This window comes from Luteibacter sp. UNCMF331Sha3.1, from assembly GCF_900109915.1.
Lineage (GTDB): Bacteria > Pseudomonadota > Gammaproteobacteria > Xanthomonadales > Rhodanobacteraceae > Luteibacter.
On the sequence record NZ_FOBU01000003.1, the window covers coordinates 1 to 57,537 of the forward strand.

The 57,537-nt window shown below is 67.3% G+C and carries 48 protein-coding genes and 1 tRNA gene (1 of these 49 only partly in view); 33 read left to right on the forward strand and 16 right to left on the reverse strand.

Going from position 1 to position 57,537, the window contains the following annotated elements:
* The 3 genes from BMX32_RS18720 to BMX32_RS15650 form a co-directional block, all read left to right on the forward strand.
* On the forward strand, positions 1-505 hold a 505-nt coding region (locus BMX32_RS18720), incomplete at its 5' end, for a hypothetical protein (protein WP_089980429.1).
* Between the two features lie 211 nt (positions 506-716).
* Positions 717-1,847, forward strand: coding sequence for a mechanosensitive ion channel family protein (locus BMX32_RS15645; protein ID WP_244511578.1), 1,131 nt, complete (start codon positions 717-719; stop codon positions 1,845-1,847).
* A gap of 37 nt (positions 1,848-1,884) precedes the next feature.
* The gene (locus BMX32_RS15650; RefSeq protein ID WP_089980431.1) at positions 1,885-2,469 is read left to right on the forward strand and encodes a DUF1003 domain-containing protein; all 585 of its coding nucleotides are present in this window, start codon (positions 1,885-1,887) and stop codon (positions 2,467-2,469) included.
* Positions 2,470-3,060: 591 nt separating this feature from the next.
* Here BMX32_RS15650 and typA read toward each other — a convergent pair.
* The 3 genes from typA to BMX32_RS15665 form a co-directional block, all read right to left on the reverse strand.
* Positions 3,061-4,908 (reverse strand): translational GTPase TypA, encoded by a 1,848-nt coding sequence (gene typA / locus BMX32_RS15655; RefSeq protein WP_089980433.1) that lies wholly within the window; start codon positions 4,906-4,908, stop codon positions 3,061-3,063.
* A 195-nt stretch (positions 4,909-5,103) separates the two neighbouring features.
* Positions 5,104-5,790 (reverse strand): esterase/lipase family protein, encoded by a 687-nt coding sequence (locus BMX32_RS15660; RefSeq protein WP_089980435.1) that lies wholly within the window; start codon positions 5,788-5,790, stop codon positions 5,104-5,106.
* 30 nt (positions 5,791-5,820) lie between these two features.
* A complete protein-coding gene (locus BMX32_RS15665) occupies positions 5,821-7,218 on the reverse strand; it encodes a GntP family permease (RefSeq protein WP_089980437.1) in 1,398 nt (465 codons plus the stop codon).
* Between the two features lie 174 nt (positions 7,219-7,392).
* Here BMX32_RS15665 and BMX32_RS15670 point away from each other — a divergent pair, with 174 nt between their 5' ends.
* From BMX32_RS15670 to BMX32_RS15680, 3 genes are read left to right on the forward strand one after another with little or no spacing between them, the layout of a single operon-like run.
* Complete coding sequence (locus tag BMX32_RS15670; protein ID WP_089980438.1) at positions 7,393-9,681, forward strand: TonB-dependent receptor; 2,289 nt, start codon at positions 7,393-7,395, stop codon at positions 9,679-9,681.
* Positions 9,682-9,692: 11 nt separating this feature from the next.
* Positions 9,693-10,703, forward strand: a complete 1,011-nt coding sequence (locus tag BMX32_RS15675; protein WP_089980441.1) for an extracellular catalytic domain type 2 short-chain-length polyhydroxyalkanoate depolymerase — start codon at positions 9,693-9,695, stop codon at positions 10,701-10,703.
* Positions 10,704-10,746: 43 nt separating this feature from the next.
* Positions 10,747-14,022 carry a hybrid sensor histidine kinase/response regulator gene (locus BMX32_RS15680; RefSeq protein WP_089980444.1) on the forward strand — a complete coding sequence of 1,092 codons (3,276 nt, stop codon included), beginning with the start codon at positions 10,747-10,749 and terminating at the stop codon, positions 14,020-14,022.
* A gap of 28 nt (positions 14,023-14,050) precedes the next feature.
* Here the strand turns inward: BMX32_RS15680 and BMX32_RS15685 are convergent, their stop codons facing one another.
* Positions 14,051-14,704: a response regulator transcription factor gene (locus BMX32_RS15685; RefSeq protein ID WP_089980446.1), complete on the reverse strand. Its 654-nt coding sequence runs from the start codon at positions 14,702-14,704 to the stop codon at positions 14,051-14,053.
* A gap of 183 nt (positions 14,705-14,887) precedes the next feature.
* On the opposite strand from BMX32_RS15685, the gene BMX32_RS15690 reads away from it, so the two are divergent.
* The 5 genes from BMX32_RS15690 to BMX32_RS15710 all read left to right on the forward strand — a co-directional run bounded on the left by BMX32_RS15690 (position 14,888) and on the right by BMX32_RS15710 (position 20,841).
* Entirely contained in the window at positions 14,888-16,639 is a 1,752-nt protein-coding gene (locus BMX32_RS15690; protein ID WP_089980910.1) for a 3-hydroxybutyrate oligomer hydrolase family protein, read from the forward strand.
* A gap of 124 nt (positions 16,640-16,763) precedes the next feature.
* Positions 16,764-17,270 (forward strand): peptidylprolyl isomerase, encoded by a 507-nt coding sequence (locus BMX32_RS15695; protein ID WP_089980449.1) that lies wholly within the window; start codon positions 16,764-16,766, stop codon positions 17,268-17,270.
* A gap of 244 nt (positions 17,271-17,514) precedes the next feature.
* A complete protein-coding gene (locus BMX32_RS15700; RefSeq protein WP_089980913.1) occupies positions 17,515-18,714 on the forward strand; it encodes an aminotransferase class I/II-fold pyridoxal phosphate-dependent enzyme in 1,200 nt (399 codons plus the stop codon).
* A 38-nt stretch (positions 18,715-18,752) separates the two neighbouring features.
* Complete coding sequence (locus BMX32_RS15705) at positions 18,753-19,736, forward strand: malate dehydrogenase (protein WP_089980452.1); 984 nt, start codon at positions 18,753-18,755, stop codon at positions 19,734-19,736.
* 157 nt (positions 19,737-19,893) lie between these two features.
* A complete protein-coding gene (locus tag BMX32_RS15710) occupies positions 19,894-20,841 on the forward strand; it encodes a cation diffusion facilitator family transporter (protein ID WP_244511579.1) in 948 nt (315 codons plus the stop codon).
* Positions 20,842-20,889: 48 nt separating this feature from the next.
* On the opposite strand, the gene gnd is transcribed toward BMX32_RS15710, so the two are convergent.
* Positions 20,890-22,167, reverse strand: a complete 1,278-nt coding sequence (gene gnd, locus BMX32_RS15715; RefSeq protein ID WP_139206760.1) for a phosphogluconate dehydrogenase (NAD(+)-dependent, decarboxylating) — start codon at positions 22,165-22,167, stop codon at positions 20,890-20,892.
* Here gnd and BMX32_RS15720 point away from each other — a divergent pair.
* The 5 genes from BMX32_RS15720 (at position 22,166) to BMX32_RS15740 (ending at position 29,297) form a co-directional block, all read left to right on the forward strand.
* Positions 22,166-24,094, forward strand: coding sequence for a M1 family metallopeptidase (locus tag BMX32_RS15720; protein ID WP_089980460.1), 1,929 nt, complete (start codon positions 22,166-22,168; stop codon positions 24,092-24,094). The two genes, gnd and BMX32_RS15720, sit on opposite strands and share 2 nt — an antisense overlap.
* Before the next feature lie 12 nt (positions 24,095-24,106).
* Positions 24,107-24,754: a Pr6Pr family membrane protein gene (locus BMX32_RS15725; protein WP_089980463.1), complete on the forward strand. Its 648-nt coding sequence runs from the start codon at positions 24,107-24,109 to the stop codon at positions 24,752-24,754.
* On the forward strand, positions 24,751-26,583 hold the full coding sequence (locus BMX32_RS15730; protein ID WP_089980465.1) for an ABC transporter ATP-binding protein: 1,833 nt from the start codon (positions 24,751-24,753) through the stop codon (positions 26,581-26,583). The genes BMX32_RS15725 and BMX32_RS15730 overlap by 4 nt, the downstream gene beginning before the upstream one ends.
* A gap of 115 nt (positions 26,584-26,698) precedes the next feature.
* The gene (locus BMX32_RS15735; RefSeq protein ID WP_089980468.1) at positions 26,699-27,598 is read left to right on the forward strand and encodes a DMT family transporter; all 900 of its coding nucleotides are present in this window, start codon (positions 26,699-26,701) and stop codon (positions 27,596-27,598) included.
* Positions 27,599-27,665: 67 nt separating this feature from the next.
* Complete coding sequence (locus BMX32_RS15740; RefSeq protein ID WP_089980470.1) at positions 27,666-29,297, forward strand: serine hydrolase; 1,632 nt, start codon at positions 27,666-27,668, stop codon at positions 29,295-29,297.
* An 89-nt stretch (positions 29,298-29,386) separates the two neighbouring features.
* Here the strand turns inward: BMX32_RS15740 and BMX32_RS15745 are convergent, their stop codons facing one another.
* Positions 29,387-31,801, reverse strand: coding sequence for a DUF3772 domain-containing protein (locus tag BMX32_RS15745; RefSeq protein ID WP_139206761.1), 2,415 nt, complete (start codon positions 31,799-31,801; stop codon positions 29,387-29,389).
* Between the two features lie 160 nt (positions 31,802-31,961).
* Here BMX32_RS15745 and tpiA point away from each other — a divergent pair, with 160 nt between their 5' ends.
* The 3 genes from tpiA to BMX32_RS15760 all read left to right on the forward strand — a co-directional run bounded on the left by tpiA (position 31,962) and on the right by BMX32_RS15760 (position 33,324).
* Positions 31,962-32,738, forward strand: coding sequence for a triose-phosphate isomerase (tpiA, locus tag BMX32_RS15750; RefSeq protein ID WP_089980476.1), 777 nt, complete (start codon positions 31,962-31,964; stop codon positions 32,736-32,738).
* A 25-nt stretch (positions 32,739-32,763) separates the two neighbouring features.
* Positions 32,764-33,216, forward strand: coding sequence for a preprotein translocase subunit SecG (gene secG, locus BMX32_RS15755; RefSeq protein WP_089980478.1), 453 nt, complete (start codon positions 32,764-32,766; stop codon positions 33,214-33,216).
* A gap of 23 nt (positions 33,217-33,239) precedes the next feature.
* Positions 33,240-33,324: transfer RNA gene (locus tag BMX32_RS15760), tRNA-Leu, on the forward strand.
* 77 nt (positions 33,325-33,401) lie between these two features.
* On the opposite strand, the gene BMX32_RS15765 is transcribed toward BMX32_RS15760, so the two are convergent.
* On the reverse strand, positions 33,402-33,773 hold the full coding sequence (locus BMX32_RS15765; protein WP_089980480.1) for a UBP-type zinc finger domain-containing protein: 372 nt from the start codon (positions 33,771-33,773) through the stop codon (positions 33,402-33,404).
* Between the two features lie 23 nt (positions 33,774-33,796).
* Positions 33,797-34,072, reverse strand: coding sequence for a hypothetical protein (locus BMX32_RS15770; protein ID WP_089980485.1), 276 nt, complete (start codon positions 34,070-34,072; stop codon positions 33,797-33,799).
* A gap of 142 nt (positions 34,073-34,214) precedes the next feature.
* On the opposite strand from BMX32_RS15770, the gene BMX32_RS15775 reads away from it, so the two are divergent.
* From BMX32_RS15775 to BMX32_RS15785, 3 genes are all read left to right on the forward strand, one after another.
* A complete protein-coding gene (locus tag BMX32_RS15775; protein ID WP_089980489.1) occupies positions 34,215-34,574 on the forward strand; it encodes a DUF1304 domain-containing protein in 360 nt (119 codons plus the stop codon).
* 75 nt (positions 34,575-34,649) lie between these two features.
* Positions 34,650-36,365 carry a patatin-like phospholipase family protein gene (locus BMX32_RS15780; RefSeq protein ID WP_089980493.1) on the forward strand — a complete coding sequence of 572 codons (1,716 nt, stop codon included), beginning with the start codon at positions 34,650-34,652 and terminating at the stop codon, positions 36,363-36,365.
* A gap of 164 nt (positions 36,366-36,529) precedes the next feature.
* Complete coding sequence (locus BMX32_RS15785) at positions 36,530-36,901, forward strand: response regulator (RefSeq protein WP_089980495.1); 372 nt, start codon at positions 36,530-36,532, stop codon at positions 36,899-36,901.
* A 12-nt stretch (positions 36,902-36,913) separates the two neighbouring features.
* Here BMX32_RS15785 and BMX32_RS15790 read toward each other — a convergent pair whose 3' ends face one another.
* Positions 36,914-37,579 (reverse strand): BON domain-containing protein, encoded by a 666-nt coding sequence (locus BMX32_RS15790; protein WP_211664247.1) that lies wholly within the window; start codon positions 37,577-37,579, stop codon positions 36,914-36,916.
* A 104-nt stretch (positions 37,580-37,683) separates the two neighbouring features.
* Positions 37,684-38,382: an HAD family hydrolase gene (locus tag BMX32_RS15795; RefSeq protein WP_089980500.1), complete on the reverse strand. Its 699-nt coding sequence runs from the start codon at positions 38,380-38,382 to the stop codon at positions 37,684-37,686.
* A gap of 188 nt (positions 38,383-38,570) precedes the next feature.
* Here BMX32_RS15795 and BMX32_RS15800 point away from each other — a divergent pair, with 188 nt between their 5' ends.
* Positions 38,571-39,605, forward strand: a complete 1,035-nt coding sequence (locus BMX32_RS15800; RefSeq protein WP_089980502.1) for an Lnb N-terminal periplasmic domain-containing protein — start codon at positions 38,571-38,573, stop codon at positions 39,603-39,605.
* Here the strand turns inward: BMX32_RS15800 and BMX32_RS15805 are convergent.
* Complete coding sequence (locus tag BMX32_RS15805; RefSeq protein WP_089980506.1) at positions 39,572-40,585, reverse strand: TraB/GumN family protein; 1,014 nt, start codon at positions 40,583-40,585, stop codon at positions 39,572-39,574. The two genes, BMX32_RS15800 and BMX32_RS15805, sit on opposite strands and share 34 nt — an antisense overlap.
* A gap of 208 nt (positions 40,586-40,793) precedes the next feature.
* On the opposite strand from BMX32_RS15805, the gene BMX32_RS15810 reads away from it, so the two are divergent.
* The 5 genes from BMX32_RS15810 (at position 40,794) to BMX32_RS18725 (ending at position 45,088) form a co-directional block, all read left to right on the forward strand.
* Complete coding sequence (locus BMX32_RS15810; RefSeq protein ID WP_089980508.1) at positions 40,794-41,039, forward strand: hypothetical protein; 246 nt, start codon at positions 40,794-40,796, stop codon at positions 41,037-41,039.
* Between the two features lie 64 nt (positions 41,040-41,103).
* Complete coding sequence (locus BMX32_RS15815) at positions 41,104-41,340, forward strand: hypothetical protein (RefSeq protein ID WP_089980510.1); 237 nt, start codon at positions 41,104-41,106, stop codon at positions 41,338-41,340.
* A gap of 10 nt (positions 41,341-41,350) precedes the next feature.
* A complete protein-coding gene (locus BMX32_RS15820) occupies positions 41,351-41,593 on the forward strand; it encodes a DUF3820 family protein (protein ID WP_089980513.1) in 243 nt (80 codons plus the stop codon).
* A 174-nt stretch (positions 41,594-41,767) separates the two neighbouring features.
* Positions 41,768-44,614: a TonB-dependent receptor gene (locus BMX32_RS15825; protein WP_089980515.1), complete on the forward strand. Its 2,847-nt coding sequence runs from the start codon at positions 41,768-41,770 to the stop codon at positions 44,612-44,614.
* A 303-nt stretch (positions 44,615-44,917) separates the two neighbouring features.
* Complete coding sequence (locus BMX32_RS18725; protein ID WP_170843703.1) at positions 44,918-45,088, forward strand: hypothetical protein; 171 nt, start codon at positions 44,918-44,920, stop codon at positions 45,086-45,088.
* Here the strand turns inward: BMX32_RS18725 and BMX32_RS18730 are convergent.
* Positions 45,085-45,234, reverse strand: a complete 150-nt coding sequence (locus BMX32_RS18730) for a hypothetical protein (RefSeq protein ID WP_170843704.1) — start codon at positions 45,232-45,234, stop codon at positions 45,085-45,087. The two genes, BMX32_RS18725 and BMX32_RS18730, sit on opposite strands and share 4 nt — an antisense overlap.
* Before the next feature lie 330 nt (positions 45,235-45,564).
* Here BMX32_RS18730 and BMX32_RS15830 point away from each other — a divergent pair, with 330 nt between their 5' ends.
* Positions 45,565-50,067, forward strand: a complete 4,503-nt coding sequence (locus tag BMX32_RS15830; RefSeq protein WP_170843705.1) for an RHS repeat-associated core domain-containing protein — start codon at positions 45,565-45,567, stop codon at positions 50,065-50,067.
* 59 nt (positions 50,068-50,126) lie between these two features.
* A complete protein-coding gene (locus tag BMX32_RS18500; protein ID WP_139206762.1) occupies positions 50,127-50,609 on the forward strand; it encodes a hypothetical protein in 483 nt (160 codons plus the stop codon).
* 329 nt (positions 50,610-50,938) lie between these two features.
* On the opposite strand, the gene BMX32_RS15840 is transcribed toward BMX32_RS18500, so the two are convergent.
* Both BMX32_RS15840 and BMX32_RS15845 read right to left on the reverse strand, forming a co-directional pair.
* Positions 50,939-52,960: a hybrid sensor histidine kinase/response regulator gene (locus BMX32_RS15840; protein ID WP_089980524.1), complete on the reverse strand. Its 2,022-nt coding sequence runs from the start codon at positions 52,958-52,960 to the stop codon at positions 50,939-50,941.
* A 2-nt stretch (positions 52,961-52,962) separates the two neighbouring features.
* Positions 52,963-54,324 carry an amidohydrolase family protein gene (locus tag BMX32_RS15845; RefSeq protein WP_089980526.1) on the reverse strand — a complete coding sequence of 454 codons (1,362 nt, stop codon included), beginning with the start codon at positions 54,322-54,324 and terminating at the stop codon, positions 52,963-52,965.
* A 148-nt stretch (positions 54,325-54,472) separates the two neighbouring features.
* Here BMX32_RS15845 and BMX32_RS19040 point away from each other — a divergent pair, with 148 nt between their 5' ends.
* Both BMX32_RS19040 and BMX32_RS15850 read left to right on the forward strand, forming a co-directional pair.
* Positions 54,473-54,598 (forward strand): hypothetical protein, encoded by a 126-nt coding sequence (locus tag BMX32_RS19040; protein WP_280140860.1) that lies wholly within the window; start codon positions 54,473-54,475, stop codon positions 54,596-54,598.
* A gap of 88 nt (positions 54,599-54,686) precedes the next feature.
* Entirely contained in the window at positions 54,687-55,838 is a 1,152-nt protein-coding gene (locus BMX32_RS15850) for an acyltransferase family protein (protein WP_089980529.1), read from the forward strand.
* A 43-nt stretch (positions 55,839-55,881) separates the two neighbouring features.
* Here the strand turns inward: BMX32_RS15850 and BMX32_RS15855 are convergent, their stop codons facing one another.
* Entirely contained in the window at positions 55,882-56,067 is a 186-nt protein-coding gene (locus tag BMX32_RS15855) for a CsbD family protein (protein WP_089980532.1), read from the reverse strand.
* Positions 56,068-56,159: 92 nt separating this feature from the next.
* Positions 56,160-56,777 (reverse strand): flavodoxin family protein, encoded by a 618-nt coding sequence (locus tag BMX32_RS15860; protein ID WP_089980535.1) that lies wholly within the window; start codon positions 56,775-56,777, stop codon positions 56,160-56,162.
* A gap of 101 nt (positions 56,778-56,878) precedes the next feature.
* Between BMX32_RS15860 and BMX32_RS15865 the strand changes: the two genes are divergently transcribed.
* Positions 56,879-57,537, forward strand: the 5' portion of a protein-coding gene (locus tag BMX32_RS15865) for an Nramp family divalent metal transporter (protein ID WP_089980538.1). 661 nt of this gene lie beyond the right edge of the window; 659 of the gene's 1,320 nt are visible here — the first part of the coding sequence; the start codon lies at positions 56,879-56,881; the stop codon falls past the right edge of the window.

Here is a 57,537-nt window from a genome sequence, read left to right on the forward strand (position 1 = left end):
GAAGAACGAGGCGTTCATCGCGACGCTGCGCGACCGTTCGCCAACGATGGCCGCCGAACCGGCCCGGCCGGCACCCGATACCTCGCTCGCGCCGACGTGGGCCCCGGCGGCACCGATGACGACAGCGCCCGAACCTGCCATGGCCGTCTCGCCGCGTCTGGACCCGCGTCACGCCGACCATCCCCAGAACGGTCTGTACGAAGCGCTGAAAACGCAGTTGCCGGAGGCCTCCGACCAGCGCCTGCTCCAGTCGACGGCGGCATGCCATCGCAGCGGCATCACCGCCGACAACCTGTCGCTGGTGCACATCAACGAAGCAACGATGACGCTGCATTTCTTCGGCACCGGCCCGCTCACGTCGCCCGCCAGCGTGGACCTCAACCGCCCGTCGCCCTCGCCGGAAGAGAGCGTCGAGCGGATGGCGCAGTTCGACCAGCAGCAGACGCAGATGCTGGCCGAGTTCCGGGCGCAGTCGGCGCAGATGGCGCAGGGTCGCTCGCGCTAGGAACCTTCCCGCTCCGAGGGTCCTGGGAATGCTCTGCACGATCTCGTGCCTCGGCAGGACAGGCAAACCCGATGCACGGCGGAGGAAGCACAGGCGAGGTTCGCAGCGCGGGGCGTGAGGTTCTTCGCGGCAGTCGTCCATCCGCCACTTTACCTCGTGCTTGCTGCGTCACAACAAAACGTGGACATGCGTGGCTCTAGGCTAGGCACCCATGACTATCGCCGACTGGATGCCCGACATCGCGCATCCGTGGACGCGTTTCGCGCTGATCGTCGTCATCGCGCTCGTGGCCGCGGGTCTCTCCCGACGCCTGATGCAGTTCCTGCTGCGCCGATTCGCACTGCGCCATCCGATGGGCGCGAGCATCGTGGCACGCGCCAACGCACCGCTCGAAGCGATCCTTCCGCTCGCGCTCCTGCTCGTCGCATTCCGCGGGGCGCCGGATCAGCCCGCGAGGCTGATCGGATTCGCCGAACACCTCATCGGCCTGGGACTCGTGGCGGCTTGCACGTGGTTCATCGTGCGCTGCGTGGGCGCGCTCGAAGCGACGGTGTCGCGTTTCAATCCCATCGATCTCGAAGATAACCTCCATGCGCGCCGCCTGCAGACGCAGGTGCGCGTGCTGAGCCGCACGGCGATGGTGGTGACGGTCGTGCTCGGCATCGGCGTGGCACTGATGACGTTCCCGGGCGTGCGCCAGTTCGGCGCGAGCCTGCTCGCCTCGGCGGGGCTCGCCGGCCTCGCCGTCGGTCTCGCCGCGAAGCCGGTACTGGGCAACCTCATCGCGGGGATCCAGATCGCGCTGACGCAGCCGATCCGCATCGACGACGTCGTCATCGTCGAGGGCGAGTGGGGTAGGGTGGAGGAGATCACGAGCACGTACATCGTGGTGAAGGTCTGGGACGAGCGGCGCCTCATCGTGCCCCTGCAATACTTCATCGAGCAGCCCTTCCAGAACTGGACGCGTACCAGCTCTCAGATCCTCGGCACCGTCATGCTCTGGTTCGACTTCGGCATGCCCCTGGAACCCGTGCGCGCCGAACTGGAGCGGCTATGCAAGAGCGCCCCCGAATGGGACGGCCGCGTGTGCGTGTTGCAGGTCGTCGACAGCAACGACAAGGCGATGCAACTCCGCGCCCTGATGAGCTCGACGGACTCGGGCAAGTCGTTCGACCTGCGCTGCAAGGTGCGCGAGGGTCTCATCGCGTTCGTGCGGCGGGAGTTTCCGGCCTATCTGCCACGCTTCCGGGCCGGCGTGGAGGGTGAATCGCCGCCGGCCGAGCCGGCAGACCCGATGCAACCCAGGGGAAGCACCGGCAAGGCTCGCGGCAGCATGGCGTGATAGCTTTCGCGGCAGTAGCCACCGCTGGAAAACCACCATGTCCACCACGCCCGATCCCGCCGCCGAGCATGCCGCACGCCACTGGTTCTCGAAGGGCCTGCACGAGCTCGGTCATGCCGAGCAGCGCCTCCTTGATCGTCTGTCGCAGCGCAAGCTCGTGTCCGAGGATGTCAATGCCGTCTTCCGCTCCGACCTGACGTTCGGTGAGCGACTGGCGGACAACGTGTCGCGTTTCGGTGGCTCGTGGACGTTCATCATCGTGTTCGCCACCATCCTGGTGCTGTGGACAGGCGTGAACTCCTTCGTGCTGCACAAGCCGTTCGATCCCTACCCCTACATCTTCCTCAACCTGATGCTGTCGATGCTCGCGGCCGTGCAGGCGCCGGTGATCATGATGAGCCAGAACCGCCAGGCGGCCATGGACCGACTGGACGCGACGAACGACTACAAGGTCAACCTGAAGGCCGAGATCGAGATCATGGGCCTGCACGACAAGCTCGACCAGCTGCGCACCGACCAGCTGGGCAGCTTGCTCGCCCGCCAGCAGGAGCAGATCGATCTGCTGATGAAGCTGGTAGCCGAGAACAACCTTCGTGCCGATCGCGGCGGACCGGCCGAGTGAGACGTGGTTCACGTTTTCCACCTAGGCTGGCCTCGGCCCCGGTGCAGATTCGCCGGGCGACCGCCGATCCTCGCGGTCGTACCACGGACATCGGCTTCGCCGAGCCGGGGCAGTCGCTCGTCGTGAAGGTGGAGAGACGGCTCGGCTTGCGCCATCGCGTTTTGCCTCGCGTTAGCGCGAAGAGCCGTCGGCCGCTGCCCTCGGCGCTCCGGGCTTCGCCGTCGCTTGGGGAAGAATGCCGCTGCGCGGCCATGTTTGATGGCTCACGCACCCGCGCGGCGAGCGGGGTTTTTTAGACTCGGCTCCTGCCTCGACGAAAACGGCCGGCCGTCCGGGCCGGCCCCCTGCGGGCCTGATCCGCTCGCCGCGCTCGGTTCCGCAAGTCGCGCCGAGGGCGGCGGCCGATGGCTCCACCGACCCGCGAGGCAAGCGGGTGTGTAGGAGCCGCTATAGCGGCGAGCTCGTGTGGGAGCGGCCTCGGCCGCGATGGGTGCTCGCGGCAAGCACCCATCGCGGCCAAGGCCGCTCCCGCATAGAACAAAAAAAGGCCCGGATCGCTCCGGGCCTTTCTTCGTCGCCATGCAGCGTGGCTTACATGCCGCGCGACGCCTTCTTGCGATCGCCTTCCGTCAGATGCTTCTTGCGCATGCGGATTTCCTTCGGCGTGACTTCGACCAGCTCGTCGTCGTCGATGAAGTCCAGCGCCTGCTCCAGCGTGAACTTCGTTGCCGGGGTCAGCTGGATCGCATCGTCCTTACCGGAAGCGCGCATGTTGGTGAGCGGCTTCGGCTTGATGGCGTTGACGGTGAGGTCGTTGTCCTTGGCGTGGATGCCGATGAGCTGGCCTTCGTACACCGAGTCGCCTTCGGCGGCGAACAGCTTGCCGCGCTCCTGAAGGGGTCCGAGCGAGTAGGCCGGGGTGGTGCCGCCCGCGTTGGCGATCATCACGCCGTTCTGGCGCTTGGCGATCGGCGCCGGCGTGTACGGACCGTAATGCTTGAACACGTGGAACAGCAGGCCCGAGCCCTGGGTCAGGGTCTTGAACTGGTTCTGGAAGCCGATGAGGCCGCGCGCCGGGATCTCGTACTCGAGGCGGACGCGACCGTTACCGTCCGACACCATGTTCTTGAGGTCGCCCTTGCGGATGCCCAGGCGCTCCATGACGCCGCCCTGGTGGATCTCTTCCACGTCGATCACGAGTTCTTCGATCGGCTCCATCTTCTGGCCGTCGATCTCCTTGATGATGACCTCCGGACGCGAGACGGCCAGTTCGTAGCCTTCGCGACGCATGTTCTCGATCAGCACCGAGAGATGCAGTTCGCCGCGGCCCGAGACCAGGAACTTGTCGGCGTCGGAGCCGTCTTCCACGCGCAGGGCCACGTTGTGGACCTTTTCGCGATCGAGGCGCTCGCGCAGCTGGCGGCTGGTGAGGAACTTGCCGCCCGAGAGATCCTTGTTGCCGACGAACGGCGAATTGTTGACCTGGAAGGTCATGCTGATCATCGGCTCGTCGACGCTCAGCGGCGGTAGCGCTTCCGGCGTTTCGAGCGCGGTCACGGTGTCGGAAATGGTCAGCTCCGGAATACCGGCGATGGCGACGATGTCGCCCGCTTCGGCGGACTCCTGCTCGATGCGCTCGAGGCCGAGGAAGCCGAGCACCTGCACGACCTTGCCCTGGCGCTTCTTGCCTTCACGATCGATCACGGCGACCGGCATGCCCTTCTTCAGGGTGCCGCGCTGGATGCGGCCGATGCCGATGACGCCGACGAAGTTGTTGTAGTCGAGCTGGCTGATGCGCATCTGGAACGCGCCTTCCGGGTCGACGTCCGGCTTCGGGGCGTGCTGCATGATCGCTTCGTAGAGCGGGGTCATGTCGCCTTCGCGGACGTTCTCGTCGAGCGAGGCGTAGCCGTTCAGCGCCGAAGCGTAGACGATCGGGAAGTCCATCTGCTCGTCGGTGGCACCGAGCTTGGCGAAGAGGTCCCACACCTGCTCGACGACCCACTCCGGACGCGCGCCCGGGCGGTCGACCTTGTTGACGACGACGATCGGCTTGAAGCCCATCGCGAACGCCTTCTGGGTGACGAAGCGCGTCTGCGGCATCGGGCCGTCCATCGCGTCGACCAGGATCAGCACGGTATCGACCATCGACAGCACGCGCTCGACCTCGCCGCCGAAGTCGGCATGTCCCGGGGTGTCGACGATGTTGATGCGGTTCTTGACGCCCTTCTTCTTGTCTTCCCAGGTGATGGCCGTGTTCTTGGCCAGGATCGTGATGCCACGCTCCTTTTCCTGGTCATTCGAATCCATCACGCGGTCGGCAAGGACGGTGCGCTCGTTGAGCGTGCCGGACTGCTTCAGGAGCTGATCGACGAGGGTGGTCTTGCCGTGGTCGACGTGAGCCACGATGGCGATATTGCGCAGGTTTTCGATCGACATGCGTCATGCGCCGGCCTTCAGCCGGTGCACCTCTTTGGTGTGGGAAGCCGCCGATTATAAAGGAAAAGAAAGACTTTCGCATGACCGTCCGTCCCGGGGGCCGGCGGGCCGTTTTCCGCGGCCGGCGGGGCGAATTTCCCGGCCCGGGCCTGGACCGGCGGGCGCTGGAAGGGGGGGCAGGGGCCCCCCGACCGCTCAGAGCAGCCCGACCTGCTGGCTCGCCGTGTACCAGAGCAGGCCGTAATGGCCGTACGGGAAGGTGTAGCTGGCCGTCTCGCCCTGGATCTGGGAGGTGTGCACGCCGTACACGATGCAGACGCCGGTGGCGCAGTTGATTTCGTCCGAGTACGACTTGAACGAGTACATCCGCGCGCCGAAGCGGTGGCCCGCGAGACCGTTCAGCAGGGGGCTGCCGATCGACAGGCCCCAGCTTCCGCAGGTGCTGTTCGCCACGTTGTAGGGGTAGATGCCGCAGGTGTACAGGCCACGGAAGGCGCCGGCGATGCCGATGAAGGTGTTCACCGAGCCGGAGGCGCCGATGCGGTCGATCACGCGGGCGGCGAGGGTCGCGCCCATGGAGTGGCCGATGACGTCGATCTTCCCCGTGCACGACGACGCGAGGGCATCGACGATGGCGTTCTCGACCGGCACCTCTTCGCTGCCGTTGTGGTCGTTGCACGCGGCGCACAGGCCGTTGCCCCAGCCGGGCGCGAGGATCTGCGATTCGGCGTAGCCGCGCTGGCGCAGGAGGTCGTGGGTGGCCTGGAAGTCGGAGGGGCTCCCCGTGTTGCCGTGCACGAGCACGACCGAATCGACGCACGCGGCGCGGACGGGGCCGCAGAGGAACAACGACAGGGCGATGAGCGACAGCAGTGAACGCATGGCTTGCCTCCGTGGTGTGTGACGCGCCGGTCAGACCACCCCGAGCGCGTAGTAGGCGACGATCGCCACGAAGACCGCGAGGGTCTTGATGACGGTGATCGCGAAGATGTCGCGGTACGACTGGCGGTGCGTCAGCCCGGTGACCGCGAGCAGGGTGATCACCGCGCCGTTGTGGGGCAGGGTGTCCATGCCGCCCGAGGCCATCGCGGCGATGCGATGCAGCACCTCCATCGGAATGCCCGCGGCTTCCGCGTTGCGCACGAAGCTGTCGCCCATCGCCGCGAGCGCGATGCTGAGGCCGCCCGACGCCGACCCGGTGATACCGGCCAGCGCCGTGACCGAGACGGCCTCGTTGACCAGCGGGTTGGGGATCGCATGCAGGCCGTCGGCCACGACGCGGAAGCCGGGCAGCGCGGCGATGACCGCGCCGAACCCGTATTCCGAGGCGGTGTTCATCGAAGCCAGCAACGCGCCACCCACGGCCGCCTTGCTGCCCTCCGCGAAGCGCGCGAACACCACGCGCCAGGCGAAGGCGAACACGGTGAGGATGCCGAGCAGCAGGGCGCCTTCCACGGCCCAGATCGCAGCGACCTTCGCGACGTCCTGCACCACGGGCGGGGCGTTGCCGACCACGCTCGGTGCGAACGACTGCGTGGTGCCATACACGCGCGGAATGGCGAGCGTCAGCAGCTTGTTCGACACGCCGACCACGATCAGCGGCAGCAGCGCGACGAGCGGATGCGCGAGCCGGTCGCCGGGATAGGCGGCCGGCTCGTTGGCGAGGTCGTCGCCATAGCCCTCGCCCCGCAGCGCGGCGGCGCGGCGGCGACGTTCGAGATACAGCAGGCCCGCGCCGAGGATGAACGCCGAGCCCAGCGTGCCGAGCCACGGGGCGGCCCAGGTATCGGTGCCGAAGAACGCGGTGGGGATGATGTTCTGGATCTGGGGCGTGCCGGGCAGCGAGTCCATGGTGAAGGTGAACGCGCCGAGTGCGATCGTGCCGGGGATGAGCCGCTTGGGAATCCGCGCCTGGCGAAAGAGCTCCGCGGCGAACGGGTACACGGCGAACACCACGACGAACAGCGACACGCCGCCATAGGTGAGGAGGGCGCAGACCAGCACGATGGAAAGGATCGCGCGCTTCTCGCCGAGCAGACCGATCGTGCAGGCGACGATGGCGCGCGAGAACCCGGCCAGTTCGATGAGCTTGCCGAACACGGCGCCGAGCATGAAGACGGGGAAATACAGCTTGAGGAAGCCGACCATCTTGTCCATGAAGAGGCCGGTGAACATCGGCGCGACCAGCCCGGGATCGGTGAGCAGCACCGCACCCAGTGCCGCGACGGGGGCGAACAGGATCACGCTGTAGCCGCGGTACGCGACCAGCATCAGGAAGGCCAGCGCGGCCAGCACGATCAGCAATGCCATCGAAACGTTCATCCCCGTGGACGGCGCGGCGGCCGTCGTCGGGGCGAGTATCCGCACGCGCGACGGGGGCGGGCACTGTACCAAGGTACAAGTGCCGCCTTCGCGTCGCGTTCCTATCCTGCATGTCATTCGGCGCCGAGGGGGCGTCGCTCATTGGTTTATCGGGGGATGTCCATGAAGCACGCACCGCTGACGCTGGCGATCGGCCTTGCCTTGGGTTTCGCCGCGGCGCTTCCCGCCATGGCGCAGGATGCCGGCCAGGCGAACGCGCCGGCGACGGAGGCCGCGAAGAAACAGCAGGAGGCCACGCAACTGACCGAGGTCACGGTCAGCGCACGCCGGCGCGACGAGTCGCTGGAGAAGGTGCCCGTCGCCGTCAGCGCGTTCTCCGCGGAAGACATGAAGGACCTGCAGGCCACCAGCATCGACGGGCTGCAGGGCGCCGTGCCCAACATGAACATCGTGCAGGGCCGCGGGTCGTCGTCGTCGGTAAACATCTTCATCCGGGGCATCGGTCAGCCGGACGCGCTGCAGACCTTCGATCCGGGCGTCGGCATGTATGTCGACGATGTCTACTACTCGCGCATCCAGGGTGCGCTCGTCAGCCTCTTCGACGTCGACCACGTGGAAGTGCTGCGCGGCCCGCAGGGCACCTTGTACGGAAAGAATTCCACGGGCGGCGCGGTGAAGATCGTGACGCGCAACCCGGGCCCGACGCCCGAGGGCTCGGTCGAAGCCACCTTCGGCAACTACGGTCGCCGGGAGGGCCGGTTCTACGGATCGACCCCGCTCAGCGCCGACGGTGCCTGGTCCGCGTCTCTGGCGGGCGCGATCACGCGCAACGATGGTTACGTGCACGACTTCGCCGGCCGCGACTTCAACAACGACGATACGAAGTCGGTGCGCGCCAAGCTCCGCTTCCACCCGTCCGAAACGTTCGACGGCGTGCTGACGCTCGACTACACGAAGATGTCGACGGCCCTCACGCTGGGCCAGCCGGTCTCGCCGCTGACGCGCACCGACCTCGTGCGGGGCACCGTGACGCTGCTGCGCCCGGATCTGGACAAGAAATACGACTTCCACACCCGCACGTCGTTTCCGCCGGGCGACGGGCAGGAGCTCACGCACAAGGGCGTGGCGCTCAACATGAACTGGAAGCTGTCGGACCAGTGGAACCTCAAGAGCATCACGGCCTACCGCAAGCTCGACAGCTCGTCGTACATCGACATCGACGCCTCCCAGTTCGAACTGGGCGACGTGTTCGTGGGCTTCCGGCAAAAGCAGTTCAGCCAGGAACTCCAGCTGGCTTTCGATAACGGCAGCAACGTGCAGTCCGTGTTCGGCGCCTACTTCCTGCGCGAGAACGTGCCGTCGACGCAGTACGCCTATGCGGACGATCTGTTCGCGGTCGCGGGCCGCACGATCCCGTTCCTGCGCAGCATCGGCGACGACCTCACGACGAAGAGCTGGGCGGGCTTCGCCCATGTGAACTGGGAATTCGTGCCGACATGGACGCTCGCGGCCGGCATCCGCTACAGCAAGGAAAACAAGGATTACGATCGCTCCACCAGCACCTTCTGGGGCGCACCGCTCACCGCGCTGAACGAGACGGTCGCGTTCGCCCGCGAGAAGGACTGGACGGCCTGGACGCCCACGGTCAGCCTGCAGAAGCAGTTCGATCCGCAGACGATGTGGTACGTGTCGGCGAGTCGCGGATTCAAATCCGGTGGCTTCAACGGACGTGCGAATTCGGTGGCGGAAACGCGCACCGCGGAGTTCGATCCGGAGTACGTGTGGACGTTCGAGACGGGCCTGAAGCTGCGCAGCGTCGACAACCGCCTGCAGGCCAATCTCGCCGCGTTCCACAGCAACTACAAGGATTTCCAGGCGCGTGTCTCGGAGATCCAGAATCCGGGCTCGCTCACGCCGACCTTCGCCTTTCCGGTGATCAATGCCGCCAAGCTGAAGATGGACGGCTTCGAGGCCGAGGGCGTCGCGCTGCTTGGCGAGGGCACGCGTCTCAGCACGCAGATCGGCTACCTCAAGGCCAGTTACGACCGCTTCGACGACGCGCGCCTCGATCCGACGAATCCGCAGTACAACCCCCGCATCCACGCGCACGTGCCGTTCTCGCCGAAGTGGACGGCACGCCTCGCGGCGACGCAGACGTTCAACGTCGGTGGCGGCGCGCTGACCATCGGTGCCGACGCGTCGTACCGCACCGAAACCTGGCTCAGCGTCGACAACTACGATGCGCTGTCGCAGAAGGCGTACACGCTGGTCGGTGCGTTCGGCATCTTCGACTCCGGCGACGGTCACTGGCAGTTCCGCGCCGGTGTGCGCAACGCGACCAACAAGGTCTACAAGACCGATGGCCAGGAGTTCTCGAGCGTCGGTAACATCCGTACGGCGTACTACGGCATGCCGCGTAATTACTACGGCTCGGTGCGTTACAACTTCTGAGGGGGAATCCGATGAAACGTCTGCTCTTGCTCGCCGCGCTCGCCGCGGGTCCGGCCATCGCCGCGGACACGCCGGCGGCGCTGCCCGCCCTGAAGATCGACGCGTCGCGCGTGACCGTCGCGGGCCTCTCGTCGGGCGCGTACATGGCGACGCAGGCGCAGGTCGCCTATCCGGACGTGTTCCATGGCGCGGCGCTGGTGGCCGGCGGTCCTTACGGGTGTGCCGGCGGGAAGCTCGAAACGGCGCTGGGGGCGTGCATGAAGGGCACCCCGGTACCCGACGCGACCGCGCTCGCCATGCAGGCCAGGGCCAGGGCGGCAAAGGGCGAGATCGGTCCCCTCGCGAGGCTCGACGGCGTGACCATCTACGCGTTGCACGGCGCACAGGACGCGCTGGTCGCACCCGTGGTGGCCGATGCCTCGGCGGGTTTCTACGACGCGTTGAAGAAGGGCGATCCGGCGCTGTCCCGCCTGCGCGTGGAGAACGACGGCAAGCGCGCGTTCGCGCACAACCTGCCGATCGGCGCGAAGGGAGACGACTGCGACAAGTCGGTCTCGCCGTTCCTGGGCCATTGCGGATTCGACGCGGCCGGCGAGATCTTCGCGAAACTCTACGGCAAGCCGGCGACCGCGGCCGGGCAGGCGAAGGGCGAACTGCGCGCGTTCGACCAGGACGCCTATCGTCCGGACGGCAAGGATGCGTTCCTCGGCGCGAAGGGCTACGTCTACCTGCCGCCGGACTGCCTCGCCGGGAAGCCCTGCGGCGTGATGGTGGCGCTGCACGGCTGCAAGCAGAACGTCGACCTGATCGGCAAGGCGTTCGTCGAGGACGCCGGCTTCAACCGGTGGGCGGACGTCTACGACGTGGCCGTCCTGTATCCTCAGACGCGCGCGGTGTTCGCGCCATTGAATCCACAGGCATGCTGGGACTGGTGGGGTTACTCGGGGGAAAACTACGACACGCGTGCCGGGGTGCAGTTGCGCTGGCTGGTGGACGCCGTGCGCGGTCTGGGGCTGAAGTAACCGGGCTTTCGCCGATACGATCGGCGATTGGCGTTGAAGACTCATGAACCCCTGGCTCGTCACCCTCGCCGCCGCGCTCTGGCTGTGCATGCTCTTCGGCGTCGCGCTGGTCGGTGAGCGCCGCCCGGCGCTGTTCGAGCGGCGCTGGTCCATCGTCTACGCGCTCTCGCTGGCGATCCACTGCACGTCGTGGACGTTCTACGGCACGGTGACCCAGGCGTCGCGGTCGGGCTGGTGGCTGCCGCCGACGTTCGTCGGCGCGATCCTGATGTACGTGCTCGCCGTGGGCGTGCTGCGGCGTCTGGTGGTCATGGCGCGCGATTACAACGCCGGGTCGGTGGCGGACCTGATCGCCGCGCGCCTCGGGCGTCACCGCGGCCTCGCGGCGCTGGTCACCGTGGTGATGCTGATCGGCATCGTGCCGTACCTCGCGTTGCAGCTGAAGGCGGTCGCCATGAGTTACGGCCTCCTGGCGCAGGGCCGCGACGCCGAAGCGCCCGCTTGGCAGGACAGCGCGCTCTACGTGGCGCTGTTGATGGCGGCGTTCGCCATGCTGTTCGGCACGCGCCGGGCTTCGGCGATGGCGCACAACCGGGGACTCGTGCTGGCGATGGCGTTCGAGTCGCTGTTCAAGCTCGGCGCGATGCTCGCGCTCGGCAGCCTGCTCGTCGGCGCGGCGCCGGACCCGGCGGCGGTCGCGCGGGCCGCCGCCATGCCGCACGACGCGAGCGGTTTCCCGGCGCTGATCCTGCTCGGCGCGCTCGCGATGTTCACCCTGCCGCATCAGTTTCATGCCGGCATGGTGGAGTGTCGCGACGTCCGCCACGTCGCGACGGCGCGGTGGCTGTTCCCGCTGTACATGCTGCTCATCTCGCTGCCCATCCTTCCGCTGGCGCGGCTGGGGGATGCGACGCTGGCGCCGCTCGGCGTGCCGTCCGACCTGTACGTGCTGGCGCTGCCGCTGTCGCGCGATCAGGGCGGTCTGGCGCTGTTCGCGTTTCTCGGCGGGCTCTCGGCGGCGACGAGCATGGTCGTGGTGGCGACGCTCGCGCTCAGCCTGATGGTGGTGAATCATTTCGTCGCGCCCGTGCGCGTGCTCGGTGGCTGGGGCCGCGACGAGCGGGGCGACCTGCGCGGGCAGGTGATCACGCAGCGTCGCATCGTCATCCTCGGGGTGATCCTTCTCGCGTGGGCCTACAGCCGCATGCTCGCGGGCAACGACGCGCTCGCCGATATCGGCGCCATCTCGTTCTCCGCGCTGGCCGGCCTCGCGCCGACGCTGCTGATCGCGGTCTATCGACCGCGCACGGGGGCGCGTGCGGTCGGTGCGGGGCTCGCGGTCGGCACACTCGTGTGGCTGTACGTCGTGCTGCCGGCGCTGGTCGCGCCCGCGCCGGCATGGGTGGCGGAGGGGCCGTTCGGCGTGGCGTGGCTCGCGCCCGACCGGCTGTTCGGACTCGACGACTGGAGCCGGCTGGGGCGTGCGGTGGTGCTCGGCATCGGTGCGAACCTCGCGACGATCGCACTGGTGGCGCCGTCGCGCTACGGACGCGTGACGATGCCGCCCGCCGAGCTCGGCGGTGTCGACGTCGGCGACCTGCGTGCGCTGGCGGCGCGCTTTCTTCCCGCGGAGCGGGTGCACGCGCTCTTCGTCGACGCGGCATCCGGCGGTGCGGCCGGCGGCGCGCTCGCGGCACTGGTCGAGTACGAGCTCGCCGGGGTCATCGGCGCCGGCTCCGCGCGCCTGCTGCTCCAGGTGGTACATCGCCAGCGGCAGGACGAATTGGACACGGTGGCGGCCATCGTCGACGAAGCGGCGGAAGACCTCCGCTTCAACCAGCGCGTGCTCGGTGCCGCGCTGCAGACCATGAGCCAGGGCATCTGCGTGGTGGACGCCGAGCTGCGGCTGGTGGCGTGGAACCGGCCCTACGCCGAACTCTTCGGCTATCCCGCCGAGCTGCTTCGCGTGGGACGGCCGGCCGCGGATCTCGTCCGGCACAACATCGTCGCCGGTCTGATCGGACCCGGCGACGTGACGGCGCGCGTCGAGCGTCGCCTCGCACTGATGCGCTCCGGGTCGCCGCATCTGGCCGAACGGCGATTCCCGGACGGCACGGTCGTGGAGATTCGCGGCAATCCGATGCCCGGCGGCGGCTACGTCGCGACCTTCACCGACGTCACCTCGTTTCGCCAGGCCGAGGACGAACTGATCCGCGCGAACGAGACGCTGGAACTGCGCGTCGCGGAGCGGACGGCCGAACTCCGTCAGGCGAACGAGGCCAAGAGTCACTTCCTCACGGCGGTCAGTCACGACCTGCTGCAACCGCTGCATGCGGCGCAGCTGTTCGCGCATGCGCTGAGGTCGGGGCATGCCGATGCCGATACGGCACGGCACCTCGACGGCGCGCTGACTGCCACCGAGGACCTGCTCGCCGGCCTGCTCGACATCGCGCGACTCGAAGGGGGCCGCCTCACGCCGCGCGTGGTCGACGTGGCGCTGGCCGATGTGATCGGGCCGCTCGCGGCGGAGGGTCGCGCGCTCGCCGCCGAGCGGGGTATCCGTTTCCGTTGTGTTCCGACGCACGCGTGGGTGCGGACCGATCCGCAGCTGTTGCGACGTGTCGTGCAGAACTTCCTCGCCAACGCGTTGCGCTACGCCGAGGGCGGCCGCGTGCTGCTCGGCTGTCGTCGCGATGGCGACCACGTGCGCGTGGAAGTGTGGGACACGGGCCCGGGTATCGCCGACGACGATCGCGACACCATCTTCGAGGCGTTCCGTCGCGGCGTTTCCGCGGCGGGGGAGGGGCTCGGTCTCGGGCTCGCCATCGCCGAGCGCACGGCGGCGCTCATGGCACATCCGCTCGGGCTGCGCTCATGGGTCGGTCGCGGCAGCGTGTTCCACGTCATGGCTCCCATGGCGCCGCCCGGGCCGGCGCCCAACCCGGTGGCGCTGCCGGCGACGGTCGCCACGGGTCACGCCATCGTGGTCGACAACGATCCGGCGGCGCGCGCGGCGACGGCGGCGTTGCTGCGCGGGTTCGGCTGGACGGTCGATGCCTTGCACGCGCCCGAAGGCGCGGCGACCCGGCCGGATCTGCTGCTGCTGGACTACCACCTCGACGCGGGGCGTACCGGTCTCGACGCGTTGCGCATCCTGCGCGAGCGTTTCGGCGATGTCGCGACGGTGTTCGTCACGGCGGATCGCGACGCGGGGCTCCGGGCACGGCTGCAGGAAGCGGGCGGTACGGTGCTCTACAAGCCGCTCAAGCCGCTGGCGATGCGCCAGGCGATGCAGCGGCTGGTACCGGTGTCCGCGTAGTCCGGTCCTGGGACCGGCGGCGCGGGCGTCACGGCCCGGTATCGGCCAGGTCGAGCGAGCGCAGCAGCACGCCCGCCTGCGTGCGGTTCCGCACTTCGAGCTTCTCGAAGATCGCGGTGACGTGCGCCTTCACCGTGCGCTCCTGCACGCCGAGCCGGTCGGCGATCTGCTTGTTGAGCAGCCCCTCGGCCAGCATGGACAGCACGCGGAACTGTTGTTCGGTGAGGCGCGCGAGCCGCGAGGCGAGCGCGGCGTCGCCCGCGTCGACCGACTGGGCCGCGACCGCGCGGGCGAGGTCCGGCGGCAGCCAGTGACCGTCGACCAGCACGGCGCGCACCGCGTCGGCGATGACGGAGGGGTCGGCGCTCTTCGGCAGGAAACCCGCCGCGCCATGGGCGATCACGCGACGCACCACCGATGGCTCGTCGTGCGCCGACACGACCAGCACCGCGACACCGGGGAACTGCCCGCGCAACGCCGCGAGGCCGGAGAGGCCACGGCTTCCGGGCATGCGCAGGTCGAGCAGCACGAGATCGGTGTCGGGCTCCGCGCCCAGCGCGGCGAGCAAGGCGTCGAGGTCGGCGACGTCGCCGACGATCGCGTCGGGAACGGCGGCGACCGCCGCCTGCCTGAGCGCGGCGCGGAACAGGGGATGGTCGTCGGCGACGAGGATGCGATTCATCGTCGCCGACGGTAGCGGCGTAACGCGTCCGCGTCGAGTGCGCATGCCCTTTCGTACGATGGCGATGGCCGGTGTGCTTGCTATCGTGGCCCGATGTCACGCATCTTCCCCCTGGCCGTCATCGCCGCCGCTTCGCTCGGTGTCCTCTCCTGCGCGACGGCGCCCGCCACGAGGAAAGGCTCCATGCCCGTTACCGATCGCTTCGGCGAAGTCCGCGTCACCGAGCATCGCCACGGCGACGACCTGCTGAGCGCGGGGCTCGGCCTTCGCGGTCTCGCCGGCACCTCTTCCGCGTTCGCGAATCCGGCGGCGCCGACACCCGTCGAGCTGCGTCGCCGCGCGATCCAGGCGAGCTGGAAGGGCATCGCCGATCTCGGTCCGCTCGGCGGTTTCGGTACGGTCTATGGACGCGTCCCCGACGTGCCGGGGCGCGAATTCGCGGCGTTCGCGACGCTGCCCGGCGCCACATCGCCCCATCGCGTGATGGTGCAGGTGCCCGACGATTTCGACCGGCACACGCGCTGTCTCGTCGTCACCGCGTCGTCCGGTTCGCGAGGCGTCTACGGGGCCATCGCCCTCGCCGGTGGGTGGGGCCTGCCGCGGGGCTGCGCGGTCGCATATACCGACAAGGGGACGGGGGCGGGGTACTTCGATCCGTCCGATGGCAACGGCGTCGCGCTGGACGGTACGCGTGCCCCGGCGGGAACGGTGCCGCTCGACTTCGAACCGAAAGGCCTCTCGTCCGGCGACGGCATCGCCGTGAAACATGCGCACTCGGGCGACAACCCCGAGGCCGACTGGGGTCGCCATGTGCTGCAGGCGGCGCGCTTCGGCCTCGCGATGCTGGACCGGGCCTTTCCCGACGACGCCCCGTTCACCGCGAAGAACACGCGCATCGTCGCCACGGGACTGTCGAATGGCGGCGGTGCCGTGTTGCGCGCGGCGGGCGACGACGACGAAGGCATCCTCGCCGCCGTCGTGGCACTCGAGCCAAACGTCTACGCGCCGCGCGCGCGTCCCTTCTACGACTACGCGACCGAAGCGGCGCTGTTCCTTCCGTGCGCGCTGGCCGCCCCCGCCTTCGACGGGCTGCCGTTCGCGCGCGTGGCGAATGTCGCGCCACCCGCATGGGCGCTGCGCTGCGCGTCGCTTCGCGCGCACGGCCGGCTCTCGTCGAACACGCTGGCCGGTCAGGCGGACGAGGCGCTCGCGATGCTGCGCGCGTCGGGCTGGGAGGACGACGCACTGAAGGTCGGCGCGTCGTCGACCTCGCTCGACCTCTGGCGCGCCGTCACGGTCGCCTACGCCAGCGCGTATCTGAAGCGACCGGCGAACCACATGCCCTGCGGCTTCTCGTACCGGGCGCAGCATGCGAACGGGCTGGCGGGGCCAGCCGACGCCGCCGTGCGAGCCGCATGGTGGGCGGACGGCTCCGGGGTGCCTCCCGGCGCCGGTGTCGCACTTGCGGGCGGCACGGACCTCTCGCTCGACCCGACGCTGCCGGGCAACCTCTGCCTGCGCGATCTCTGGACGGGCACCGGCGACGAGGCGCGGGCGCTGCACGAAGGCGTCGACGCCACGATGGCCGCGCTGCCGCGTGCCGGCCTGCCCGTGTTCGTCGTGCACGGGGCGCAGGATGGCCTCATCCCCGTGGCCTTCAGTTCCGCCCCTTACGTTAGCTGGCTGCGCGCATCGGGCCGGTCGCCGGTGTTCTGGAAGGTGCCTTATGCGCAGCACTTCGACGCTTTCCTCGCGTTTCCGGATTTCGGCGACCGTCATGCGCCCTTGCTGCCATTCGGCTACGCGGCGCTGGACCGGACGTGGGCGCACCTGACCGAGGGCAGGGCGCTGCCGGAAGACGCCGCGGTGCGCGATGCCCGCCCGCGCGGCGCGGGGCCGGTCACGGCGACGGGCCTCGGGTTGCCCGGGAACTGAACTTCGTCACGACTTCTTGCTTGAACTCTTGGGGTCGGGGCGCCATCTTCGGTAGCCTTGCAACCCCCCGGATCCGGCCGCAGCCGGCGATCGGACCGGTTTTCAACGAGTTACAGGAATCGCGATGACCATCAACGTCACCATGAAGACGAACAAGGGCGACATTCACCTGCGCCTGCACGACGACAAGACCCCGATGACGGTGGCCAACTTCGTCAATCTGGCCAAGCATGGCTACTACAACGGCCTGTCGTTCCATCGCGTCATCGCCGACTTCATGGTCCAGGGCGGTTGCCCCGAGGGTTCGGGTCGCGGCGGCCCGGGCTACCGCTTCGGCGACGAGTTCGATGCGAGCCTGAAGCACGACAAGCCGGGCATCCTCTCCATGGCCAACGCCGGCCCGGGCACGAACGGCTCGCAGTTCTTCATCACCCACGGCCCGACGCCGTGGCTCGACGGCAAGCACAGCGTGTTCGGCGAGATCGTGAGCGCCGAGGACCAGAAGGTCGTCGACGCCATCCGCCAGGACGACACCATCGAGAAGGTGGAGGTCTCCGGCGACGTGGACGCCCTGCTCGAGAAACAGGCCGCGAAGGTCAAGGAATGGAACACGGTGCTGGCCGCTCGCTGAGCTTCCCCGCCATCGGTCCGATGAAAGCGCCGCCTTCATGGCGGCGTTTTCGTATCCGGGAATCGCCAGCAGGCTGGCTTCCACCGAACCGTCGGGTGGCGGGGATGGCCGATCGGTCGTCTTTTACCCGGCTGGCGGGCCCCGGGTGGGAGCCAGCCTGCTGGCGATCCGCGCGGCAGCGCGGCCAGACGTGCGACCGCGTGTTAAAATGGCGGCCTTTGCCCCGCCCGAAGTCGAGGAAACGATGCCGCAGCTCGCCAAGCGTATCGGTCGCGCCAAGCCCAGCGCGATCATGGTCATTGCCGAGAAGGCCAAACGCCTGAAGGCCGAGGGACGCGACATCGTCAGTTTCTCGATCGGCGTGCCCAATTTCCTCCCCGGCGAGCACGTGTACGCCGCCGCCCGCGAGGCGCTGGCGAAGGACTCCGGCCAGTACGGCAGCAATCGCGGCCCCGACGCGCTGGTCGACGCGTTCCTCGCGCACATCGGCGCGCTCGGCCTCATCGGTTACACCCGCGCGAACGTGAGCACCGGCGTGGGCGCCAAGCAGATTCTCTACAACCTCGCCGAAGCGCTGCTCGACGAAGGCGACGAAATCGCGTTTCCGGCGCCGTACTGGACCAGCTACCTCGACATCGCCGAGATCGTCGGCGCGACGATCAACATCCTGCCGTGCCCGCCCGAGCAGCATTACAAGCTCACGCCGGCGCAGCTGGACGAGGCCCTGCAGCGCAAGCCGCGCGTGTTCCTCTTCAACAACCCGTCCAACCCCACCGGCATGGTCTACACGCGCGACGAAATCGCCGCGCTCGCCGACGTGATCGCGAAGTACCCCGACACGTGGATCATCACCGACGACATCTACAACACGATGGTCTTCGACGGCGTCGGCTACCACAACTTCGTGCACGTGCGGCCGGAGCTGAAGGACCGCGTGATCTTCGTCGATTCGCTGTCCAAGACCTACGGCATGCCGGGCTGGCGCGTGGGCTTCATCGCCGCGCCCGAGGCCGTCGCGCTCGCGGTCACCACGCTCAACTCGAATCACATCACGAGCCTGCCGGAAGTCGTGACGGCCGCCGCGGTCGCCGCGCTCGCCGGCCCGCAGGACATCCCCGCGGCGAAGTGCGTCGAGTTCGCCGCCAAGCGCGACCGCGTGTACGACGCGCTCGTGTCGATCCCGGGCGTGGTGTGCCCGCGTCCGCAGGGTGCGTTCTACGCGTTCCCCGACATCTCCGTGGCCTTCGGCAAGAAGCACGGCGATGTCGCGATCGAAACCGATGTCGATTTCTGCGCCGCGCTGCTCGACGCCAAGGGCGTCGCCTGCGTGCCGGGCTCGGCCTTCGGCGAGCCGCGCGCGCTGCGCATTTCCTATTCCTGCCCCGACGAGGCGCTCGACAAGGGCATGGCCCGTATCGTCGAGTTCTTCGCCGAGCTCACCTGATCGTCAGTCCCCAAGCGATATTCCAAAGGAGTCGAAAGATGAAAGCACCCGTTCGCGTTGCCGTCACCGGCGCAGCCGGCCAGATCGGCTATGCCCTCCTGTTCCGTATCGCCGCCGGCGACATGCTTGGCCCGGACCAGCCCGTGATCCTGCACCTGCTCGAGATCACCCCGGCGCTGCCCGCGCTGCAGGGCGTGGTGATGGAGCTCAACGACTGCGCGTTCCCGACCCTCGCGGGCGTGGTCGCGACGGACGACGTGAACGTCGCCTTCAAGGACGTCGACTACGCGCTGCTCGTCGGTGCGCGTCCGCGCGGCCCGGGCATGGAGCGCAAGGACCTGCTCGAAGCCAACGGCGCGATCTTCGGTCCGCAGGGCAAGGCCCTCAACGACCACGCCAAGCGCGACGTCCGCGTCCTGGTCGTCGGTAACCCGGCCAACACCAACGCGCTCATCGCACAGCAGAACGCGCCGGACCTCGATCCGAAGTGCTTCACCGCGATGGTCCGCCTCGACCACAACCGCGCGCTGTCGCAGCTGGCCGAGAAGACCGGCTCGCACTCGACCGACATCCGGAAGCTCACGATCTGGGGCAACCACAGCTCCACGCAGTACCCGGATCTCCACGAGACCACCGTCAAGGGCAAGGCCGCGCTCGATCAGGTCGACCAGGCCTGGTACGAGAGCGACTTCATCCCGACCGTGCAGCAGCGCGGCGCCGCCATCATCAAGGCGCGCGGCGCATCGTCGGCCGCGTCGGCCGCGTCGGCCGCCATCGACCACATGCGCGACTGGACGCTGGGCACCGCGGAAGGCGACTGGGTGTCGATGGCCATCCCGTCCGACGGTTCGTACGGCATCGAGCCGGGCGTGATCTTCGGCTACCCGGTGACGGTGAAGGACGGCAAGTACGCGATCGTGCAGGGCCTGGCGATCAATGCGTTCTCGCAGGCGCGCATCGACGCGACCAACAAGGAGCTGCGCGAAGAGCGCGCCGGCGTCGAGCACCTGTTCGCGAAGTAATTCGCGACGCCGCGAGGCAAACAAAAAGGCCGCGCCGCAAGGCGCGGCCTTTTTGTTTGCCAGGTGGGAGCCAGCCTGCTGGCGATGGGGGCTTGCGGCGAGCACCCATCGCCAGCAGGCTGGCTCCCACCCGATTCTCATGCGATACGATGCCCTCATGGCCCATAGTTCGAAACTCGTCGTCTACGTGGCCCTCGCGGCCAATATCGGCATCGCGGTGGCGAAGTTCATCGCCGCCGCCATCAGCGGCAGTTCGAGCATGCTTTCGGAGGGCGTGCACTCGCTCGTCGACAGCGTCAACGAAGTGCTGTTGCTCTACGGCCTGCGGCGTTCGCAGCAGCGACCCACCCGGCAGCACCCGCTCGGCTTCGGGCGCGAGCTGTATTTCTGGAGTTTCATCGTGGCGCTGCTCGTGCTGGCGCTGGGTGCGGGCTTTTCGCTGTACGAGGGCGTCAACCACATCCTCGCGCCGGAGCCGTTGCGCGATCCCACGGTGAACTACATCGTGCTCGCGGTCGGCGCGCTGTTCGAAGGCTCGTCGTGGTGGCTGTCGCTGAAGAGCGTCCAGCGCAAGAAGGGCAAGCTCGGCTACTTCGAGGCGTTCCGCAACACGAAGGACCCGACGACGTTCTCCGTACTGTTCGAAGACAGCGCGGCTCTGCTGGGCCTGGCCATCGCGGGGCTCGGCGTTTACCTGTCGCACGCCCTGGACGATCCGCGCATCGATGGCTGGGCGTCGATCGGCATCGCGGTGGTGCTCGCGACGGCGTCCGCGCTGCTGGCGCGGGAGAGCAAGGCGTTGCTGATCGGCGAACCCGCCCAGCCCAACCTGCTGGCGAAGGTCTGCGGCATCGCGGGCCAGGTCGACGGCGTGGAGGCCGTCAATGGCGTGCTGACCGTACAGGTCGGGCCCGACCACGTGCTGGTCGCCCTGTCGGCGGCGTTCGAAGATCACCTGACGACGGTCGAGATCGAAGAGCGCGTCCGGATCATCGAGGCGCGCACGAAGGAGGCGAACCTGCCCATCGTCGCGCTGTTCATCAAGCCGCAGACGCCGGAAGGATGGCGCCAGCGTTTGCGGGAGCTGGACGAGCCGTCGACGTAAGCGTTGTGGTGGGAGCCAGCAGGCTGGCTCCCATCCTGAAAAGCCGGCTTACGAGTGCTCGCCTTCCTTCGGCGGCTTGCCACGACCCTCGATGTGACCACCGAAGCCCATGCGCATCGCGGAGAGCAGGCGCTCGGCGTAGGTGTGGTCCTGGCGGGAGCGGAAGCGGGCGAACAGGGCGGAGGTGAGGACCTCGGCCGGCACGGCCTGCTCGATCGCAGCGTTGACCGTCCAGCGGCCTTCGCCCGAGTCGTCGACGTAGCCGGAGTAGTTGTCCAGCTCCGGACCCTTCGCCAGCGCGCTCGCCGTGAGGTCGAGCAGCCACGAGGAGACCACGCTGCCGCGACGCCAGACTTCGGCGATGTCGGCCACGTCGAGGTCGTAACGTTCGCGCGCCGGGAGGTGCGCCGCGTTACGGTTCTTCAGGATGTCGAAGCCTTCGGCGAAGGCCTGCATCATCCCGTACTCGATGCCGTTGTGGATCATCTTCACGAAGTGACCCGCGCCGGCCGGGCCGGCGTGCATGTAACCGTTCTCGACGCGCGGGTCGCGGCCTTCGCGGTCCTCGGTGCGCGGAATGTCGCCGGCGCCGGGGGCGAGCGTCCTGAAGATCGGGTCGAGGTGATCGACCGTCGGCTTGTCGCCGCCGATCATCATGCAGTAGCCGCGGTCGAGGCCCCACACGCCGCCGGACGTGCCGACGTCGACGTAATGGATGCCCTTGGCCGCCAGCTCTTCGGCGCGGCGGGCATCGTCCTTATAGAACGTGTTACCGCCGTCGATGACGATGTCGTCCTTGCCGAGCATGCCCGACAGGGTCTGGATGGTGTTCTCGGTGATCTCGCCGGCGGGCAGCATCACCCACACGACCTTCGGCGACGGCAGCGCCTGGACCAGCGCCTGCAGGGAGTCGACGGCCTCGCCGCCGTCCTTCGCCAGATTGGCGCGCGCGTCGGCGTTGTTGTCGTAGACCACGGTCTGGTGGCCGTCCCTCATCAGGCGGCGGGCGATATTGCCGCCCATGCGGCCCAGTCCGATCAAACCGATTTTCATGCGTGGGATCCTCGATGTGTGCAACGTGGGGAATATGCGGATACCCGGTGCGGATGCAAGGTATACATAGGGATGGCTGCCCCGACGGCAGGCGTGGGATGAGGCCTGCCGGTCGTCGTTACCGGCGGGTTCTACCTGCTTAATAGTGCGTCCTGGGGCCGACGAAGTCGACCTCCCTCGTGCGGCCGCCCCATGTCGCCTGACTTCCGGCAGGCTGGAGCGGTGCCGCGCGGCGCGCGTATCCTCCGGGGTCGTCCATCGAGTACGCCCCATGACCAAGAACGTCGTCCGCCTGTCGCTCGCCGCCGTCGCCTTCGCCGGCACGCTCGCTGCCACGGCGGCCACTTACGATCCGCGCGAGACCTTCGCGCCCTTCGTGTATCCGCAGGCGGTCAACGCCTACCGATCGGGCAGTGGCATGCCCGGGCCACTGTTCTGGCAGAACCGCGCGGACTACGACCTCGCCGCGACGCTCGATCCGGTGAAGAACACGATGACCGGCAAGGCGACGATCCACTACACCAACAACAGCCCCGACGCGCTCGACGTGCTGTGGCTGCAGCTCGACGAGAACCGCTTCACGGCCGATGCGCGCGGCAACTTCACGAGCGGCAAGGCGGAGAAGCGGCACACGGACGGCTTCCGCATCGCGTCCGTCACGGTCGGGCAGGGCGGCAAGGCGGCCACGTTCGTGGTCGCCGACACGCGGATGCAGGTGCGCCTGCCCGAACCGGTCGCGGCACGCGGCGGCAAGGTCAGCGTCACGATCGCGTACGCCTACGATCTGCCTGGCGACTTCGGTGGCCGCACCGGCTTCGCTCCCTCGAAGAACGGCACCATCTACGAGATGGCGCAGTGGTATCCGCGCATGTGTGTCTACGACGACCAGCGCGGATGGGACACGGCGCCGTACCTCAACAGCGAGTTCTATCTCGAGTACGGCGATTTCGACTACGCCATCACGCTTCCCTCGGACATGATCGTGGCCGGGTCGGGTGAGCTCGTGAATCCGGACGACGTGCTCACCGCCACGCAGCGCGAGCGCCTCGCGAAGGCGCGCGAGAGCGACGCGACGGTGATGATCCGCACGCCGCAGGAAGTGACCGACCCGGCGAGCCGACCGAAGCAGGGCGGTACGCTCACGTGGAAGTTCCGCATGAAGAACACCCGCGACGTCGCCTTCGGCGCATCGAAGGCGTACGTGTGGGACGCGGCGCGCATCAACCTGCCGGAGGGCCGCAAGGCGCTGGCGATGTCGGTGTATCCGGTGGAAAGCGTCGGCGAGAAGAGCTGGGGCCGTTCGACGGAATACCTCAAGGCGTCGGTCGAGCACTTCTCGACCAAGTGGTACCCGTATCCGTACCCCGTCGCGATCAACGAGGCGGGTTCCGCCGCGAGCGGCATGGAGTATCCGGGCATCGTGTTCGATCCGATGAAGGCGCCTGCGAAGGCGCTGCACATGGTCACCGCCCACGAGATCGGCCACACGTGGTTCCCGATGATCGTGGGCAGCGACGAGCGCCGGAACGCGTGGATGGACGAAGGGTTCAACACCTTCATCGACGTGTACGAAGCGGACGCCTTCAACCATGGCGAGTTCGCGCCGAAGCGCGACGGCGAATACGCGCCGAAGGGCGGCAACCCGGTGGACGAGATCCTGCCGCTGCTCGCCGATCCCGATGCGCCGCCCCTGCTGATCGGCGCCGATATGGTCAAGGAGAAATACCGGCATCCCGCGACCTACTTCAAGGCCGCCCTCGGCCTGGTGCTGTTGCGCGAGGAGATTGTCGGGCCGGAGCGCTTCGATCCCGCGTTCCGCAAGTACATCGCCACGTGGGCATTCCGTCACCCGACGCCTTCGGACTTCTTCCGTCTGATGGAAAGCGAAGCGGGCGAGGACCTGTCGTGGTTCTGGCGCGGCTGGTTCGCCAACAACTGGCAGCTCGACATGGCCGTGACGGCAGTCGACGGCGACACCGTGACGGTGGAGAATCGGGACCGGCTGGTCATGCCGGCGACGCTGCGCGTGACCTTCGACGACGGGTCGACCCGCGACATCCGGGTACCCGTGGAGACGTGGCAGCAGCACACGAGCTTCGGCGTGACCGTGCCCGGCGGGCGCCGGATCGTCCGTGCCCGGATCGATCCCGATCACCGGATCCCGGACCGGGACCGTACGAACGACACCTGGCCCCACTGAGGACACCGCACCATGTCGCCACGCAGGGAAGCCATATCGAACCTCTTCGCCATCGTCGTCGCGGCGGTGGCGTGGCCGGCGCTCATGCTCCAGTACTGGCTCATGGTGTGGTCCGGGCCCCTGGGCGAGGTGACGCTCCGGTTCTTCAGCTTCTTCACCATCCTTTCCAACGTGATGGTGGGGCTGGTCGCCGCCGCCGCGGCGACCGGCGGTAATCTCGCGCCGCTGCGCTGGCTGCGCGGCCCGCGCATTCGGGGGCTCGCGGCGCTGTGCATCGGCGTGACGTGTTTCATCTATGCGACGATCCTCGCGTCGCAGTGGCATCCGCTCGGCCCGCAGCTGATCGCCGACCGGGCGCTGCACTACGTGGTGCCGGTCCTCTACCTCGTCTGGTGGGTGTCGCTGCTGCCGCACGGCGCGCTGGCGTGGCGCGATGCCTTGCGCTGGCTGGCTTTTCCGCTCGCGTTCATCGTCTGGACCTTCGCGCGCGGTGCCATCGTCGGCGAATACCCGTACCCGTTTCTGGACGTGGGGCGCCTCGGCTATCCCGCGGTGCTGGTGAATTCGTGCATGGTGGCGGGGCTGTTCGTCGTCTTCGGCACGATGCTGGTCGCGGCGGACCGCGCACTCGGGCCGCGCGGGTCTACAATGGGCGAATGATCTTTCGCTGGTTCGAATCCCTGATCGACATCTTTCGCGAGGCGCCGGACCGCGCGCCGCCGAAGGGCGTCGTACGTTTCTACGCCTACTACCTCCGGCAGGTGTGGAAGATCTTCGCCGTGGCCCTGATCGTGGGTCTCGCGGTCGCGTTGATCGAGGTCGCGCTGTTCGACTTCCTGGGACGCGTCGTCGACATGGCGCAGAAGACGCCCGCGGCCGAATTCTTCCAGGTGCACTGGCGCACGCTGCTCTGGATGGCGTTCGTGGTCGTGGTGCTGCGGCCGCTGTCGATCGGCCTGCACGACCTGCTGGTCAACCAGACGCTGAGCCCGGGCATGACCACGATGGTGCGCTGGCAGCATCATCGCTACGTGCTCAAACAGAGCCTGTCGTTCTTCCAGAACGATTTCGCCGGCCGCATCGCCAACCGCATCATGCAGACCGCACCCGCGCTCCGCCAGTCCGCGGTGCAGGTGGTCGACGCGATGTGGTACGTGTCCGTCTACGCGGGGACGTCGATCTACCTGTTCGCCAGGGCCGACCTGCGCCTCGCGCTGCCGCTCGTGCTGTGGATCGTCGGCTATGTCGGCATGCTGGTGTTCTTCGTGCCGCGCGTGAAGGCGCGTTCGTGGAAGTCGTCGGAGGCGCGCTCGAAGCTCATGGGCCGCATCGTGGACGGCTACAGCAACGTGATGACGCTGAAGCTCTTCGCGCATACGCATCGCGAAGAGGCCTATGCGAAGGAAGCGATGCAGGACCAGACCGACAAGGCGCGCGCGTCGAGCCGCATGATCACGGGCATGGACGTCTCGATCACGTCCCTCAACGGCCTGCTGATCGCGGGCACCAGCGCGCTCGCCCTCTGGCTCTGGGCGCACGGCAACGTATCCACCGGACAGGTCGCGCTCGCCGTCGGCCTCGTCATCCGCATCAACAACATGTCCGGCTGGATCATGTGGGTGGTCAACGGCATCTTCGAAGACGTCGGCACCGTGCAGGATGGCATCACCACGCTCTCGCAGGAGCGTACCGTGGTCGACCGCGACGATGCGCTGCCGCTGCGCGTCACGCGCGGCGAAGTGCGCTTCGAGAACATCCACTTCCACTACGGAAAGGCGGGTGGCGTCATCGGCGGGCTCGACCTCCTGGTGCGGCCAGGCGAAAAGATCGGACTGGTCGGCCCGTCGGGTGCGGGCAAGTCGACGCTGGTCAACGTGATGCTGCGTCTGTACGACCTCGAAGAAGGTCGCATCGCCATCGATGGACAGGACATCGCGAAGGTCACGCAGGAATCGCTGCGCTCCAGCATCGGCGTGGTGACCCAGGACACGTCGTTGCTGCACCGGTCCATTCGCGACAATCTCCTCTACGGGCGACCGGATGCGACGGAGGCCGAGATGCTCGCCGCGACGCGGCAGGCGCGCGCCGACGAATTCATTCCCGGACTCTCGGACGGCGAGGGCCGCACGGGTCTCGACGCGCACGCCGGCGAACGCGGCGTCAAGCTGTCCGGCGGCCAGCGGCAGCGCATCGCCATCGCGCGCGTCCTGCTGAAGGACGCGCCGATCCTTGTCCTCGACGAGGCGACCTCGGCGCTCGATTCGGAGGTCGAGGCCGCGATCCAGGAAAGCCTGGAGGTCCTGATGCGCGGCAAGACCGTGATCGCCATCGCGCACCGCCTGTCGACCATCGCGAAGATGGACCGGCTGGTGGTGATGGAGCATGGCGCGATCGTCGAAACCGGTACCCATTCGGAACTGATCGCCCACGGCGGGCTCTACGCGAGGCTCTGGGCCCATCAGACGGGTGGGTTTGTAGGCGTCGAGTAGCGTCGCGCCGGGCGACGGCCAGTGATGAACGCCGCGAGAGGCTGCCTTGCAAACGCCGCGCTTGTGCGCGGCGCGGTTCCGGCGACAATGGCGGCCTGACTTTCCCGAGGTTCGCATGACGTCCGCCGCAGAAACACCGCTCGATCCCGTCGCCGCTCCCGCCGCGCGCGACTGGCGGACCACACTGGAGTTGATCGCCCTTGGCGCCATCTGGGGCGGGTCGTTCCTCTTCATGCGCGTGGCGGCGAAGGATTTCGGCCCGTTCCCGATGGTGGCCACGCGCCTCGCGTTCGGATCGGTGATCCTGCTTCCGCTGTTATGGCGGGCCCGGTCGACCCTGCGCATCGGTCATCTGTGGAAGATGCTGGGCCTCGGCGCGCTCAGCGCGGCGATCCCGTTCACGCTGTTCGCCTGGGGTGCCGAGCGCGCGCCCGCCGGCATCGGCGCCATCGCCAATAGCATGACGGTGCTGTTCGCCGCGCTCGTGGCGTTCGCCGCGTTCGGCGAGAAGATCGGTGCGCGCAAGGCGATCGCGCTGGTGGCGGGCTTCATCGGCGTGGTCATCCTCGCCAGCGGCCGCACCGCGGGCGAGAACGTGGCGCCGGCGGCGCTGGCCGGCGCGGCCGCATCGTTCTGCTACGGGCTGGCGGGCAACCTGATCAAACGCTTCCTGTCGGACATCGCACCCACCGCCGTGGCCGCCGGGTGCCTCCTGGGTGCCACCCTCCTCACGGCGCCGCTGGCCGTTCTCACGTGGCCCGACGCGCCCATCCCCGGAAAGTCGTGGGTCGCCGTGATCGCGCTGGGCGTGCTCTCTACCGGCCTCGCGTATGCCTTCTACTTCCGCCTGATCCAGCGCATCGGTGCGCCGCGCGCGGCGACGGCCACCTATCTCGTGCCGCTGTTCGGCGTGGCCTGGGCGTGGATGTTCCTCGGCGAGGCGCTGACGCCGACCATGGCCGTGGCGGGCGTGATCATCCTCGGCAGCGTGATTTTCAGCCAGAAGCGGGCCTGACGGCCCTTCCAGACGGGGGCGCCGCGCTGGCATAGTCCTGAGCTTCCATCTGCCGCCGGGACTTTCCATGCCGCGTCTTCGCCACCTTCTCGCCTTCGGCGTCACTTCGTTCGTGGTCGCGCTCGGGGCGCAGGCCCAGGACGCGGCACCCGCCAGCGCCTCCTCGACCCGCGCGTCCGCACGACCCGCGGCACTCGCCGACTTCGACGCGTACGTCGACGCGACGCGCAAGCAGTTCGATGTGCCCGGTATCGCGGTGGCCATCGTGAAGGATGGCGGTACGGTGCTGGAGATGGGTTCCGGCGTGCGCAAGCTCGGCGAGGCCGCGAAGGTCGACGCGCACACGCAGTTCGCCATCGCATCGAACACCAAGGCGTTCACTGCCGCGTCGCTCGCGATCCTCGCCGACGAGAAGAAGCTCGACATGAACGATCGGGTGATCGATCGGCTGCCGTGGTTCCAGATGTCCGATCCCTACGTGACCCGCGAGATGCGCGTACGCGACCTGCTCGCGCACCGCAGCGGCCTGAGTCTCGGCGCTGGCGACCTGCTGTACTGGCCGGCCACCTCGTACACCACCAAGGAAGTGGTCGAGCGCCTGCGTTACGTGCCGCTGACGAGCAGCTTCCGCGCCGAGTACGCGTACGACAACATCCTGTTCGCCGTGGCCGGACTCGTAGTGGAGCAGGTGTCCGGCAAGCCGTGGGCGGACTTCGTGCGCGAGCGCATCTTCCAGCCGCTGGGCATGACGGAATCGCAGACCAGTGCGCCGACGAGCATTGGTACGGGCGACGACATCGCGACCGGGCACGCGAAGTTCGACTTCAAGGACCTGAAGCCGGTCGGACCGATGTCGTGGAGCAACAATCCGTCGGCAGGCGGCATCTACTCGAGCGTGCACGACCTCTCGAAGTGGATGAACATGCAGCTCGCCGGCGGCGCCTACACCGATGCGAGCGGCAAGTCGCAACGCCTCTTCAGCGAAAAGCGCCAGGCGGAGATGTGGTCGCTGATCACCCCGATCCGCATTCCCGAGCCGAGCGTGCCCGAACTCGCGTCGGCGAAGCCTAACTTCTCTGGCTACGGCGAAGGCTGGTTCGTGTCCGACTACCGCGGCCACAAGCTCGTCTGGCACACGGGTGGGTGGCCCGGCATGGTGTCGCGGCTGACGCTCGTCCCCGACCTCAAGCTCGGCGTGGTCGTGCTGACCAATCAGGAATCCGGGGCCGCCTTCCAGGCGGTGACGATGCGTGCCCTCGACGCGTACATGGATGCGCCGAAGAAGGACTGGAACGCCGCCTACGCCGCCAGCGTGAAGAAGATGGAGGGCAACGCGGACGACAGCATGAAGAAGCACGAGGCCGCCCGCGCGAAGGGCGCCAAGCCCTCGTTGCCGCTCGACGGCTATGTCGGCACGTATCGCGATCCGTGGTACGGCGACGTCAGGGTCGCGAAGCAGGGCGGCAGGCTCGTCATGACGTTCAGGAAGACGGCGCAGCTCACCGGCACGCTCGAGCCCTGGCAGCACGACACCTTCATCGCGCACTGGACCGACCGCTCGCTCAATGGGGATGCGTTCGTCAACTTCGCGCTCGACCCGGACGGCAAGGTACGCGAAGTCCGGATGGAGCCGGTGTCGCCGCTGACGGACTTCAGCTTCGATTTCCAGGATCTGCGTCTGACGCCCGTAGAAAAGTAAGGTAGCGCGGGTGGGAGCCAGCCTGCTGGCGAATGGGTGCTCGAGGCACGCACCCATTCGCCAGCAGGCTGGCTCCCACCGCTCAGTCGTCAGACAGCCGCATCAGGATCGGTCGACGCCTTCGGCGCGCCGGCGGCCGTCGGTCCCACGACGTCCGGCAGGCTTCCGCCGGAGCGCAACACCAGGTCCTGCGGCCGCAGGAGCGGAATCGCCGCGCCGCGCAAGCGGGCGATGATGTCGAACAGCAGGTCGCTCTTCACGTTGCCGACGTCGCGCGGGCTGCCCACGTAACATGTAGCGGCGAACGTCATCGCCGCGCGATCGATATTGTCGAGCGTGACCGACGGGATAGGGGACGGTTGTACCGACGTATGCGCGTTCATCGCATCGAGCATGTGCTGCCGCACGTCGACGGGATCGCTGTCGAGCGGCATCGGCAGCTTGATCAGCACGCGGCCCTGCGGGTTGGCCATCGTCATGTTCCGCACGGGCTTCGTGATGAACGCCGAGTTCGGCACGATGATCGTGGAGCGATCGGACACCTGGATCTCCGTCGCGCGAACGTTGATGCGGCGGATGTCGCCTTCGGCGTCGTCGAGCACGACCCAGTCGCCGACCTTCACGGGACGCTCGGCGAGCAGGATGAGGCCCGAGATGAAGTTCTGCACGATCGCCTGCAGACCGAAACCGATGCCGACCGAAAGTGCCGACGCGACCCACGCGACGTTCTGTACCGAAAGACCCATCGCCAGCAACGCGATGGCGACCACCACCACCACGCCGACGTAGCCGAGCAGGGTGGTGAGGGAGCTGCGCATCCCGGGATCGAGGTCGGTGCGGGGCAGGTACTGTTCGGACAGCCAGTTCTTGATGACACGGACGGCCAGCAGGCCGAGGAAGAACAGCGCGATCGAACTCAGGATCTGGCTCGGCTTCAGTTCGACGTCGTAGATCTTCAGGGACTGCAGCTTGCTGCCGAGCGCGAGGATGTCCGAGGCACCGGCGCCGAAGCCGGAGACGACCGCGGTCACGCCGAACAGGAAGAGACCGAGCCTGACGACGCCCGAAAGCAGCACGCCCGTCTGGTCGAGCAGCTTCGGATGCGTGCCGAAGACGGCCTGCGCCCGCGCGCTCATGGGGCCCTTTTCGGAGAGCAGGGTTTCGAAGAGATCGTCGACGAGCCGCATGGCGAGGTACATCGACGCGATGACGATGGCCGTCCAGACGACCTGCCCGGCGATGAACGCCGCGAACGCGATGAACCCGGTCAGCAGGCCGATCCACGACGCGGCGATGGCGATCCACGCGGCCGCGATGAAGACGCTCACCCAGATCGGGCGCGGCGGGGGAGGCGTACCGTCCGGTTCGTGATGATGCGTGCGACCGAGGCGGAGCAGGGCGAAGGCGGAGAGCGCGGTGAGGACGACCGCCTGCAGGCTCGTCGTCAGCACGGTGATCGACAGGCTCGTGCCGATCGTGCGATTAAGGTCGCGCAGGACGACGAACAGGACGACGGCGAGCGACAGCGCCATCGGGAAACGCTGCAGCGCGATCGCGGTTTCGTCGGGGATCGCAGGCAGGCGCCAGGACGGGCGGCGCGCCGAAAGCAGCGCGCGGCCGAGGCCGGCGACGAAGGCGCCGAAGAAGACCATGCGCACGATCGCGCGCACCACTTCGTCGGTGTCTTCGCTGAAGGTCTCGTTCCAGTTGAAGCCGAGGTAGAGCAACTGCATGCCCAGACCGGTGGTCAGCATGGACGTCAGCGCGATGCCGAGGATCAGGGCCGACCGGCGCAGCCGACCCGGCGGCATGCGATTGGCCGTGAGGTGACGGACACGGTGCTCGATGTACAGGCGCACCACCGTCATCAGCAGCAGGCCGAGCAGCACGCAGGTGACGAGCGCGGTGCGGTTGCCGTTCGTCCAGCTCGCGGCGAGGTCGGTTTCCACGTCGTCGACGAACGCGCGAAGGTTGGCGGAATCGCGCGGGAAGGCCGTTGCCGGGTCCGACCAGAAAGGGCGCGAGAGCGGCGAATGGGTCCGCTTCGAAATCGTTTCCTGGAACCGCGTGCGGCGCAGCTCCGCGAGCTGGTTCGCGGTCTGCTGGGCCTCGAGCGCGATGCCGTCGGCCTGCTTGACCTGCGCGTCGACGGCATCGAATCCCTTCTGTGCGTCCTTGCGTGCCGTGGCGAGTTCGGGCGCCTCCTTCGCGCCGGCCGCGGGCGCGGGGCCGAGCTGGTCGAGCCTGGCCCTGGCCGCGTCGCGGCTCGTCTGCAGCGAACCCGACACCTTCTGCGCCGCACTGGCCACATCGTTCGATTTTCCGCGCAGGTCGTCGATCGCGCTGTCGGCGATCTTGTCGTCCTTCATGGCCTTCTCGATCTGGTCGAGTTGTCCGCGGAGGTCGTCGATCTGCTGGCCGGGGCTCGCGTCGTCCGTCTGGGCGAGGACGCTGCCGGTACCGGCGAGGAGGAGGGCGATGAAGAATATTCTTAGGATGCGCATGGGCTGATGATCGAAGGCGGGTCCGATCCGGTCAATTGCACGGATGTATGCGGTACCCTCGGTGAACGGCGCGTGCGGAGGATCGTTGCGGCATTGCAGCTTTTTCCGCCCGTACGCCCCCGTTATCCTGCCGCCCCTCTCGTCACGCCTGGAAGCCCTCATGCGCAAGATGCTGGTCGCCGGTAACTGGAAGATGCATGGCTCCCGCGTCGTCGCCCACGCCCTGGTCCACGAGATCGCGCGCAGCGTGCGCGAGCGGACCGAAGCCGGTGCGCTGGCCTGCGAAGAGGTGGTGCTCTGCCCGCCCTTCACCCACCTGGCGGAACTCGCGGCGCAATTCTCGGGGTCCGGGCTCGCCTTCGGCGCGCAGGACGTCTCCGAACACGTGGCTTCCGGTGCGTATACGGGTGAAATCTCCGGCGCGATGCTCGGCGACGTGGGCGCGGCCTGGGTCATCGTGGGTCACTCGGAGCGCCGCCAGTACCACCATGAATCCGACGAGCTGGTGGCGCGCAAGTTCGCCGCGGCCCTGCAGGCCGGTCTCACGCCGATCGTCTGCGTGGGCGAAACGAAAGAAGAACACGAAGCGGGGCGCACGGAGAAAGTCATCGCGCGCCAGCTGGGCGCGGTGATCGAGCACAACGGCATCGAGGCGTTCCGCACGGCGGTGATCGCCTACGAGCCGGTCTGGGCCATTGGCACGGGCCTGACGGCCACGCCGGACAAGGCGCAGAAAATTCATGCGTTCATCCGTAGCCAACTGGGAAAAAAGGATGCTAATATCTCGCTCCTGACCCGGGTGCTTTACGGCGGAAGCGTCAAGCCGGCCAATGCGGCCGAACTTTTCGCCCAGCCGGATGTGGACGGGGGACTGATCGGCGGCGCGGCTTTACTGGCTACCGATTTTCTGGATATATGCGCCGCGGCGCGTCGATAATTCGCGACACGGCAAACAAGAAGATATGTTCATTCTCTTCAGCGTTTTCTATATCCTCGTCGCCGCAGCGATGATCGTGCTGATCCTGATGCAGCGCGGCGCGGGTGCGGAAGCGGGTTCCGGTTTCGGTGGCGGTGCATCCGCCACGGTGTTCGGCGCGCGTGGTTCGTCCAGCTTCATGACGCGTGCCACGGCGATCCTGGCCGGTCTGTTTTTCCTGCTCAGCCTCGGCATGGGCATCTACCTCGGTCGTACGGGCAACCCCCAGCCGGCCGCGGATCTTGGCGTGATGTCCGGTGCTACCACGCCGGTCGCTCCCGCCAGCAACGCTCCGGTGACCCCGGCCGCGTCGGACGTGCCCCGCGCACCCGCCGCCAACGGTGACACCCCGGCCGCTACGGCGCCGGCAGCGAACAACGACGTTCCGGCCCCGAAGCAGGATGCCACTCAGGCTCCCGCCGAACCGGCCAAGAAGTAATAGCGACACGCTTTAAAAGTTATGCCCAGGTGGCGGAATTGGTAGACGCACTACCTTGAGGTGGTAGCGGCTTAGGTCGTGGGGGTTCGAGTCCCCCCTTGGGCACCAACAGAGATCCGGACAACCTCAACCGGATCGCAAAGAAACCCGCGAAAGCGGGTTTTTTTGTGCCTGTGTGTTTCCCGTCAGCCCCGCTGGGCGGCCAGCAGGATCCGCTGCCAGTTGCGCGGCACCTTGCCCTGCGGGCCGGGCGTCGGCTGGTCGATCGGGTGGCTGTGGGGCGGAGCGAGTACGGGGCCGCGAACTTCCGCGTCGATCAGATAGCTGTAGAACCAGTCTTCGCCTGGCTCGAAACTCTGGATGATGGGATGGCCCGTGTCGTGCGCGTGCTTCGTGGCATGCTTGCTGAGCGAGTCGTCGCAGCAGCCGATGTGGCCGCATTGCGCGCAGCGGCGGAGGTGGAGCCACCAGCCGTGCTGTTCGGCCAGGCATTCGACGCAGCCGGTGCCGCTCGGCGGGACGTCCGGACGGATGCCGGGAATGGGTTTGTCTTGCATGCGTTTATCCTGCGAAGCAGCGGTCAGAGCAATCGACCGGCGCGCCGCAGGGCCGCTGCTTGCATGCGGTCGACCGAGGTTGCCAGTGAGCGTAAAGCAATCCGCAGTTCCAGGGAATTGGGGCATCCGCGCGCGAGCAGGGATTCGATGCGCTCGGCCGCGTCCGCCACGTGCAGGTGCGCGTGCAGCAGGGCGTGGCGAGCGACGTGATTGGCCCGGAACTGGGCCTCGGCGTAATCGTGATGCAGCAGCGCCTGGAGTAGCCCCAGGGCTTCCAGGGATATCTCCTCGGCTGCCATGACGTTTCGCATCCGCCGATTAAGGGCCGACCGGTGGCCTGCACGCAATCGGCCATTCGGCCTACTCAAGGGATGCGTGGCCCTGCCGAATGCGTACCCTTCTTCCGCTATGCTCCGCGCCTTGCCAGGACGAGGATCGCCAGTGAACGCCGCCGCCATCGTGTTGACCCTCGTGGTCGTGCTGATCCACCTGTACATCGTCGTCCTCGAGATGGCGTTGTGGATAACCCGCGGACCGAAGGTCTTCGGCATCACCCCGCAGTTCGCGCGCGAGAGTGCCGGGCTGGCATCGAACCAGGGTCTCTACAACGGCTTCCTCGTGATCGCTCTGGTCCTCGGGCTGGTGCTCCGCGAGCCGTTCGCCTCGGCGTTCGTGTTCTATGGGCTCGGCTGCGTCGTGGTGGCCGGACTCTGGGGCGCGCTCACCGCGAGCCGCCGGATCCTCTACGTGCAGGCGCTGCCTGCCGCCCTGGCCCTCGCCGCCCAGTGGCTCTCGCGCTGAAGCGTGGGGCGCGTCGACGTTTGCGGGTGAAACCTCGCCCATAATCCGGCCATCTGATCGAGATGGCGGGCACGCATGCCGGATACGGATCTTCCCCTCGGACATCCCGAGATCACGCCGCCGCCGCGCCCGCGCACGTTCGAGCTCGGGTTCGCGCTGGCGGGCGCGATTTCCGGCGGCGCTTACGCGGCCGGGGTACTCGATTTCATCTACGAAGCGCTGGACCGCTGGTACGCCGCCCGCCGCGCGGGTCTCGCCGTGCCGACGCACGAGGTGCTGCTGCGCGACATCTCGGGCGCGTCGGCGGGTAGCATCAATGGCGTCATCTCCGCCATCGCGCTGGCTTATCAGTTCCCGCCGGTGCACGCGTCGACCGATGCCGCGACGGCGGCCGCAAACCCGTTCTACGACACATGGGTCAACAGGGTCGACATCCGGGGCTTCCTCGGCACCGGCGATCTCGCCGACAAGCGGATCCCCATCGCCTCGCTGCTGGACACGCGTTGCCTCGACGACATCGCGGCACACGTGCTCGCGTTCCAGGCGGCGCCGGCGACGAGGCCATACATCGCCAATCCGTTGAAGCTCGTCTTCACCGTGACCAACCTGCGCGGCGTGCCTTATAACGTGCCGTTCGCCGGCACCGACGCGGATGCCGGGCACGGCATGATCGCGCACGAGGACTTTCTGCGGTTCGCCGTGGATACCGGGCAGGGCGCTTACGATCGTGCGTGGCAGTACCCCGACGATCTCTACGTGACCTATCCGAAGCGGCTGCCGGACGGCAGCTGGACCGCGCTGATGAATGCCGCGCTCGCGTCGTCGGCGTTCCCGGGCGGGTTGCGCTACAGAGAGATCGAGCGGCGCTGGAGCGACTACACGCAGCGCAGCGTCGTGGTGCCCGACGAGTACGGCAGGTCGCGCGTCGTGCCGATCGCGCCGCATTTCGACGGCGACGAGCGAGCGGCGACCACCTATCGTTTCGTCGGCGTGGACGGCGGCGCGATGGACAACGAGCCATTCGAGCTCGCGCGCACCGAGCTCGCGGGGACGCTTGGTCGTAACCCGCGGCGTGGCGACAAGGTGAACCGCATCGTGCTGATGGTGGACCCGTTTCCGGAGCCCGACGATCTCGGACCGGAATTCGCGTCGTCGATCAACGTGCTGAGCGCGCTCACGGCGCTGTTCTCGTCCTGGAAACAGCAGGCCCGGTTCAAGCCGAGGGAGATCGCGCTGGCGATGGACGATGCGGTCTACAGTCGCTTCCTGATCGCGCCGACGCGGTGTTCGGTCGACGGCAACGAGCGCTGGGTGGGTGGTCGTGCGATCGCGGCCGGCGCGCTCGGCGGGTTTTCCGGATTCCTCACGGAAGCCTACCGGCGGCACGATTTCCTGCTGGGGCGGCGCAACGCGCAGCGCTTTCTTTCGGAGCACTTCCTCGTGCCGGCGAGCAACCCGATCGTGGCCGCCTGGACCGGCGATCCGGCCCTCGCGCATTTCCTCCGCACTCGCGACGGGGAGACGCACGCGCCCGTGATTCCGCTCGTCGCCGGATGCGGATCGGACGACCGCGAGGAGTGCCTACCCGACTGGCCGAAGAACGCATTCGATCCGGCCACGCTGATGCCCCTCGTCCGGAAGCGGCTGGACGCGCTCTACCGCGTCGCAACGGCCGGCTGGAAGGACAAGATCCTGACCTGGCTCGCCTGGCACACGTATGCGCGCCGGAAAATCCTCGACGTCGCGAGCCGGCGACTGGTCGATGCGCTCCGACGCCACGATCTCTGGTGACACGGAGAAATGACGGATTCGGGATTGAATCGAGTGAAATCGGCAGATTTCGCTCGCGTCGGCACCGATATGTGAAGGGTTCCGCGTACTACGCCATCGACGTATGGTCGCGACATGGAAACGGGAGTACGTTAAACGCTCGCTCACCTCTCCGCGGTCTCCGTATGAGCCCACAAGCCGTCCCCCGCGCGATCGTTTTCGAAGACCATTCCGGCCTCGCGGCCGCGTTGACCGATATGCTCGAAGAGCGGCTCGGTTACGACGTCGCCGCGTGCGCGGGATGCATCGAGGATGCGATCCGCGTCGCCCACGTCGAGCGCTGCGACGTGGCCGTCGTGGATATCGATCTGCAGGGCGTCATGGCCTATCCCGCGCTGGACGAATTGATGCGGCGAGGCATTCCCTTCGTGCTCGCCACCGGCGCGATGCCGGTGGACATTCCTACGCGATACAGGGCGCCAATGGTGTGCAAGCCGTACAGCGCGCAGCAATTGCGCGACGCGCTGCGCGAAGCCAGTCGGCAGCGGGCCAGCTGACCGATCGCCACATCAGCCGATCGAGGGCTCGTCGAACAAGCCTCGCTCGCCGCCGCGCGCGCCGCCGTGCACGCGCAACGTGTTTTCGACATCGCGCACGCCCACGGCGTCTGCCACGGCGTCTTCGGCGAGGTGCTTCATGTAGCGCTTCGGCACTTCGCCAGTGAGCCGTACCACGCCACCGGACACCGCCACTTCGATGGCGGACGCGTCGATGGCGTCGTGTTCGACAAGACGTTCGCACACGTCGTCGCGGATCCGTTCGTCGCTGCGCTCGTAGCCTTTCGGCCCCACGCCCCGGTAGCCGCCGGGATAACCGGATCCGCTCCACTCGCGGCCTCGTCCGTCGTCGCCGCGGCCGAAATTGCGATGGCCCGGCTGACGCGCCCTGGTCTCATAGGCGTGGTGTCCGCCGAACTCACGATGGCCGGGATAGCGATCGCTGTCGCGTCCACCCGTCCATCCGCCGGCAGCGCCGTCGCCCGGACGCTCGTCGCGGCCGCCGACGCCGTCACGCTGTGCATCGTACGGACTGCCACTGCGTTCCCGTTGACCATAGGTGCCGCCGAACTCGTCGCCGGGGTAGCGTGCATCGTCGCGGCCGCCCGTCGGGCGGGACCAGGCGGAATCGTCGCCGGGGTGGCGAGCCTTGCCGTAGCGATCGTCGAAGCGGCTCATGGGAAAGCTCCAGCGTGAGAGTTGTCGCCAGTGTTGGCGGCCACGCATGCAGCAGGTGTTGCGCTCGCGTCAACGGCGCGAGGACGTTCCTGAAGGCCGCTGGGTCAGTGGGCAGCCGCGCCGCTGTCCGGGCCCGCCGCGACGCCGCGCAGCCAGAGGTTCACTTCGTCGAGATCGCTCGCCACGCTCGCGCACAGCCGGCGCAATTCGGCGGAGGGCTGCTGGAGGTCGGGGACCATGATGGTGGGCAAGCCGGCGGCCGTCGCGGACCGGACGCCTGCCAGCGAATCCTCGAGGGCCAGGCAGGACGAGGTCGGCTTGTTGAGGATACGGGCGGCGCGCAGGTAGGGATCGGGGAAGGGTTTGCAGCGTTCGCAGTCGCCCGATGCCACCAGCGCGTCGAAGCGATCGCGCAGTCCGAAGGCCTCGAGATGGTGGATGGCCGTGCGATGAGACGAGGAGGTCGCGATGGCGCGCGGCAGGCCCATCTCGTCGAGCGTGTCGAGCAGGGCCGTGACCCCGGGTTTCAGGCGAAGGTCGGTGTCGAACAGGGCGCGGTAGCGCGCCTTGGTGCCTTCCCATACGGCATCCAGATCCACCTCGTCGCCGACGTACTCCCGGAGCAGGAGGCGCGCGGCGTTGCCATGGAGGCCGACCATGCGCTGGCACAGGGAGAGTGGGATGTGGATGTCGAGTTCGGCGGCCGCGGCCAGCAAGGCGTCGCGGTACAGTGCCTCCGTGTCGAAGAGCACGCCGTCCAGGTCGAAGACGATCGCCTGGGGTCTTGCCGGAAAACGGACCATGCCAATCCCCGTGCCGCTGCGCCGGGCGTCGCGCCCCGCCTGGAAGGACCATATCGCGCTTTGATGCACCGCGCCATAGTCCGAATAGTTGGCTCCCACCAGGACGAGGATTGACCCCAGCCTTCCTGCCGGCCACCCTTTCCCCCAATGCACCTTCTTACTATCGCCGCACCGCGGGGCCGGCACCGATGAAGCCGCGCCGACTCTGGCTCATCGGCACGGCCGGCGCGTGCGCCGCGTTATTCCTCTTCGCCAGCGGCGCGTGGGGTGCTTTCGCGCTCGCGTATCGGGCGCCCGGTTCTCGGGGCCTGCGGTTCGCCGTCGCGGCGGCATGGGCCACGGGATGCATCGCGCTCTGGGTGGCGTGGATCGCGGGGCACACAAGCGCCGGGGCGTCGCTGGTTCTCGCGCACGTGGCGCTTCTGCTCTGGTGGGCGACGATGCGCGCCCGCAACGACCATCTCTGGGCCGACGACGTGGCCTGCCTGCTGACCGGCGACATCGACGGCGATCGCGTCGAGCTGCGCAACGTGCGCGATTTCGCCTGGCGCGCGGAGACGGACTACGACATCCGCTGGGACACCCGCACGTTCGACCTGCGTCGTCTCGAGCGCGTCGATGCGATCCTGTCGTACTGGTCGAGCGAAGCCATCGCGCACGCGATGCTTTCGTTCGGCTTCGACGACGCCCGGCATGTCGTGTTCTCGGTGGAAATCCGGCGCAAGCGCGGCGAGGCGTTCTCGGAGATCGGCGGTTTTTTCCGGCAGTTCGAGCTGATCCTGATCGCCGCCGACGAGCGCGACATCGTACGCGTGCGCACGAACGTACGCGGCGAGGACGACTATCTTTTCCCCCTGCGCATGTCGCGCGACGCGATGCGCTCGCTCTTCGTATCGTACGTGGAGGCCGCGAACGAACTCGCCCGCAAGCCGCGCTTCTACAACACGGTGACGTCGAACTGCACGACGATCGTCTATCGCATGGCGCGGCGCATCGACGGCGCGTTGCCCTTCGATCTGCGCCTGCTGCTCACGGGCTACCTGCCGGAGTATTTCCGGTCGACGGGAACGCTCGACCGGCGCCTGTCGGTGGACGAATGGCGGCGGTTGGGCCGCATCACGCAGCGTGCGCGGGCCACCCGGCCGGAAGACGACTTCTCCGCCGCCATCCGGGACGGCGTACCCGCCGCTCAGTCGCCGCCGTCGGGGGACTCCACGACATAGCCCCTCGCCTTGAGCGCGGCGAGGTAGCCGTCCTTGCCGAGCAGGTCGTCGATCGGCACGATCGCGACGCTCTGTGCGTTCGCCGCGGTGGCTTCGTCGACGACCGCCAGCCATCGCTCGCGCACGGCCTTCGGCACGTCGGCGAGCCCGATGCGCTGGGCCACGCCACCCTCGGTCACCGCGCTCATGCAGGTATCCCGCTGCGCGGCGCGGCGGTCGTCGCGTAGCGCGGCGAGGTCGCCGGTGGCCCATGCGTTGGCGCGCGCGGTCATGTCGGCGAGCTGCGTCTCGATGTTGTCCACGCTCTGCGTGAAGCACGACACGTCGTCGAGCGTGGAGCGCTTGAACGCCTTGACGGCCGCACGCGGATCGTCGACCAGCAGCGTGTATTCCACGGGCACCTGCTTTACCCCGTGCTTCTCGGCCAGCGCCGTGACCGCCCGGGTGATCTGGCCCGACTTGCCGAGGCCCTTCTTCTTCACCGCGCTCTTGTAGAGTTCGAGCACGGCGAAGATCGGCCGGTAACGCTCCACGCCGCGGTCGTCGCCGATGTAGCGGCCCTTGACGTCGAGCCAGCGCGCGTAGACGTCGGCCGGTACGGTGTCCTTCAACGTCGCACGGTCGGGCAGGTTGCGCACGCCGATCAGCGAGGGCAGCAGGGCGAGGCGCCCGAAGAAGCCCGCGTTGGGTTTGATCTCGACGTGCGGCGGCAAGATCAGCGCCCCCGACTGCGCAAGGGCCTCGTCGATCTCGTCGGTCTTCCACGTGATGCCGCGCGGCAGGGGCGAGAGGGTGCCGAGGATGAGGAGCGTGTGCCCTCCACGCGTCGCGCGCCATAGGCCGGGGCCGGGTTGCTCCCCGCTCACCGTGACGGCGTCGAGCGTGGGAATGAGCGCTGGCGGCGTGTCCTGAGCCAGGCACACCGCGTGCGGGGCTGCCAGGAGCGCGAAGGTAACCACAAGGCGGGCAAGACGATTCATGCGACGAGTCTAGGGCGCGGGGGGCGATTGCGGAATCGTTCCACCGCGGCTTGGTGGGTGACGTTTCCGTGAAGAATCGGCATACGGCGTCTTCCGTTGTGGGAGTGAAAGGGAACAGATAATCTTGCGCCTCCGCAGACGTCGGCGCCTTACCTGTCGAGCCGATGGAATCCGGCCTGTTCGCCTCGCGAGGTTACCCACCTTTTACATGGCTCTGGTGATCTACGACATCCCGTTCGCGCCCGATCTCGCCGGCCTCTGGCACGTGCAGATCAACGGCGTGCCGACGGAAAACTTCGACTCGCGCGTCGCCGCGATCGGCTACGCCGTGCAGCAGTGCAAGCTGCTGGGCGGTCAGGGCGGTGTCCAGGTGCTCGTGTCCGTCGAAGGAGCCGACGGCATGTGGCGCGAATTCGAGTCGAACGCCAAGCGCCCGGTGGACGAGCTGCAATAGCACTGCACGTCACGTTGATGCGGGATGCATAGGATGGGTGGAAGGAAGGAGGATCTACCCACCTATGGCGCATCGAAAGATTGGTTATTTCGACGTGGAAGGCACGTGCTACGTGGCCAAACCGGGTCGCTGGCGTGGCAAGTACGTCATCAGCGAAGACGGCGACGAAGTCGCCGAGAAGCTCTGCGTCACCCTGCATGAGAACGAAGAGGACGCCTGCGCGGAGGGGCTGACGCTGGGCGTCGCCGCCGCGCGGAAGCTGATGAAGGATCGCGAGGGCTTCGACCCCGGCGACGCGTAGAATCGGTGGGATGACCGACTTCGAAGACCGATTCCGCGACGACCTCGCCCGTCTCGCCACCGCGACCATGCCGTTCGGCAAGTTCAAGGGCAGGGCGATCGCCGATCTCCCGGGCAACTACCTCGCGTGGTTCGCCCGCGAAGGGTTCCCGCCCGGTGAGCTGGGACGGCTTCTCGCGCTGATGCTGGAGCTCGATCACAACGGCCTGCGCCGCCTCCTCGATCCGTTGCGCGAGCGCTCGCGTCCTGCATAGGGCGTGCCACCCAGGCGCGTTCTCGCCGGTCGAAAGATATTCCGAATGGCCGATGGTGCGCCCCGTTTACGCGGCGTAAGTTTTCCTTGCGTCCCTGTGAACGAAGTGTTCCGAACCTCGTTCGCCGCCTCGCGAAGTCCAAGCCCCACTCCCCTAAGGCTTCGGAGACACACAATGAAAACGATCTCCCAGAAGGCGCTTCGGCGTCACGGCCTCGCTTTGTCCATCGCCGCCGCGCTGGCGTGCGGCCACGCCGCCGCGCAGCAGGTGCCGCCGTCGGCTGCCGCTCCCGCTCCCGCGCCGCAGGACGCCGCCGATGCGCAGAAGACGACCGAGCTGACCGCCATCACCGTCACGGGTTCGGCGTTGCCGCGTATCGACGTGGAGACGCCGTCTCCCGTGCAGACAATCACGGCCGAACAGATCCAGAAGAGCGGCCTCAACACCGTATCCGACGTGGTGCGTTCGATCTCGGCCGATAACAGCGGCTCCATCCCCGCATCGTTCACCGCCGGCTTCGCAGCCGGCTCGTCGGGCGTGGCGCTGCGCGGCCTCACCGTCAATTCGACGCTCGTGCTGATCGACGGGCGCCGCGCGGCGAGCTATCCGCTCGCCGACGATGGCCAGCGCTCGTTCGTGGACCTGAACACCATTCCGTCGAACGCGATCGAACGCATCGAGGTACTGAAGGATGGCGCCTCGTCGCTCTACGGCGCCGACGCCATCGCGGGCGTCGTCAACATCATCCTCCGGCCCGGTTACCAGGGCACGGAGTTCACGGCCGACGTCGGGACGTCTCAGCACGGCGGCGGCACGACGAAACGCGCCACGGTGCTCTTCGGTGGCGGCGACCTCAAGAAGGATGGCTGGAACGCGTACATGAGCGCCGAATACCAGCGCGACGAACGGATCATGACCCGCGACCGCGGGTATCCGTACAACACCGCGGACATCCGGCGCAGTGGCGGCAACAACCTGATCGGCGGTCAGCCGTCGCAGAACTCGGGCTCGATCTACGGCACGGTGACGCCGGGCACACTGTCGCGTCCGGGCGACGTGACCTCCGGCGTGCCCGATCCCGACGGCGTCGCGCAACCGCTGGTTCCCTGCGGGCCAGCGGCGTCGCTCGTGACCGACGATCCTGCGAATCCGGGCAGCTATTGCGCGCAGAACTTCGCGCGCTACGCCGCGATCCAGCCGACCACGGATCGCCGGGGCCTCTATGGCCGCTTCACCATCCAGGTGTCCGACAAGACGAAGGCGTACATCGCGGCGAGCTACTACCAGGTGAAGACGACCTTCCCGGGTGCACCCGCGCAGATCCAGGCCGGCACGCCGCGCAACACGAACTCGATCGCGCTGCCCGCGACGTTGCCCGACGGTTCGCTCAATCCCAACAATCCGTTCGCGGCGAACGGGCAGGCGGCGCTCATCAACTACGGCTTCCCGAGCGCGCTGGCCAGCGGCGAGAACAACAACCGCAACTTCCGCCTCGTCGGCGGACTCACGGGCCAGTGGGGCGACTGGAGTTACGACACGGCACTGGTGCTGAACCACTCGTCGCTCGAAACGCGGCTCAACGGGTTCCTCAACTACGACCGCCTCATCGACGTGGCGAGCAACGGCACGTACAACTTCCTCGACCCATCGGCCAACTCGCCGCAGCTGCTCGCGTCGCTGTCGCCGCAACTGCGCAAGACCTCGACGAGCGACCTGCAGTCGATCGACTTCCACGTCACGCGTCCGCTGATGGACCTGGGCGGCGGTTCGCTCGGGCTGGCCACGGGCATCGACGTGCGGCACGAGGAGCAGGACGATCCGGACCTGAATCCGAACCTCGCCGCGCAGGGACTCGGCATCGCGCACGTCAAGGGCGACCGCACGGTGTCGGGCGTGTACGTCGAGCTGGATGCGCCGTTCCTCGAATCGCTCGAGGTCGACGTCTCCGGTCGCTACGACCACTACTCCGACTTCGGCAACAACTTCTCGCCGAAGATCGGCATCAAGTGGAAACCGATCGAGGAGCTCGCCCTGCGCGGCACGTTCTCGAAAGGCTTCCGTGCCCCGAGCTTCGCCGAGAACGGTTCGAGCGAAGCGGAAGGCTTCGCCACCTACACGCCGCCGGCCGAGTTCCAGGAACTGCACGGCAACAGCGGTTACGTGCAGCCGTACGGCCTCGGCTTCCTCACTCGTGCCAACAAGAACATCAAGCCCGAGCGCTCGAAGAGCTGGACGTTCGGCTTGCTCTACCAGCCGACGCCGGACCTGAGCGCATCGCTCGATTACTACCGGATCAAGAAGACCGGCGTGATCGCGCAGCAGAGCGCCAGCGCCGTGCTGGACGCGTACTACGCCGGACTGCCGCTGCCCGAGGCGTCGGCCATCGTGCAGGACGTGCCCGACCCCGCGGCGCCCGACGCGTTGCCGCGTCCGCTCGTGGTGGCCGCGCCGTACGTCAACCAGAACGCGCTGGAAACGAAGGGCCTGGACCTCAACCTCAAGGCGGGTTTCGACTTCAGCGAGAACGTGCGATTCACCAGCGAGCTCAACCTGACGAAGATCATCAGCTGGCAGCTGACGCTGGAGGACGGTACGAAACTGCAGTTCGTGGGCACGCACGGGCCGTATGGCCTCTCGTCGGGCGCGGGCACGCCGCGTTATCGCGGGTCGTGGGCCAACAGCATCCAGTTCGGTCGGGCGACGATCACCGGCACCGTGTACTACACCAGCGGCATCAAGCTGACGGCACCGGACATCACGTCGGGGTGCTTCTCGACCAACACGGATACCGGTGCGAACGTGCCTTCCAATTGCCGGATGGCGTCGTTCACCGACTTCGATCTCACCGGGCGTTACGACATCAACGACAAGGTGGCGATCACGGGTTCGGTGATGAACGTCTTCGACAAGAAGGCGCCGTTCGATCCGCTCAACTACGCCGCGCTGAACTACAACCCGACCTATGCGCAGAACGGCGTGGTCGGACGCTTCTTCACCCTCGGTGTCCGGGTGAAGCTGTAAGGGCCTCCGCCGGCCAGCGGCGGCGTCGGTCGACCCGGCGCCGCCATCGTGTTCGCACAGCGTGTCGGTGGCGGTGCGGGGAAAGCGGCCGGACCCCGGCATGCCCCGGGTCCCGCCGGCGGCCACCGCCGGTGCGCTGTGCGGCCGCATCGGCGGGGTAGGTTGACGCTAAGGTTAAAATGCCGTAGTTACGACGGTTGGGGGAATTCAGCAAGGGGGCCGGAAGGCCATGGCACGTCGATTCGCGCTACACCGTGTTATCGCTCCACGTCGCATCGCATCGCTCCCGTCGGGGGGCATCGCATGACCGGCCACCTCGACGACACCGACATCCCGGCGCTGCCGGACGGCCTCGTGCCGGGCAGCGTGGCGCCTTTCATCATGCGTTACGGCACCGGGTTCCTGCTCGCCATGCAGAAGGCGGCGGCCGACCACGACGCCGCGCACTCATCGACCGAATCCGAGCCGGCCTAGCGTTCCGCGGGGTGCGACGTTGGCGCCCGCGCGCCGTCGTCCGGCGTGTCGCCCGCCGGACCACCACGATGGATGGCACCGACGACGAAGATCGCCACCATGGCGACGATCAGGGCGATGAGTGCGTAGTAGCGCGATCGGTTCATGGAGGCCTCGTTAGCGGACGCGAGGAGTGTCCGCGCGCGATGGTCAAAGGAATGGAAGGCGGGCGTTAGGGCGCCGTGCTTCGGGCCGCCCATGCGGTGCATCGGCGCCCCGGCGAGGGGCGCGAGCAACCACGCAGTTTGCCCGTGCCTGCCTCCGGGTGGGAGGCGCGGTGCCGCTCGCAAGGCGCTCGCCGAGAACCGCATGCGATAGCGAACATTCTCAAAAACATAGAAGTTTTCTGAAAAATCCAACCGATTGCGCTTGGATGACAGACGTGGGCACTGCGCTTACGTACAGTCGCGCGCCTTGCTTACGGAATGGATGAATACATGCGAAGGAATGCGAAACGGCGGGCGCTGGCGCTCGCGCTGGCGCTCGCGCTGGCGCTAGCTATCCCGGTGACCGCAGTCGCGGTGGATATCGCGCCGGATATCGAGTTTTCCGTCCGACGAAAAGACCAGTCGACCCTTTACTTCCAAGATATGAAGGAGGCCGCGGGCGCTGCCATGTCGACCGCCTGCGAAGAAAATGGCTACGTCGAGTGCCAGTTCGACCATGCGAGCGCTTTCGGCTCAGGCTACGTCACGAAATATTTCTACAAGAAGCCACCGAACGACACCTTCTTTCCCGTCACTGTGTTCAATTACGCGTACTACGCGTGCGCGATTGAACCATCGCTCTACATTGTCAAGGATTCGCTCGTCTATGGGCCTTACCCCAATCGCGACCAGGCGGTGGGCGTCACCTGGGGCGATTACGTTTGCCGCTATGCGCTCGACCCGGATCCCGAGACCGAACCTGAGCATCAATCCGAGCTCGGCGCTGGCGATTGCGAAACACGCCCCAACGCGGGTAATCCCATCAACGTCGGGTTGAACAACAAGTATCAGGAAGTCGAAGACATCGCCGCGACGGCGGCCTCGCCGTTGCATTGGTCGCGCTATTACAACAGCGGTATCGCTGGCGATGCGAAGAACACGTGGCCTTCGATCGCTCACCTCGGTAGCCGTTGGCGCGGCACGTACGATCGGTCGCTGATGACGATCGCCGGCGTCGCCGCGCCGACGGTGCGGCTTGTTCGCCATACCGGCGAGCGCCTGGAATTCACTGAGGTCGACGGGCGCTACCGCAGCGTGGCCGATCCGCGTGGGCAGCTCACGCGCGCGGGTGAGGGCTGGAGCTACCGAAGCGCCGCCGGCGAGACGGAAGCGTACGATGCCAACGGTCGCCTCGTGTCGCTCGATGCCGGCACCGATCGCGCGGTCCGGTTCGTGTATGGCGACGCGCTGTCCGAAGCCATCGATGCGCAGGGGCGCCGATTGGTCTTCGGCTACGACGCGGCGGGGCGCATCGTCACGGTGAGCGACGGGGCCGGTGTGGCCGTGACCTATGGGTATGACGAGAAAGACGACGCCGGCCTGCGTGCCGATCTGGTAAGTGCGACCTACGCCGATGCGTCTTCGCACGTGTACGCGTACAACGAAGCGACCTATGTCAGCGGCGTATCGCGCCCCCATGCGCTCACCGGCATCCACGACGAAACCGGTGTACGCTTTGCCACCTTCCGCTACGATGCCGACGGCCGGGCCGTGGCCAGCGAGCACATCGAAGGCGCCGACGCGACGCAACTGGTGCGCGAGGCGGACGGCACCGTGGCGGTCACCGGTCCACTGAAATCGGTCCATCGGTATCGGTACGCGCAAATTCGTGGAGTGAAGCGCTTGGTTGGCGTCGATCAGCCCGGTGGCGCGGGATGCGCCGCCGCAAGCGCCGCGATCGATTACGACGATAGCGGGCTCATCGCGCGGCGGGTCGGCTTCGATGGGCGTGTCACCACGTACAAGCACGATGCGGAAGGGAACGAGACGGAGCGGACCGACGCCGCGGGCACACCGTCGGCGCGCACGATCACCACGGAATGGCACCCGGAACTGCGCAAGCCGCTGCGCATCGCGATGCCGGGGCGCGAAGAGCGCTTCACGTACGACGCCGCCGGCAACGTTACCCGCCGTGAGCTTTGGGGCTCGTTAGATCCCACCCAGGCCGACGCGCCGCTGACGCTATCCCGCGTCTGGCGAATGACCTACGACGGGCAGGGGCGGCTGATGCGGGACGAAGGGCCGCGAAGCGACACCGACACCATCGCGACGCTCGCGACCTATGCCTATCGTAACGCCGACGCGCCCGGATGTTCGGCTGCAACGCCCTGCGACTACCGTGCGGGCGATCTCTGGAAGATCACCGACGCGCTCGGCCACGTCGAGGAATTCCTGCGTTACGACCCGGCGGGCCGCATGCTGGCGCGTCGGGATGCGGTCGGAACGGTCTACAGTTATCTCTACACCGACCGTGGCTGGCTACGGGAGATCGATGAGCAGCGCCCGGATGGATCACACGCGATCACGGCCGTCACATACAACGCGCGCGGCGACATCGCCAGCCTCACCGATGCCGATGGAGTGCGGCTTGCCTTCGACTACGACAAGGCCGGGCGTCTTATCCAGATAGCGAACCCATCCGGCCACCGGCTCCGCTTCAGACTCGACGCGGCGGGTAACCGCATTCAGGAAGACAGCGATGACAGCATGTTCCTCGCCACGCAGCTCAAACGCAGCATCGACGCGCTCGGCCGCGTCGAGACCGAGACACGCGACGGCGGCGGGATCACCCGATACACCTATGATGCGCTCGGCCGACCCACCGGCGTGACCGACGCCGACGGTCGCCAGGACAGCAGCGCCTACGATGCGCTGGGCCGGCTGCGCGAGGCGGTGCAGGACGTCGGCGGTGTCAATGCCAGCACGCGGACGACCTACGACCCGCTCGACCAGCCTACGGGCGTGGAAGACGCCAAGGGCGTGCTCACCCGCTATCTCGCAACGGGCCTCGGCGATGTCGGCAGCGTCGACAGTCCCGATGGCGGCATCAGCACCGACGAGCACGACGCGGCGGGTTTGCTGCGCCGTCATGAGGGGCCGGGCGGCATCGGCAGCTTCGACGTCGCACGCGATGCGCTCGGTCGACCGCTCACGGTGACCTATGGCGACACTGCGCAGCTTACGCGGTACACCTACGACAGCCCCGACCCGGCTTGCGCGTCGACGGAGCGTCACGCCACGGGGCGTCTGTCTTCGGTGACGCAAGGCGCGACACGTACAGCGTTCTGCTACGACGCCCCCGGCCACGTCACGCGCAAGATCCAGCAGGCCGGCGGCACGACGCAGGCCGTGTCGTATCGCTACAGTCTCGCCGGCCGGCTGCAGGAGGTGGCCGTCGATGGCGGTGCACGTACGACCTACCGCTACGACAAGGACGGCTCCGTGGGTGGCATCGCCACGGCACCGGCCGGTGGCGCCGCGGTCGATGTCATCAGTAAGGTCGCCTGGCGCCCGTTCGATCTGTTCCAGTCGTGGACGTACGGCAATGGCCGGATTCTGAGCACCAGTCGTGACGGCAACGGCTGGATCACCTCGTGGGGTGGCATCGAGGCGGCGTCGTCGACCTATGCGCTGTCCCGCTCACCCGCGGGGCGGATCGACGCGCAGCTCGCACGGTCGTATGCGTTTCGTTTCGATTACGACGGACTGGGTCACGTCAGTAAGGTCACCGATTACGGGAACGGTACGCTGCTGCGTGGCTTCGATTACGACGCCACGGGCGATCGCCAGCGCATGACGGTCGGCAGCGCCACGCAGACATATCTCTACGATCCATCCAGTCACCACCTGACCACCGCGGATGGCAAGGCGCGTCGCTACGATGCGGCGGGCAACACGATCGGCATCGGCAGCGCAACGCTCGACTTCGACAGTGCCGGGCGCCTCGCCGCCGCAACCGAAAGCGGTCGGTTGCTGGTCAGCTACGGCTACGACGCGCTGGGTCAGCGCATCGTGCGCACCGAAGCGGCCAGCGGCGCGACCACGCGCATTCTCTACGACGAGCAAGGCCACTGGCTGGCCGACTACGATGGCACCGGCAAGCTCACCCGTCAGGCCATCTGGTTTGGCGATTATCTGGTCGGATTGATCGACGCGGGCAAGGTGTTCTATGTCGAGCCGGACCATCTGGGCGGCCCACGCGCCGTGGTCGATCCTTCCAACAACGTCGCGCAGTGGCGCTGGCGCCCGAGCGACGACCCCTTCGGAACGGCCGCACCGGATGAGGACCCGGACGGCGACGGGACGCGCTTCGTGTTCGATCTGCGTTTTCCGGGGCAGCGATACGACGCGCTGACCGGACTGCATTACAACTATTTCCGGGACTACGATCCGGGTACGGGGCGATACATCGAGGTCGATCCGCTCGGATTGGCGGGTGGGATCAATCCGTATTTGTATGCCGACGGAGCGCCTTTGTCGTTCTCGGACCCGTACGGTTTGTGGCCTCAAGGGCGTGCGCCGTCATCGCATAGCTGGAAGCAGGCACCAGGGATTGGTGGAGTGTACGGCAACGGCGTGAAGGTGTTGCCTAAGCGACCGAATGGCGTAGTGGAACAGACACCGGGTGCGTGGCCTTCGGCGGTAGAGTTGAGATACACGCTGGTATGTGCCGAAGCGAGGTGCGATGCAACAGAGTGCTCGCGGTATGCGCCTTCGTCCAGATTGATTAACTACAGGGAACGGCCGGAACTCCCCCCATCAACCGTCAGTTTTTCATCGCTCAACCCCGGCTGCACCTGTCTCAAGGTCGACTTTCTGGACCAGATGTTGCAGCGCCGGGCTGCCAGGCAGGTGTCGATGCCTGCCAGCAGTGCATGGGACGCCATGGAGGGATATACGCGCTTTCTGGAAGGCTTTTCACGACAGCTAGAACGGGCAAGGTTGCGTAAGTGACTCGCAGATCTTCCGCATTCGCCATAGGAACTGCTTTAGTCCTATTTTGTGGACTAGTTGTGATCGCCTTGACCAACCGTCCTCCGTCGAGTTCCATCTTTGCGATGGGCCACGCCTATCCAAGCAAGTCGGTTTCTTTCGCTTTCGAGTGTTCGGCTTTTGAAGAGTCACCTGAGCACCGCATGATCAACAGGAGAACTCGCCTATCGACGACCAAGGTCTGCATCGAGCGGGCCGGAGCAGTTCGGGACGTGCGTCCATCGGCAATTGTCATGGGCCGCTCTCGGTTTGATGGGTTGCCCAAGGTCAGCTTGTTTTTCGATGAGCACGATACCGCGAGAATTTCGCGTTTCTTCGAAACGCACCGCGGCTACGTTGTTCTCTACCGAGACGACACACTCCTGAGCTACTTCCTCGCCGACGGAACCGGTTTTGCTGGGGAAATTGCGACCTACCAAGACACCATCGAAGATGCCGAGTCCGCGATGGGGCAACTCGCTATGTCATCCCGGGAGTGGCCGAAACAAAGCTGGAATCGATAGATTGGGTGTGCAGGAGCGACTGATACAAGGAGACCAGCCGGCAAAATTGGGTATCTCCGCCCTTGGCGATGCGGCGACCGGTGCAGGACTTACCGTCAAGCCTGGAGGCTTCACGGGCGCGGTGGTGTTCGATGGCGAAGCCTGTGTGGGCGTCAGTAGTGATGAGGCGTCACTTTTCCGGCGATCGAAGGCGTGCAGTGAAGCCTGAGTGTCTGCGAAGAACTAGGCGGTCGAGTAAGCAACACGCGCCTTCAAGGACGATGCGGTGCTCGCGGCAAGCGCCCATCGCCAGCAGGCTGGCTCCCACCGGTCTGTCGCGACATCGTGGTTTACGGCGCCGTGCCTTCCAGGAGTTCGTCGATCGCGCCGATCAGGGCGCGCAGCGAGAATGGCTTGCTCAGCAGCGCGCATCGCTCGGGCAGGTGTGGCGAATCGGCGAAGGCGTCCCAGGCGTAGCCGGTGATGAAGAGGAACGGCATGGCCGGGTGCGTTTCGCGCACGGTCAGTGCGAGCTGCCTGCCGTCCATCCCCGGCAGGCCGATGTCCGTCACCACGATGTCCGGCACACGGCCGGCGTGCAGCACGCCGAGGGCCTCCGCGGCATCCGCGCACGCGTCGATGTCGTAACCGCTTTCTTCCAGCACCTCGGAGGCGATCGAACGGAGCATGGGTTCGTCTTCCACGAGCAGCACGCGCCGCCCGGCGCCGTCGCTGCGTTCGCGGGCGGCATGGCCGACCGTCGCGGCGACGTCGCCGATGTGCCGCGGCAGCCAGAGACTGACGGTGGTGCCGTTGCCCGGTTGAGACTCGATGATGGCGCGTCCGCCGGTCTGCCTTGCGAAGCCGTCGACCATCGACAGGCCGAGGCCGGTGCCCTGGCCGATCGCCTTGGTGGTGAAGAACGGATCGAATGCCTTCTCCACCGTGGCGCGCGACATGCCCATGCCGGTATCGGTCACGGCGATGACGACGTGGTCGGCCATGCCGTTGCCGATGTCGGTGGCGGGCGCGTTTCGCGTGACGATGCCCAGCTCGCCGCCGTGCGGCATCGCATCGCGCGCGTTGATCGCGAGATTGAGTACCGCGCTTTCGAGCTGGCTCGCGTCCGAGAGCGTTCTCCAGAGATCTGGCTGCATGCGCAGGGACAACGTCACCTGTTCGCCCAGCAGGGGGCGCAGCAGCAGGTCGAGACCGCGCACGATGGCGTTCGCGTCGACGTCGGAAAGCGACAACGCCTGCTGGCGCGAATACGCGAGCAGGCGATGCGTGAGACCGGCCGCACGTTTCACCGCCCCCGCCGCTGCATCGAGCAGGCGAGGGACGCTGTCGGTGCGCCCGCTCTCCAGCCGTTCGGTCACGACCTCGATGGCGCCGCCGATGCCGCCAAGGATGTTGTTGAAGTCGTGCGCGATGCCACCCGTAAGCCGCCCGAGTGCCTCGAGCTTCTGGGCGTGGCGCCACTTGTCCTCCATGTCCCTCCGCCGCCCGACGTCGCGACCCATGCCGTAGACGACCTCGCCATCCGGCACGCAGGTCCACGCGAACCAGCGGTACGTGCCGTCGGCGGCGCGGATGCGCACCTCGAGATCCTCGACGACCTCGCCATCCAGCAGTTGCGAGACGGCGTCGGTCGCCCGCTCGAGGTCGTCCGGATGCAGGAGGTCGTCGAACGCGGCGCCGACCAGGCTGGCGATGTCGTAGCCGAGTTCGTTCGCCCACGCGGGATTGAGGTTGCGGTAGCGGGCGTCGCGCCCCATGACCACGTAGAGATCGCGCGAGATGCCCCATATCTGGTCGCGCTCGCGCGTGCGTGCATCCACCTCGCGCTCGAGCGACGCGTTGAGCGCGCGCAGCGCGGCCGTCGAGCGCACGCCGCGCGTGGTCTCCATCGTGACGGCGATCATGCCGAAGATGTCGCCGTTCTCGTCGCGCAGCGGCGCATACGAGAACGTCCACCAGGTGTCCTCGGGGAATCCGTGGCGGGTCATCGTGAGCGGCAGGTCGCGGTGCATGCTGGCCTTGCCGGCGAGGGCGCCTTCGACATGCGGGGACACGTCGTCCCAGACGTCCGCCCATAGCGCGTCGAAGCGCTGGCCGATCGCGCCATGCAGCCGCTTGCCCAGCATGGGCCGGTACGGATCGTTGAAGAAGAAGAGCTGGCCCGGTTCCACCGACACGAACATCGGCTGGGGCGATGCGAGCATCGTGGCCAGGATGCTGCGCAGGGCGATCGGCCACGATGGCGCGGGTCCGATCGGCGTCGCGCTCCAGTCGAACGCACGGATCTCGTCGGCCGTCGGCGAATCGACCGGCAGGAACGCGAAGGGATCGGGCGTCGACGGACCGGCCATGGTCAGGGTCCGGTGCTTTCCAGCGGTCCGGCGACCTGCTGGCCGCGCTGCCACACCGCGCGGATCGTCGTCGTCGCTTCGATGTTCTTCGACGGATCGCCGTCGAGCACGATGAAGTCGGCCCGCTTGCCGTTGGCCAGCACGCCCCGGTCGGTCAGGTTGAGCAGGGCGGCCGCGCGCTGCGTGGCCACCTGGATGGCCTGCACCGGCGTCAGGCCCGCGTCGACCATGAGCGCCAGTTCGCGGTGTTCGGCCACGCCGGGAATGCGTAGTGGCGTCGCGCCGGCATCGGTGCCGAATCCGATGGCGACACCGGCGTCGTAGAGCGCCTTCAGGTTGGCCATGTTGGTGCGCAGCGCGTCTTCGTTGGTGCGCGTCGATCCGTCCTGCTGCACACGGTCGCGCCAGGCGGCATCGGCGAACTGCTTCGCGAGATCGGGCTGCACGGCGCGGGTGAAGAAGGGCCGGTCCATCCACGCCGGGTGCCGGGCATAGATGAACGCGGCCTCGTTGAGATCGAGCGTGGCGACGTACCACGTACCGTGCTTCTTCATCGCTTCGATGAACGCCGCGTCCACCGGGCGGTCGCGCACGCCGTGGGCGAGGATGTCGACGCCGGCGTCGACCAGCTGGCGCGCGTCGTCGAGATAGTAGACGTGCGCCGCGACGCGCACGTGTTTCGCGTGGGCTTCGTCGATCACGGCATGCCAGATCGCCGGCTTCATCTTCACCGGCAGCGAGCCGTTGAAATCGTCGATCCAGATCTTGATGAGGTCGGTACCGCGTTGGGCGGCGGCATCGACCGCGGCGCGCGCCTGCGCCGGCGTTTCCGGACGGTCGAGCTGGTCGGAGCCGACCGTCATCATCTTCGCTGGCGGCGCGCCGTTGGGCACGCCGATACCGCGGTCCGCCCCGAAGAGGTCGGCACCGTCGGCCTTGCCGGCGTGGAGCTCCGCGCGTAGCGGATAGAACACGGCGGGAAGGTTGAAGCCGAGAGACGTCACGGTGGTCACCCCGTACGTTCGCCATTGCTTCAGCTGGCGCAGGATGTTCGCGCGGTTGTACAGCACGGGGGTACCGCTCTTCGTCCCATCGACCGAGCCTACATGCGCATGGTCGGAGACGAGGCCGGGGATGATGGTCTTGCCCGTGTAATCGACGACCTTCGTGTCCGCCGGCATCTTCGCGCGGAGCCCCGGGCCCATGAGAGAGATATGGTCCCCGTCGATCACCATGGTGACGTCGGTCAGGGGCGCGGCGCCAGTCCCGTCGATCACCGTCGCGCCGCGAATGACCGTCGCCGCGGGGGTGCTCCCGGCGGCGGCCAGCGCGAGGACGAGCAGGGTGGGGCGGAGCTTCGGCATGGGAAATCCTCTGAGCGGCGAGACCTGCACATAATGCACGAGGTCGCATGACGACGTGGTCGCGAACGCGATCGTGGCGAAGCTGTCACGTGCGATCCACGTTGGCCCATGGACCCTTGTCCCGTCATCACCAATGGAGGGACAGCACATGAACGACGAGAAGATGCCGGCGACCGGCAAGCAGAAGGGTGGCATCGGCTACATCCTGCTCTGGATACTGGGCGTGCCGATCCCCGTGCTGCTGCTCATCTTCCTGGTTCGCGGCTGCACCTGATACGCAGGAGCCTCGTATGCCCCGAAGCGCCGCCCCATGGGCGGCGCTTCGCTTTATGCTTGCCGCGACCGAACGAAGGAAGCGACGCATGTCCGAGGCGACACTCCCGCGCAGCCCCGGCATCGATGCCTTGCGCGGCGCCAGCATCCTGCTCGTGGTCGTCCACCACCTCGGGCTACGCATTCCGTTGCACAAGACGGATGCGGGACGCTGGTTTCCCGCGCCGCTGCTGAAGGGGCTGATCTATAACGGCTACGAGGCCGTTTTCGTTTTCTTCGTCATATCGGGTTTCCTGATCGCACGGCATACGCTCGAACGCGATGGCGCGCTGGCCGGCATCGACTGGCGCGGCTTCTACGCGCGGCGTGTCGCGCGTATCGGGCCCTGTCTCGTCGCCCTCGTCGCGATCCTTTTCGGCTGCCATGCGCTGGCGGTGCCGGATTACACGATCGACGCGGCGCGGCAGTCGCCTCTCGGCGCGACGCTTTCAGCATTCACCTTCACCCTCAACGTCTACGAAGCGCGCACGGGGTGGCTGCCCGGTGGCTGGGACGTCCTATGGTCGCTGTCGGTCGAAGAGGTGTTCTACCTCGGGTTTCCGCTCGTATGCCTGACGCTCGGGCGCACGCGCTGGCTCGTGCCGGCGCTGATCGCGCTGGTGGTGTCCGTGCCTTTCACCCGCGCGGCGATCGTCGACAACGAGATCTGGCAGGAGAAAGCCTATCTGCCGGGGATGGGTGCCATAGCGGCAGGCGTGCTCGCGGCGCTCGCGGTGGATCGGCGACGCGGCAGAGCCTGGCTCGCCATGCCGCGATCCCGCGCCCTGCTTCGCGTCACCGGGATCGCCGGGCTGGCGCTGGTGATGTTCTCGGGCGGCTGGCTCTGGCATGCGATCCGCGAGGGTTACATGCTCGTCCTGATCGGTGCGTCCGTGTGTCTGGTGCTCGGCTCGCCGGAGAACGGCGCCGGGGCGCACGGCCTTGGCTGGCTGCGCGCGATGGGGCGCTCGAGCTACGAAATCTATCTCACGCACATGTTCGTGGTTTTTTCGCTCGTCGCGATCGCACGCGCGACGGGAACGGACACGGCCTGGGGATGGATCTGGTTCGCGCCCGCCGTGGCATTGACGTCCGCGCTGGGCTGGTGCGTGGCACGATGGTTTTCGGAACCGGCCAATCGCAGCACGCGTCGATGGTTCCGCTCCCGGCGCTGGGCCATCGCTGCGCAGGACAATGGCTGAAGCGACGGTGGGAGCCCTCGGCTCCCACCGTCAACGCGCTCCCTTAGTGGTTGCGGTTCGCGTCGCGCGCCTTATCGGCGGCCTTGCCGACCTCCTTCTGCACCTTGCCGGCATTCTTTTCGATGTTGCCCGCGGCTTCCTTCGCATGGTTACCGGTGACCTTGCCGGCGACTTCCTTCACGGCGCCCTTGACTTCGTGTTTCATGCCTTCCGTACGGTTCTTGTCCACGATGCGTCTCCTGGTTGATCTGCGTCGTTCGCAGGGTTCCGATGAAAGGCGGAAACGGCAGAAAACGGCGTGAAGCGCGCGTGGGGCGTCGTTCACCCACCTTTCAACGGCGCAGGATAATTCGATGCCTTGAGCACGCCGGCGAGGTGGGCGGCGTTCGACGCGAGGGTCTCGATCGACCTGGCGACGGGCTCTGGCGTTTCATCGAGATCGATGTAGTTCGTGGAACCCATCGCTTCGCCGACCCAGTACGCGGAGCTGCCAGCGGGAATCGTGAAGCCGAAGTCGGCCAGGCCCTGGTAAAGCTCCGCGGAGACATGGTGCGCGCCATCCTCGTTACCCACTACACCCACCATCGCGACCTTTCCGAACGTCGGGTAACGGCCGTCGTCGCCGATGTCGCCGAGGATCGCGTCCATCCGTTCCAGCACGCGCTTGGCGATGCTCGAAGGCTGCCCGACCCAGATGGGGGTGACGACGACGAGGATGTCCGCGTCCATGATCCGGCGACGCACGTCCGGCCAGTCATCGCCATCGCCCTCGTCGTGACTGACGCCAGCCTTGATGTCGAGGTCGACGAGCCGGACGCTGTCGGTGACCACGTCGCGTTTCCTGAGCGCGGCGAACAACTGGTCGAGCAGCTTTTGCGAAGACGAAGGTTTGGGCGAGGGCACCAGGGTGCAGTTCAGGCCGAGGGCTTTCAAAGTCATGGGGCGTCTCCGGCAGAAAAAAGCAATCTGAGCGCACGGGCGTGCAACTCGCGTCGCGGGAGGGTGCATACGACGTGCGTCGATCCCGCTACGATGCGCGCATGCTTTCGTTTCCCAAGACGGCCACCGCGCCGTTCTGTCCGTCCGAAGTCGCGGGGTCGATCGTCGTCCCCGCCGATCTGCCCTGGTGGAAGAAGGTCGCGCGTTTCGCGGGACCCGGCCTGCTGGTGTCCGTCGGATACATGGATCCCGGCAACTGGGCGACCGATATCGAGGCGGGTTCGCGGTTCGGGTATCGCCTGCTGTTCGTGGTGCTGCTGTCGAGTCTTGCGGCCATGATGCTGCAGTGCCTTGCGGCACGGTTGGGCATCGCCACGCGGAAGGATCTGGCGCGCCTCTCGAGCGAGCGGTATCCCAAGGCGATCGGACGAATCCAATGGGTGCTGGCCGAGATATCCATCATTTCGTGCGACCTCGCGGAGGTACTGGGCAGCGCGCTGGCGTTCAAACTGCTCTTCGGCGTGTCGCTGCCGGTCGGTGTCGCGCTGACGGCGCTCGACACGTTCATCGTGCTCGGCTTGCAGGGCAGGGGGTTCCGTCGCGTCGAGGCGATCATCCTCGGTCTGGTCGGCACCATCGGTCTGTGCTTCGTGGTGCAGTTGTTCCTCGTCGGACCCGACTGGGCCGCGGTGGCGAAGGGATTCATCCCGTCGCTGCACGCCGTGTCGGCGCAGGAGCCGCTCTACCTCGCCATCGGCAT

Excerpts from the sequence above, each read along its gene's own strand:
- BMX32_RS15815 (WP_089980510.1), top strand. The coding sequence starts at position 41,104 with ATGGCGCATCGAAAGATTGGTTATTTCGACGTGGAAGGCACGTGCTAC.
- BMX32_RS15825 (WP_089980515.1), top strand. The coding sequence starts at position 41,768 with ATGAAAACGATCTCCCAGAAGGCGCTTCGGCGTCACGGCCTCGCTTTG.
- BMX32_RS15740 (WP_089980470.1), top strand. The coding sequence starts at position 27,666 with ATGCCGCGTCTTCGCCACCTTCTCGCCTTCGGCGTCACTTCGTTCGTG.
- BMX32_RS15700 (WP_089980913.1), top strand. The coding sequence starts at position 17,515 with ATGCCGCAGCTCGCCAAGCGTATCGGTCGCGCCAAGCCCAGCGCGATC.
- BMX32_RS15660 (WP_089980435.1), bottom strand. The coding sequence starts at position 5,790 with ATGCGTTCACTGCTGTCGCTCATCGCCCTGTCGTTGTTCCTCTGCGGC.
- BMX32_RS15685 (WP_089980446.1), bottom strand. The coding sequence starts at position 14,704 with ATGAATCGCATCCTCGTCGCCGACGACCATCCCCTGTTCCGCGCCGCG.
- secG (WP_089980478.1), top strand. The coding sequence starts at position 32,764 with ATGTTCATTCTCTTCAGCGTTTTCTATATCCTCGTCGCCGCAGCGATG.
- BMX32_RS15710 (WP_244511579.1), top strand. The coding sequence starts at position 19,894 with ATGGCCCATAGTTCGAAACTCGTCGTCTACGTGGCCCTCGCGGCCAAT.
- BMX32_RS15650 (WP_089980431.1), top strand. The coding sequence starts at position 1,885 with ATGTCCACCACGCCCGATCCCGCCGCCGAGCATGCCGCACGCCACTGG.
- BMX32_RS15675 (WP_089980441.1), top strand. The coding sequence starts at position 9,693 with ATGAAACGTCTGCTCTTGCTCGCCGCGCTCGCCGCGGGTCCGGCCATC.
- BMX32_RS15805 (WP_089980506.1), bottom strand. The coding sequence starts at position 40,585 with ATGAATCGTCTTGCCCGCCTTGTGGTTACCTTCGCGCTCCTGGCAGCC.
- BMX32_RS18725 (WP_170843703.1), top strand. The coding sequence starts at position 44,918 with ATGACCGGCCACCTCGACGACACCGACATCCCGGCGCTGCCGGACGGC.
- BMX32_RS15790 (WP_211664247.1), bottom strand. The coding sequence starts at position 37,579 with ATGAGCCGCTTCGACGATCGCTACGGCAAGGCTCGCCACCCCGGCGAC.
- BMX32_RS19040 (WP_280140860.1), top strand. The coding sequence starts at position 54,473 with ATGAACGACGAGAAGATGCCGGCGACCGGCAAGCAGAAGGGTGGCATC.
- BMX32_RS15850 (WP_089980529.1), top strand. The coding sequence starts at position 54,687 with ATGTCCGAGGCGACACTCCCGCGCAGCCCCGGCATCGATGCCTTGCGC.
- BMX32_RS15730 (WP_089980465.1), top strand. The coding sequence starts at position 24,751 with ATGATCTTTCGCTGGTTCGAATCCCTGATCGACATCTTTCGCGAGGCG.
- BMX32_RS15845 (WP_089980526.1), bottom strand. The coding sequence starts at position 54,324 with ATGCCGAAGCTCCGCCCCACCCTGCTCGTCCTCGCGCTGGCCGCCGCC.
- BMX32_RS15820 (WP_089980513.1), top strand. The coding sequence starts at position 41,351 with ATGACCGACTTCGAAGACCGATTCCGCGACGACCTCGCCCGTCTCGCC.
- BMX32_RS15860 (WP_089980535.1), bottom strand. The coding sequence starts at position 56,777 with ATGACTTTGAAAGCCCTCGGCCTGAACTGCACCCTGGTGCCCTCGCCC.
- BMX32_RS15780 (WP_089980493.1), top strand. The coding sequence starts at position 34,650 with ATGCCGGATACGGATCTTCCCCTCGGACATCCCGAGATCACGCCGCCG.
- BMX32_RS15645 (WP_244511578.1), top strand. The coding sequence starts at position 717 with ATGACTATCGCCGACTGGATGCCCGACATCGCGCATCCGTGGACGCGT.
- BMX32_RS15840 (WP_089980524.1), bottom strand. The coding sequence starts at position 52,960 with ATGGCCGGTCCGTCGACGCCCGATCCCTTCGCGTTCCTGCCGGTCGAT.
- gnd (WP_139206760.1), bottom strand. The coding sequence starts at position 22,167 with ATGGGGCGTACTCGATGGACGACCCCGGAGGATACGCGCGCCGCGCGG.
- BMX32_RS15680 (WP_089980444.1), top strand. The coding sequence starts at position 10,747 with ATGAACCCCTGGCTCGTCACCCTCGCCGCCGCGCTCTGGCTGTGCATG.
- typA (WP_089980433.1), bottom strand. The coding sequence starts at position 4,908 with ATGTCGATCGAAAACCTGCGCAATATCGCCATCGTGGCTCACGTCGAC.
- BMX32_RS15800 (WP_089980502.1), top strand. The coding sequence starts at position 38,571 with ATGAAGCCGCGCCGACTCTGGCTCATCGGCACGGCCGGCGCGTGCGCC.
- BMX32_RS15665 (WP_089980437.1), bottom strand. The coding sequence starts at position 7,218 with ATGGCATTGCTGATCGTGCTGGCCGCGCTGGCCTTCCTGATGCTGGTC.
- BMX32_RS15670 (WP_089980438.1), top strand. The coding sequence starts at position 7,393 with ATGAAGCACGCACCGCTGACGCTGGCGATCGGCCTTGCCTTGGGTTTC.
- BMX32_RS15705 (WP_089980452.1), top strand. The coding sequence starts at position 18,753 with ATGAAAGCACCCGTTCGCGTTGCCGTCACCGGCGCAGCCGGCCAGATC.
- tpiA (WP_089980476.1), top strand. The coding sequence starts at position 31,962 with ATGCGCAAGATGCTGGTCGCCGGTAACTGGAAGATGCATGGCTCCCGC.
- BMX32_RS15785 (WP_089980495.1), top strand. The coding sequence starts at position 36,530 with ATGAGCCCACAAGCCGTCCCCCGCGCGATCGTTTTCGAAGACCATTCC.
- BMX32_RS15795 (WP_089980500.1), bottom strand. The coding sequence starts at position 38,382 with ATGGTCCGTTTTCCGGCAAGACCCCAGGCGATCGTCTTCGACCTGGAC.
- BMX32_RS15745 (WP_139206761.1), bottom strand. The coding sequence starts at position 31,801 with ATGCGCATCCTAAGAATATTCTTCATCGCCCTCCTCCTCGCCGGTACC.
- BMX32_RS15765 (WP_089980480.1), bottom strand. The coding sequence starts at position 33,773 with ATGCAAGACAAACCCATTCCCGGCATCCGTCCGGACGTCCCGCCGAGC.
- BMX32_RS15830 (WP_170843705.1), top strand. The coding sequence starts at position 45,565 with ATGCGAAGGAATGCGAAACGGCGGGCGCTGGCGCTCGCGCTGGCGCTC.
- BMX32_RS15720 (WP_089980460.1), top strand. The coding sequence starts at position 22,166 with ATGACCAAGAACGTCGTCCGCCTGTCGCTCGCCGCCGTCGCCTTCGCC.
- BMX32_RS15810 (WP_089980508.1), top strand. The coding sequence starts at position 40,794 with ATGGCTCTGGTGATCTACGACATCCCGTTCGCGCCCGATCTCGCCGGC.
- BMX32_RS15770 (WP_089980485.1), bottom strand. The coding sequence starts at position 34,072 with ATGGCAGCCGAGGAGATATCCCTGGAAGCCCTGGGGCTACTCCAGGCG.
- BMX32_RS15735 (WP_089980468.1), top strand. The coding sequence starts at position 26,699 with ATGACGTCCGCCGCAGAAACACCGCTCGATCCCGTCGCCGCTCCCGCC.
- BMX32_RS18730 (WP_170843704.1), bottom strand. The coding sequence starts at position 45,234 with ATGAACCGATCGCGCTACTACGCACTCATCGCCCTGATCGTCGCCATG.
- BMX32_RS15690 (WP_089980910.1), top strand. The coding sequence starts at position 14,888 with ATGCCCGTTACCGATCGCTTCGGCGAAGTCCGCGTCACCGAGCATCGC.
- BMX32_RS15695 (WP_089980449.1), top strand. The coding sequence starts at position 16,764 with ATGACCATCAACGTCACCATGAAGACGAACAAGGGCGACATTCACCTG.
- BMX32_RS15725 (WP_089980463.1), top strand. The coding sequence starts at position 24,107 with ATGTCGCCACGCAGGGAAGCCATATCGAACCTCTTCGCCATCGTCGTC.